The 56,955-nt window shown below is 44.9% G+C and carries 57 protein-coding genes, 1 pseudogene and 1 riboswitch (2 of these 59 only partly in view); of the genes and pseudogenes, 39 read left to right on the top strand and 19 right to left on the bottom strand.

All coding sequences use genetic code 11. The features are described from left to right. On the bottom strand, positions 1–35 hold the 5' end (the start) of the coding sequence (locus GJB59_RS03185; RefSeq protein ID WP_142827515.1) for a SurA N-terminal domain-containing protein. The gene continues 679 nt to the left of window position 1, outside the view; the window shows 35 of its 714 coding nt (coding positions 1–35); its start codon is at positions 33–35; the stop codon falls past the left edge of the window. A 324-nt stretch (positions 36–359) separates the two neighbouring features. Between GJB59_RS03185 and hisC the strand changes: the two genes are divergently transcribed. After that, positions 360–1,469, top strand: coding sequence for a histidinol-phosphate transaminase (gene hisC / locus GJB59_RS03180; protein ID WP_142827514.1), 1,110 nt, complete (start codon positions 360–362; stop codon positions 1,467–1,469). 124 nt (positions 1,470–1,593) lie between these two features. Beyond that, a complete protein-coding gene (locus GJB59_RS03175; protein ID WP_142827513.1) occupies positions 1,594–2,502 on the top strand; it encodes an NAD(P)/FAD-dependent oxidoreductase in 909 nt (302 codons plus the stop codon). A 5-nt stretch (positions 2,503–2,507) separates the two neighbouring features. Here the strand turns inward: GJB59_RS03175 and GJB59_RS03170 are convergent, their stop codons facing one another. Beyond that, positions 2,508–3,227: a YwaF family protein gene (locus GJB59_RS03170; RefSeq protein WP_142827512.1), complete on the bottom strand. Its 720-nt coding sequence runs from the start codon at positions 3,225–3,227 to the stop codon at positions 2,508–2,510. 350 nt (positions 3,228–3,577) lie between these two features. Between GJB59_RS03170 and GJB59_RS03165 the strand changes: the two genes are divergently transcribed. From GJB59_RS03165 to GJB59_RS03110, 12 genes are all read left to right on the top strand, one after another. Then, complete coding sequence (locus GJB59_RS03165; RefSeq protein ID WP_142827511.1) at positions 3,578–3,877, top strand: hypothetical protein; 300 nt, start codon at positions 3,578–3,580, stop codon at positions 3,875–3,877. 88 nt (positions 3,878–3,965) lie between these two features. Beyond that, a complete protein-coding gene (locus tag GJB59_RS03160; RefSeq protein WP_142827510.1) occupies positions 3,966–4,334 on the top strand; it encodes a nuclear transport factor 2 family protein in 369 nt (122 codons plus the stop codon). A gap of 205 nt (positions 4,335–4,539) precedes the next feature. Further along, on the top strand, positions 4,540–5,544 hold the full coding sequence (locus GJB59_RS03155; protein ID WP_142827509.1) for a LacI family DNA-binding transcriptional regulator: 1,005 nt from the start codon (positions 4,540–4,542) through the stop codon (positions 5,542–5,544). An 18-nt stretch (positions 5,545–5,562) separates the two neighbouring features. Continuing rightward, positions 5,563–6,519, top strand: a complete 957-nt coding sequence (locus GJB59_RS03150) for a sugar kinase (RefSeq protein ID WP_142827508.1) — start codon at positions 5,563–5,565, stop codon at positions 6,517–6,519. Positions 6,520–6,627: 108 nt separating this feature from the next. Then, positions 6,628–7,641, top strand: coding sequence for an ureidoglycolate dehydrogenase (gene allD, locus GJB59_RS03145; protein WP_142827507.1), 1,014 nt, complete (start codon positions 6,628–6,630; stop codon positions 7,639–7,641). A 22-nt stretch (positions 7,642–7,663) separates the two neighbouring features. After that, positions 7,664–8,668 carry a TRAP transporter substrate-binding protein gene (locus GJB59_RS03140; RefSeq protein ID WP_142827506.1) on the top strand — a complete coding sequence of 335 codons (1,005 nt, stop codon included), beginning with the start codon at positions 7,664–7,666 and terminating at the stop codon, positions 8,666–8,668. Between the two features lie 69 nt (positions 8,669–8,737). Next, positions 8,738–9,235 (top strand): TRAP transporter small permease, encoded by a 498-nt coding sequence (locus tag GJB59_RS03135; RefSeq protein ID WP_142827505.1) that lies wholly within the window; start codon positions 8,738–8,740, stop codon positions 9,233–9,235. Then, on the top strand, positions 9,232–10,506 hold the full coding sequence (locus GJB59_RS03130; protein WP_142827504.1) for a TRAP transporter large permease: 1,275 nt from the start codon (positions 9,232–9,234) through the stop codon (positions 10,504–10,506). Before GJB59_RS03135 ends, GJB59_RS03130 begins: the two co-directional genes overlap by 4 nt. 12 nt (positions 10,507–10,518) lie before the next feature. Further along, a complete protein-coding gene (locus tag GJB59_RS03125; protein ID WP_142827503.1) occupies positions 10,519–11,538 on the top strand; it encodes a zinc-binding alcohol dehydrogenase family protein in 1,020 nt (339 codons plus the stop codon). A gap of 12 nt (positions 11,539–11,550) precedes the next feature. Beyond that, complete coding sequence (locus GJB59_RS03120) at positions 11,551–12,171, top strand: bifunctional 2-keto-4-hydroxyglutarate aldolase/2-keto-3-deoxy-6-phosphogluconate aldolase (RefSeq protein WP_142827502.1); 621 nt, start codon at positions 11,551–11,553, stop codon at positions 12,169–12,171. 15 nt (positions 12,172–12,186) lie between these two features. Beyond that, a complete protein-coding gene (uxuA, locus tag GJB59_RS03115; RefSeq protein WP_142827501.1) occupies positions 12,187–13,245 on the top strand; it encodes a mannonate dehydratase in 1,059 nt (352 codons plus the stop codon). Positions 13,246–13,256: 11 nt separating this feature from the next. Further along, on the top strand, positions 13,257–14,093 hold the full coding sequence (locus GJB59_RS03110; RefSeq protein WP_142827500.1) for an SDR family oxidoreductase: 837 nt from the start codon (positions 13,257–13,259) through the stop codon (positions 14,091–14,093). A gap of 175 nt (positions 14,094–14,268) precedes the next feature. On the opposite strand, the gene GJB59_RS03105 is transcribed toward GJB59_RS03110, so the two are convergent. From GJB59_RS03105 to GJB59_RS03095, 3 genes are read right to left on the bottom strand one after another with little or no spacing between them, the layout of a single operon-like run. Then, a complete protein-coding gene (locus GJB59_RS03105) occupies positions 14,269–14,841 on the bottom strand; it encodes a 5' nucleotidase, NT5C type (RefSeq protein WP_142827499.1) in 573 nt (190 codons plus the stop codon). Continuing rightward, the gene (gene ribD, locus GJB59_RS03100) at positions 14,838–15,938 is read right to left on the bottom strand and encodes a bifunctional diaminohydroxyphosphoribosylaminopyrimidine deaminase/5-amino-6-(5-phosphoribosylamino)uracil reductase RibD (protein WP_142827498.1); all 1,101 of its coding nucleotides are present in this window, start codon (positions 15,936–15,938) and stop codon (positions 14,838–14,840) included. Before ribD ends, GJB59_RS03105 begins: the two co-directional genes overlap by 4 nt. Beyond that, complete coding sequence (locus tag GJB59_RS03095; RefSeq protein ID WP_142827497.1) at positions 15,925–16,686, bottom strand: GTP cyclohydrolase II; 762 nt, start codon at positions 16,684–16,686, stop codon at positions 15,925–15,927. Before GJB59_RS03095 ends, ribD begins: the two co-directional genes overlap by 14 nt. A 247-nt stretch (positions 16,687–16,933) precedes the next feature. On the opposite strand from GJB59_RS03095, the gene GJB59_RS03090 reads away from it, so the two are divergent. From GJB59_RS03090 to GJB59_RS03080, 3 genes are all read left to right on the top strand, one after another. Then, positions 16,934–17,431 carry a ferritin gene (locus GJB59_RS03090; protein WP_142827496.1) on the top strand — a complete coding sequence of 166 codons (498 nt, stop codon included), beginning with the start codon at positions 16,934–16,936 and terminating at the stop codon, positions 17,429–17,431. 64 nt (positions 17,432–17,495) lie between these two features. Then, positions 17,496–18,227, top strand: coding sequence for an ABC transporter ATP-binding protein (locus GJB59_RS03085; protein WP_142827495.1), 732 nt, complete (start codon positions 17,496–17,498; stop codon positions 18,225–18,227). Further along, the gene (locus GJB59_RS03080) at positions 18,224–18,982 is read left to right on the top strand and encodes an ABC transporter permease (RefSeq protein WP_142827494.1); all 759 of its coding nucleotides are present in this window, start codon (positions 18,224–18,226) and stop codon (positions 18,980–18,982) included. Before GJB59_RS03085 ends, GJB59_RS03080 begins: the two co-directional genes overlap by 4 nt. A gap of 231 nt (positions 18,983–19,213) precedes the next feature. On the opposite strand, the gene GJB59_RS03075 is transcribed toward GJB59_RS03080, so the two are convergent. Further along, entirely contained in the window at positions 19,214–20,278 is a 1,065-nt protein-coding gene (locus GJB59_RS03075) for a saccharopine dehydrogenase family protein (RefSeq protein WP_142827493.1), read from the bottom strand. 245 nt (positions 20,279–20,523) lie between these two features. On the opposite strand from GJB59_RS03075, the gene GJB59_RS03070 reads away from it, so the two are divergent. The 3 genes from GJB59_RS03070 (at position 20,524) to GJB59_RS03060 (ending at position 23,574) form a co-directional block, all read left to right on the top strand. Continuing rightward, a complete protein-coding gene (locus GJB59_RS03070) occupies positions 20,524–20,916 on the top strand; it encodes a DUF485 domain-containing protein (protein WP_142827492.1) in 393 nt (130 codons plus the stop codon). Next, positions 20,913–22,448, top strand: a complete 1,536-nt coding sequence (locus tag GJB59_RS03065) for a solute symporter family protein (protein WP_142827491.1) — start codon at positions 20,913–20,915, stop codon at positions 22,446–22,448. The genes GJB59_RS03070 and GJB59_RS03065 overlap by 4 nt, the downstream gene beginning before the upstream one ends. Before the next feature lie 124 nt (positions 22,449–22,572). Further along, positions 22,573–23,574: a S8 family peptidase gene (locus tag GJB59_RS03060; RefSeq protein ID WP_142827490.1), complete on the top strand. Its 1,002-nt coding sequence runs from the start codon at positions 22,573–22,575 to the stop codon at positions 23,572–23,574. Between the two features lie 60 nt (positions 23,575–23,634). On the opposite strand, the gene GJB59_RS03055 is transcribed toward GJB59_RS03060, so the two are convergent. After that, positions 23,635–24,441, bottom strand: coding sequence for an alpha/beta fold hydrolase (locus tag GJB59_RS03055; RefSeq protein ID WP_142827489.1), 807 nt, complete (start codon positions 24,439–24,441; stop codon positions 23,635–23,637). A 261-nt stretch (positions 24,442–24,702) separates the two neighbouring features. On the opposite strand from GJB59_RS03055, the gene GJB59_RS03050 reads away from it, so the two are divergent. The 3 genes from GJB59_RS03050 (at position 24,703) to GJB59_RS03040 (ending at position 29,072) form a co-directional block, all read left to right on the top strand. After that, positions 24,703–26,121, top strand: a complete 1,419-nt coding sequence (locus tag GJB59_RS03050) for a YfcC family protein (protein ID WP_142827488.1) — start codon at positions 24,703–24,705, stop codon at positions 26,119–26,121. Between the two features lie 213 nt (positions 26,122–26,334). Continuing rightward, positions 26,335–27,975, top strand: a complete 1,641-nt coding sequence (locus tag GJB59_RS03045) for an ABC transporter substrate-binding protein (protein ID WP_328822959.1) — start codon at positions 26,335–26,337, stop codon at positions 27,973–27,975. Between the two features lie 14 nt (positions 27,976–27,989). Then, positions 27,990–29,072 carry a M42 family metallopeptidase gene (locus GJB59_RS03040; protein ID WP_236015383.1) on the top strand — a complete coding sequence of 361 codons (1,083 nt, stop codon included), beginning with the start codon at positions 27,990–27,992 and terminating at the stop codon, positions 29,070–29,072. 72 nt (positions 29,073–29,144) lie between these two features. Here GJB59_RS03040 and GJB59_RS03035 read toward each other — a convergent pair whose 3' ends face one another. Next, on the bottom strand, positions 29,145–30,239 hold the full coding sequence (locus GJB59_RS03035; RefSeq protein WP_142827487.1) for an NAD(P)-dependent alcohol dehydrogenase: 1,095 nt from the start codon (positions 30,237–30,239) through the stop codon (positions 29,145–29,147). A gap of 129 nt (positions 30,240–30,368) precedes the next feature. Here GJB59_RS03035 and GJB59_RS03030 point away from each other — a divergent pair, with 129 nt between their 5' ends. Then, positions 30,369–31,214, top strand: coding sequence for a mechanosensitive ion channel family protein (locus tag GJB59_RS03030; RefSeq protein WP_142827486.1), 846 nt, complete (start codon positions 30,369–30,371; stop codon positions 31,212–31,214). A gap of 61 nt (positions 31,215–31,275) precedes the next feature. Here GJB59_RS03030 and GJB59_RS03025 read toward each other — a convergent pair whose 3' ends face one another. After that, positions 31,276–31,764 (bottom strand): DUF948 domain-containing protein, encoded by a 489-nt coding sequence (locus tag GJB59_RS03025; protein WP_142827485.1) that lies wholly within the window; start codon positions 31,762–31,764, stop codon positions 31,276–31,278. Positions 31,765–31,974: 210 nt separating this feature from the next. Here GJB59_RS03025 and coaW point away from each other — a divergent pair, with 210 nt between their 5' ends. After that, positions 31,975–32,790, top strand: a complete 816-nt coding sequence (gene coaW, locus GJB59_RS03020) for a type II pantothenate kinase (protein WP_142827484.1) — start codon at positions 31,975–31,977, stop codon at positions 32,788–32,790. A gap of 74 nt (positions 32,791–32,864) precedes the next feature. Here the strand turns inward: coaW and GJB59_RS03015 are convergent, their stop codons facing one another. The 3 genes from GJB59_RS03015 to GJB59_RS03005 form a co-directional block, all read right to left on the bottom strand. Continuing rightward, positions 32,865–33,407, bottom strand: a complete 543-nt coding sequence (locus GJB59_RS03015) for an MFS transporter (protein ID WP_142827483.1) — start codon at positions 33,405–33,407, stop codon at positions 32,865–32,867. Further along, complete coding sequence (locus tag GJB59_RS03010; RefSeq protein ID WP_236015381.1) at positions 33,404–34,834, bottom strand: FAD-binding oxidoreductase; 1,431 nt, start codon at positions 34,832–34,834, stop codon at positions 33,404–33,406. Before GJB59_RS03010 ends, GJB59_RS03015 begins: the two co-directional genes overlap by 4 nt. Before the next feature lie 190 nt (positions 34,835–35,024). Continuing rightward, positions 35,025–35,582, bottom strand: coding sequence for a nitroreductase family protein (locus tag GJB59_RS03005; RefSeq protein ID WP_142827635.1), 558 nt, complete (start codon positions 35,580–35,582; stop codon positions 35,025–35,027). Between the two features lie 156 nt (positions 35,583–35,738). Between GJB59_RS03005 and GJB59_RS03000 the strand changes: the two genes are divergently transcribed. Continuing rightward, on the top strand, positions 35,739–37,136 hold the full coding sequence (locus GJB59_RS03000; RefSeq protein WP_142827482.1) for a protoporphyrinogen oxidase: 1,398 nt from the start codon (positions 35,739–35,741) through the stop codon (positions 37,134–37,136). Positions 37,137–37,282: 146 nt separating this feature from the next. Here the strand turns inward: GJB59_RS03000 and katA are convergent, their stop codons facing one another. Together katA and GJB59_RS02990 are read right to left on the bottom strand one after the other, a co-directional pair. Beyond that, positions 37,283–38,749 (bottom strand): catalase KatA, encoded by a 1,467-nt coding sequence (gene katA / locus GJB59_RS02995; protein WP_142827481.1) that lies wholly within the window; start codon positions 38,747–38,749, stop codon positions 37,283–37,285. A gap of 459 nt (positions 38,750–39,208) precedes the next feature. Then, positions 39,209–40,252 (bottom strand): C40 family peptidase, encoded by a 1,044-nt coding sequence (locus GJB59_RS02990; RefSeq protein WP_142827480.1) that lies wholly within the window; start codon positions 40,250–40,252, stop codon positions 39,209–39,211. A gap of 485 nt (positions 40,253–40,737) precedes the next feature. On the opposite strand from GJB59_RS02990, the gene GJB59_RS02985 reads away from it, so the two are divergent. Beyond that, positions 40,738–42,294, top strand: a complete 1,557-nt coding sequence (locus GJB59_RS02985; RefSeq protein ID WP_142827479.1) for a fatty acid--CoA ligase — start codon at positions 40,738–40,740, stop codon at positions 42,292–42,294. Between the two features lie 65 nt (positions 42,295–42,359). Beyond that, positions 42,360–42,758, top strand: coding sequence for a hotdog fold thioesterase (locus GJB59_RS02980; protein WP_142827478.1), 399 nt, complete (start codon positions 42,360–42,362; stop codon positions 42,756–42,758). A gap of 51 nt (positions 42,759–42,809) precedes the next feature. Here the strand turns inward: GJB59_RS02980 and GJB59_RS19380 are convergent. Further along, positions 42,810–43,335: pseudogene (locus GJB59_RS19380) on the bottom strand (methylated-DNA--[protein]-cysteine S-methyltransferase). A 174-nt stretch (positions 43,336–43,509) separates the two neighbouring features. Here GJB59_RS19380 and GJB59_RS02970 point away from each other — a divergent pair. Together GJB59_RS02970 and GJB59_RS02965 are read left to right on the top strand one after the other, a co-directional pair. Next, positions 43,510–43,662 carry a hypothetical protein gene (locus tag GJB59_RS02970; RefSeq protein WP_185960021.1) on the top strand — a complete coding sequence of 51 codons (153 nt, stop codon included), beginning with the start codon at positions 43,510–43,512 and terminating at the stop codon, positions 43,660–43,662. Between the two features lie 110 nt (positions 43,663–43,772). After that, positions 43,773–44,735, top strand: coding sequence for a hypothetical protein (locus GJB59_RS02965; RefSeq protein WP_142827477.1), 963 nt, complete (start codon positions 43,773–43,775; stop codon positions 44,733–44,735). Between the two features lie 2 nt (positions 44,736–44,737). Here the strand turns inward: GJB59_RS02965 and GJB59_RS02960 are convergent, their stop codons facing one another. The 4 genes from GJB59_RS02960 to GJB59_RS02945 form a co-directional block, all read right to left on the bottom strand. Further along, positions 44,738–45,646, bottom strand: coding sequence for a LysR family transcriptional regulator (locus tag GJB59_RS02960; RefSeq protein ID WP_142827476.1), 909 nt, complete (start codon positions 45,644–45,646; stop codon positions 44,738–44,740). A 129-nt stretch (positions 45,647–45,775) separates the two neighbouring features. Next, a complete protein-coding gene (locus tag GJB59_RS02955) occupies positions 45,776–47,497 on the bottom strand; it encodes a GMC family oxidoreductase (RefSeq protein ID WP_142827475.1) in 1,722 nt (573 codons plus the stop codon). Between the two features lie 21 nt (positions 47,498–47,518). Beyond that, the gene (locus tag GJB59_RS02950; RefSeq protein WP_142827474.1) at positions 47,519–48,280 is read right to left on the bottom strand and encodes a gluconate 2-dehydrogenase subunit 3 family protein; all 762 of its coding nucleotides are present in this window, start codon (positions 48,278–48,280) and stop codon (positions 47,519–47,521) included. Between the two features lie 229 nt (positions 48,281–48,509). Next, positions 48,510–48,764: a hypothetical protein gene (locus tag GJB59_RS02945; RefSeq protein WP_142827473.1), complete on the bottom strand. Its 255-nt coding sequence runs from the start codon at positions 48,762–48,764 to the stop codon at positions 48,510–48,512. Positions 48,765–48,977: 213 nt separating this feature from the next. On the opposite strand from GJB59_RS02945, the gene tatC reads away from it, so the two are divergent. The 9 genes from tatC to GJB59_RS02900 all read left to right on the top strand — a co-directional run. Next, positions 48,978–49,715 (top strand): twin-arginine translocase subunit TatC, encoded by a 738-nt coding sequence (gene tatC / locus GJB59_RS02940; protein WP_142827472.1) that lies wholly within the window; start codon positions 48,978–48,980, stop codon positions 49,713–49,715. Between the two features lie 34 nt (positions 49,716–49,749). Next, positions 49,750–49,968: a twin-arginine translocase TatA/TatE family subunit gene (gene tatA / locus GJB59_RS02935; protein ID WP_142827634.1), complete on the top strand. Its 219-nt coding sequence runs from the start codon at positions 49,750–49,752 to the stop codon at positions 49,966–49,968. A 184-nt stretch (positions 49,969–50,152) separates the two neighbouring features. Continuing rightward, positions 50,153–51,817: a formate--tetrahydrofolate ligase gene (locus GJB59_RS02930; protein ID WP_142827471.1), complete on the top strand. Its 1,665-nt coding sequence runs from the start codon at positions 50,153–50,155 to the stop codon at positions 51,815–51,817. 162 nt (positions 51,818–51,979) lie between these two features. Continuing rightward, positions 51,980–53,479, top strand: a complete 1,500-nt coding sequence (locus GJB59_RS02925; RefSeq protein ID WP_142827470.1) for a carboxylesterase/lipase family protein — start codon at positions 51,980–51,982, stop codon at positions 53,477–53,479. Between the two features lie 31 nt (positions 53,480–53,510). Further along, positions 53,511–53,741, top strand: a complete 231-nt coding sequence (locus GJB59_RS02920) for a hypothetical protein (protein ID WP_142827469.1) — start codon at positions 53,511–53,513, stop codon at positions 53,739–53,741. Positions 53,742–53,797: 56 nt separating this feature from the next. Beyond that, on the top strand, positions 53,798–55,099 hold the full coding sequence (locus GJB59_RS02915) for a DUF4139 domain-containing protein (protein WP_142827468.1): 1,302 nt from the start codon (positions 53,798–53,800) through the stop codon (positions 55,097–55,099). Positions 55,100–55,227: 128 nt separating this feature from the next. Continuing rightward, positions 55,228–55,842 carry a PH domain-containing protein gene (locus GJB59_RS02910; RefSeq protein ID WP_142827467.1) on the top strand — a complete coding sequence of 205 codons (615 nt, stop codon included), beginning with the start codon at positions 55,228–55,230 and terminating at the stop codon, positions 55,840–55,842. Positions 55,843–55,949: 107 nt separating this feature from the next. After that, entirely contained in the window at positions 55,950–56,357 is a 408-nt protein-coding gene (locus tag GJB59_RS02905; RefSeq protein ID WP_142827466.1) for an acyl-CoA thioesterase, read from the top strand. An 81-nt stretch (positions 56,358–56,438) separates the two neighbouring features. Further along, a riboswitch (purine riboswitch) is annotated at positions 56,439–56,540 on the top strand. A gap of 146 nt (positions 56,541–56,686) precedes the next feature. Further along, positions 56,687–56,955, top strand: partial view of a xanthine phosphoribosyltransferase gene (locus GJB59_RS02900; RefSeq protein ID WP_142827465.1) — the beginning only. 319 nt of this gene lie beyond the right edge of the window; the window shows 269 of its 588 coding nt (coding positions 1–269); it begins with the start codon at positions 56,687–56,689; its stop codon lies beyond the right edge, outside the window.

The following is a 56,955-nucleotide window of genomic DNA, read 5'->3' as shown; positions in this document are numbered from 1 at the left end:
AAAGGGGCAAATGCGAATTTCATTTTCTTGATCATGGCCAAACTCCTCTATATCTTAGTCTGTTTAACAGTAAACCATATTTCATTATCCCGCACAAATAGTTGGATAGGTGTGTTCAAATAATGCCGCAATTCTGTATAATAAGGGAGGAGAGAGAAAAAGTCTTGAGAAACGTTTGGTTTAGGGATGATTCTTTTCCTGTCTTAGTTTAAAACTCATGTATCCACCCATCGCTTTGGCCGAATTAGAAGGAGCTTGCAATACTTCGCGGTTTTTTCAGTTGATTTGCCCGCCGAGGCTGATATGATTATAAGAATATAAATAATGATCCATCACTTACATCTTTTGGAGGAATTTCAATGACCAGTTCAAATAATATTAAAGCACGCAAAACTTTAGAAAAAATCCAGCCTTACTCGCCTGGAAAGCCGATTTGGGAAGTGCAGAAAGAATTGGGATTGGAACGCGTCATTAAATTGGCCTCCAATGAAAATCCACATGGCCCATCTCCAAAAGCGGTAGCAGCCATCCAAAATGGCCTGTCAGAATTGAACCGCTACCCTGATGCGGATGCCAGCGCATTGAAAAAAGCGATTGCCAACGAGTTTCATGTCAATCCAAAGCAAGTCATTCCGACCAATGGGGCAGACGAATTGATTACACTGATTTCTGAAGCGTTCCTTGAAGAAGGGGACGAAGTGATTGTGCCGTCTCCGTCGTTCAGCGAATATGATTTTGGCGCACACATTATGGGCGCGACAGTTGTTCCGGTAAAATTTGCGGAAGGCTTTGAATTTGATGTCGATGCAATGATTGCCGCGGTTACAGAAAAAACCAAAATTATTTACGTTTGTTCACCGAACAACCCAACAGGCACATACATGTCCAAAACAGATCTGGATAAACTGGTGGAAGCGATTGATAACGTATTGGTGGTGATCGATGCTGCCTATAATCACTTTGCAGACGCTGCAGATTACACAAACGGCATCGAGTACATCAATGCTGGATACCCGGTCCTTACGCTGCAAACGTTCTCGAAGATTTACGGCATTGCCGGAGTGCGGGTAGGATTCGGGATTGCCTCTGAACCGATCATTCAGTCGATTTTAAAAGTGAAAGAACCATTTAACGTCAATACCTTAGCGCAAATTGCAGCAACAGCAGCAATTGAAGACACTGAGCATGTAATGACTTCCCAAAATGCCAACAAAGCCGGCCGGGAACAATTGTACAAAGCTTTCGACGAGCTGGGATTGACATATATCGAAAGCATGGCGAACTTTGTATTGGTTCGAATAGGTGAAGATGGAGAAAAACTGTACAAAGAATTAATGGCAAAAGGCGTAATTGTCCGGTACGGAAAAATTTGGGATTTGCCCGAGTATGTACGGGTTTCTGTCGGAACACCGGAGGAAAACCAATTTTTCATTGATGCCTTAACGGGGTTATTGGTTAAACAGGCTTAGCAAAAAAGGCTCCTGAAAAGGGAGCCTTTTTTTTTTGCGTAAATCAAAAAACAACCGAAGCGTTTGTTTAGTATAGAAGAGAAACGGGAAATTCCGATGGAAACGACAATAAAGGATGAGTGATATGATATATGATTGCGCGATAATAGGAGGTGGGCCTGCGGGACTGAATGCTGCATTGGTATTGGGGAGATCCAGAAGAAAGACTTTACTTTTTGACGACGACAACGGACGCAATTTAGTGACAAGAAAATCGCATGGCTTTATAACGCGGGATGGCATCGAACCGGAAGAACTCAAACGCCTGGGCCGCGAGGAAATCGCCAAATACGATTGTGTGGACATGAAAAAGCAGCGCATCATCAGTGTGAAACGCATTTCTGAAGCGCATTATGAATTGGCCACTGAGAGTGGAGATGTTTTTCACAGCATAAAAATCATTATTGCGGCTGGACTAAAAGAACAACTGCCGAACATTCCGGATATTGAAAAATTTTATGGCACCAGTTTATTCAGCTGCCCGTATTGCGACGGTTGGGAGTTGCGCGATCAACCGCTGGCAGTCATTGCTGATAAGCAGGTATTTGAATTGGCGAAAAAAATCTATACGTGGAGCCGTGACTTAATCGTTTTTACAAATGGAGAAGGACGATTGGAAGAAAAAGATAAGCAAAAACTGCTTCGAAAAGGCATCAAGGTGGTGGAAGATGTAATAGGCGGCCTTGAAGGCGACAATGGACAATTACGCAGCGTTAGACTAGAAGATGGAACTTTGATTGATCGTGTTGGCGGTTTTGTCACACCTATATGGAGCCATGCTGCTCCCTTCGCCAAGGAACTCGGCTGTAAGATCAACACACATGGAGGCATTTTGACGGATGATTATGGGCGGACAAATGTCTGGAACGTGTATGCGGCAGGCGATGCCTCATTGATCGTTCCTTCCCAACTGGTTATTGCAGCTGGTGAAGGAAGTGCCGTAGCCATTGGCGTCAATGGGGATTTAGTTAATGAATACTTCGACATGGATTAACAGCATCAAGAATTTTTTATGAATTTTCGAAACACCAAATATTGAACAAAAAACAGTAGAAAAGCAGCCAGACATAAGTTGATGTAATACCATAAACCTTCTCCAAAGAAATCGAGCGGAGAAGTGGTCTTTGGACGCTGCATCAAATATAGGAAGTTGGATTCAGTCAATGGATTGATCCAGAAACCGATCAGCGCTGCATAAGCTAATACCAATGCATAGGTGGAAAAGACCGAACGTAAGGTAATGGCATCCGGGCGGCATAATGCCAAAAATAAGCAAGACCAGGGAATGGCGACATGATGAATAAAGAATTTCCAAAAACGGAAATGCTGATAATCATATGGAAGATCCGGCGTGATCAAAGCCAAAAAAGCAGGTACTATCCCGATAAAAAAAGAGAGTTGAATCCATATGGGCCGCATAGTCAACAGGCCGATCATTGCTGTAAGAGAAGCTATTCCGCACAGGTGCAGCGGCATGCGTCCGCTAAAATGCCAAACCTCATTTGTAATCGCCCAATAATGATAGGAGAATTCTGAAATGATCAGAATGGCGAGAAGTGGCCAGCGCAATGAGCGGAACAGCTTTTTTTCCTCCATTAATCGTTCTTTCACGGAAATAAGAAGAATAATTCCTATGGCAGCGATTGCTAATATAAGCAGGTGGTTCCACGAAAAAGGGTCAAAAGAATGGGTGGATGTCGCCGCAAACCAGGTTTCCATAACAGTCCTCCTACCATAATGAGTTATTGTAAGAATAGTCTAACATCTCACTGAACAGCAGGTCTATTCCCTAAAGGGTTAAATGGGCAAGTGCCAGATGGTCGTATATTTTGCTAAAAACCCTCTCTCTGCGATAGACTTCTATATATGTTGAAGTAATGATTTTGACTTGCTGATATTCCGCAAATAAGCTCCATATCCTTGATGAATACAGCGTAAAACTTAGGTGTGCTTTGATTTCATGCCATCTCTTAGCGGGAGTTCTGCCTAAAGCGGCCGAAGCGATGGATAAAAGTTTGGTTTCTTTAGTTCAACCTATATAGAAAAGGATTTGTAGGAGGAATGCCGATTTGGACCAATTAAATTTATTGTCGTCTATCACTTACATCGACACGGAGCGTTCCATTGAGGCTGGCGAAATGAAAATTGTCGAAACGGAATGCAATATTCAATTGTACAAGGATGAATTAGTAACTTCGGCGGCTAAATTTCATGTAGCGAATGTATGGGATATTTCCTATAAATCATTTTCTTCTGACGCCAGTTTGCTGTACCTCCATACTCATCGGGGCGTGTTGACCTACAAAATCTACACAGATCCAGATAAATTTGTGGCGACGTTTAAAAAGTTGAAAAACGAGAATTATTAAAGAAGACGGGTTTTTCCTGTCTTCTTTTTTCAACCTTATCGAACCGCGGGAAGAGCAGAACTATTTCTCGAAGAAGGGAGAAAAGGCAATGGAGAACAATATAAAAGTTGCAGAACAGTGGACCACTGGAGTAAACGAGCGGGACATCAAAGGCGTGCTGAAAGTTTCAGATCCGCATATTGAATTGATGGGTCCGAGAGGTATAGCTGAAGGTCATGATATTCTCCAGCAGTGGATCAAAGAATCAGGCATCAGGATGGAAACACAGGACTATTACGCCAAAGGCAACGAAGTGGTCTGTGTTCAAAAAGCTACATGGGAAAATCAGAGCGGCCATGTTACGATTTATACTTTTATGGATATCAGAAATGGAAAAGTTCATCGATTAGGCAGATACGATACTTTGGATGACGCTTTTGGACAATGCCAATTGAGCGAAGAAGATAAAGTTGAATAGTGGAAGGGCAGGGGAAATTTCCTGCCCTTTTTTTTATTTTAGTCTATAAAGCAGTTATTATTTGCTCTATTTAGTCCAAGCAAGACTTTTGTAATATTTTTTGGTTAAACGAAATTTTCTGATAAAAACCCTTGATTTTTAAAAAAAATTGAATTATACTTTCCTAAAATGACTTACTAAACCGGTTTAGTTAGAAGGGGAGAAAATGAAAAAAATAACAATGCAAGATGTAGCATTAAAAGCGGGAGTTTCCAAAAGCACCGTTTCCCAGTATATAAACAGTCGCTTTGAGTTTATGGGTGTGTCAACAAAGCATAGAGTTGAAGCAGCCATCAAGGAATTAGGCTATATTCCAAATCACGTAGCCAAAAGCCTGAAACAGAAAAAAACCGGAACAATTGGTGTTATTGTAGCAAATATTTTGCACACGTTTTCTACTGAAATTATTCGCGCCATCGAGGACGAATGTGAAAGAAATGGTTTCCACTTGTTTGTCTGCAATGCAGACGATCAACCTGAAAAAGAGCGTTCTTATATCGATATGCTGGTTGCGAAGCAAGTTGATGGATTGATTATTTTTCCGACAAATGGCAACAACGATTATTATAAACAACTGAAAACTGCAGAGTTTCCAATCGTTTTTGTAGACCGGATAATCAACGAACCGATTTTCCCCACTCTTCTGCTCGACAATGAAAGCGCTTCACAGATTGCTGTAGATCAATTGGCGAAAAAAGGGCGGACAAAGATCGGTTTAGTCTCCACTTCCATCGTTCAAAAGGTGACGCCACGCATTGAACGCATCATGGGCTATAAAAAAGCGCTGGAATCACATGGGCTGGCGATTGAGGAAGATTGGATTGTTGCTGAGCAGCGTGAGGAGATCGGCAGCAGGCTTCAACGTTTATGGGATTCCGGCAATCGGCCTGAAGCGTTTTTTGCCACAAATGATTTGGCTTTAATCGAGTTGCTGAAGTTTATTAAAAAAAACAAATTGGTGATTCCAAAGGATATCGGCGTGATTGCGATTGATGACTCACCGTTTCTTGAAATGGCTACAACACCAATTTCGGTCATCAAACAGCCCACTTTCGAAATTGGGCAAAATGCAGCAGATACATTGCTGCAATTGATTGTCAGCAAAGATTTTAAAGAAGAGTATGAAGAGCGCCGATACCGTCCGATTTTGGTTGAGCGGGAATCCATATAAATTAAGGGAGGTGAGAGTTTGCTTAAAGAGTTTGGCGTATTAACAATTGGAGATGCCATGATTACCATGAACCCATCCACGACTGGCCCGTTAAAGTATGTAACACAGTTTGAGCGAAAAATCGGCGGTGCTGAAATGAATTTTGCTATAGGCTGTGCACGGTTGGGACTAGGCAGCAAATGGATCAGCAGGCTGGGCAAAGATGAATTCGGCCAAGTAATTTATAACTTTGCCCGCGGCGAAGGCATTGATGTATCGTCAGTCGACTTTGTCGAAGGTGTCCCGACATCGTTGAATTTTAAAGAAATTCATGCAAATGGTTCTGGGAAAACATATTATTATCGAAATCCTTCTCCTATTTCATCCCTTTCAGAAGAAGACATTACGGAAGATTTGTTTGATGGCATCCAGGTTGTCCACTTAACAGGTGTTTACCTAGCTCTTGGAGAACCGAATATGGCAATTGTTCAAAAAATCCTGACCATAGCAAAACAAAAAGAAATCACTATTTCTTTCGACCCTAATATTCGGTTGAAACTATGGAGCATCGAGGACGCACGAGAAGCATATGAAAAGGTTTTTCCGGAAGTTGATATTCTGCTGACGGGATTAGACGAAATTCAGATGATATCAGGAAAAGAAACTCTGGAGGAACTGGTGGAATATGCGGCCCGTTTCGAAATAAAGGATTTTGTGATCAAAGATGGAGAACAAGGATCGAAGCTCTACAGAAAAGGCCGTTGGATTGAAAGCTCTGGATTTTCAGTAACGCCGGTCGACACTGTCGGTGCAGGTGATGGTTTTGATGCAGGTTATATTTATGGAATCCTAAATCATTTTGACGAAGAATCTTTATTGCGCTTTGCAAACGGAGTCGGTGCACTCGTCACTACAGTCACGGGAGATAACGAGGGGCTGCCTTATTTAGAGGAAGTTGAAAACTTCATCGGTGATAAAAAAGCAGTTGAACGATAGTAAGCCAATCAGTTGAAAGCGCTTCAAATGTTGGCGCTGAAACAGAATTTCCAAGTTTACATGGACGCTTAAAAGGTCCACATACTAACTTGAAATAGGGGGAGTGCAATGGCAACCGTAACTGTACCGTTTACAGAAATACAAGAATTAATCGAAAAAAAGCTGGCGAGTGTATCAGTCAGTGAAGAGCACGCCGCTAAAATTGCGGAAATTCTTGTTCATGCAGATTTGCGCGGCGTGAATTCACACGGGGCACTTCGTACAGAACATTACATGAACCGGCTCACAGCTGGAGGCATCAATCCAGCACCTGATATCTCATTTAACCAAACCGGTCCAGTAACGGGAGTAGTTGATGGAGATGATGGCTTCGGGCATGTCATAGCCGATACCGCAATGAAACACGCAATGGAGATGGCGAAGAGTAATGGCGTAGGCATGGTGACCGTAATGAACAGCAGTCATTGCGGGGCGCTCAGCTACTTTGTTCAAGAAGCAGCAGAACAGAAATTGATCGGCATTGCCATGACGCATACCGATAAAATTGTTGTTCCGTTTGGAGGGAAAAAATCCTTCCTGGGTACAAATCCAATCGCATATGGAGTTCCTGCCAAATCTGAAAAGCCATTTATTCTGGATATGGCCACTTCGAACGTTGCGCTGGGGAAGATATTGCAGCATAAAGAGGAAGGGAAGAATATTCCAGAAGGATGGGGTGTCGATGAAGCGGGTGCATCCGTAACAGATCCTGCAAAAGTCGTTTCCTTAATGCCATTTGGCGGTCCGAAGGGTTCCGGGTTATCGATGATTGTGGATATTTTCTCCGGTCTGCTTGCAGGTATGGCATTCGGTCCCCACATCAATTCCATGTACGAGGATTTGGACAAGAAAAGAAAGTTAGGCCATTATTTCTGTGCCATCAATCCTTCCTTCTTCACAGATACCGAAGGATTTCTGGAGCAGATGGATAACATGATCAAGGAAATTCGGGAAGTACCAGCAGCTGAAGGATTCGATCGTGTTCTGGTCCCTGGAGAAATCGAACAGAAAAATGAAGAGCGCAGTCGAAAAGATGGGGTTCAGATTGCAGCAACTACTTATGAGTATTTGAAAAAACAATAAAAAACAAAGGGGAGAATTGAACATGAAAAAGAAATGGTTAACAGGTATTTTTGCATCTGTATTGGTATTGGGAGCTTGTGGTTCTAATGAAGAAGGATCGGAAGAAGGCGGTTCAGAATCAGGCGAAACAATTGAGTGGCGCTTTGGACATTTAGCGGATGAAAATCACATCTGGCACCAAACAGCTTTGGAGTTCAAAGAACTGGTTGAAACAAATTCAGATGGCCAAATGGAAATCACCATCTATCCCAATAATTCACTTGGCGGCGAAACGGATACGATCAACTCGATTCAAGCAGGAACAGCTGACATGGTTATTTCAGGGGAAACTTTACAGAACTGGGCTCCTAATGCTGCCTTAATGGCAGTTCCATATGCTTTCCGTGATTTGGATCATGTAAAGTCGGTAGTTGAAGGAGAAATCGGTGAACAGATCAAACAAGAAGTCAGTGATGAAGCAGGCTTGACGGCTCTTTACTACCATACACGTGCTCCGCGTAACTTGACATCCAACGAGCCGATCACTTCTCCTGATGACTTGAGTGGATTCAGCATGCGTGTACCTAACGTTCCATTATTCCTGGATGTTTGGCAGGCTGCCGGTGCTTCTCCGCAAGTAATGGATTTCAATGAAGTATTCACAGGCTTGCAGCAAGGCGTAATTGATGGCCAGGAAAACCCGGTCGACTTGATCCAGAGTGGTGGATTGGCTGAAGTTCAGGACTACGTCAACCGTACAGAACACGTGTATTCATGGATTTACATCTTAGTAGGCAACGACCAGTACGATGCGCTTTCAGATGACTTGAAGCAAGTTGTGCAGGATGCAGCTGCAGAAGCGCAAGCTTTGGGCGACGAATTGTATGAATCTGAAATTTCTACAATTGAACAGGACTTGATGGACGAGGGCATGGAATTCGTAGATGTTGACCAAGATGCTTTCCGCGACGCGATGACACCGGCTGTTGAAGCTTCTTTATCACCTGAACAGTTGGAATTGTACGAACAGATCCTTGCAGTTGAATAATATGTGAGTAGGGCATATTTGGCTGTCATGGTCAAATGTGCCTTTCCATTAGGAAGGGAATGAATTAGGATGTCGAAGTTCCGGAAATTGATTGACAGCACACTCGCTTTTTTGACAGTCCTCAGCTTTGCTGGCGTTATCATTATTGTCACCGTCCAGATCATTTCACGTTTCGCTCCATTTTCTTTTATTTGGACCGAAGAATTAACGCGCTATCTTTTCTTGTACGGCATCAGCTTTGGTGCTCCATTAGCTTTGATGCGCAATGAATTTATCAATGTGGATATGATCCTTAATCGGATGTCCGATAACTTCCGAAGGTATTATGAAGTGGTCATTTATCTGGCCATTATCCTGTTGAGCCTGGTTATGGTCATTGAAGGATACAATTTCACTCTGTTAGGCGATAATCAAAGATCGGCAACGATGCCTTTCCAAATGTCAGTTATCCATGCCTCTTTGTTGATCATGGCTGTATTCCTGGTATTTTATGCGGTTTTAAAAATTGTCGACCTTATCAAACACAAACAGGACTATAGTCAGAATTTTGGAGGTGACGATTACTGATGGCTACTCTTCTCTTTGTATCCTTTATCGTATTGATTTTCCTGGGAGTACCGGTTGCTTTCAGTTTGGGGCTGGCTTCCTTTATCTACCTTATGTTAGCTGGCATTCCACTTAATATTATTCCTCAACGGATGTTCGGGGGATTAAATTCCTTTGTACTTTTGTGTATTCCAGGATTTATCCTTGCAGGTAATTTAATGAACGCAGGCGGAATCACTGAACGGATCATCAAGTTTGCCAATGATCTTTTTGGCCATATCCGCGGTGGATTGGGGCTTGCCAATGTTGGAGCTTCGATGGGCTTTGCCGGAATTTCAGGAACTGCGCTTGCTGATACAGCAAGCATAGGCTCTATTTTAATACCTGCCATGAAAAAAGAAGGCTACGGCGCAGGATTTTCAGCTGCTGTAACCGCGTCTTCTTCTACGGTTGGGCCAATTATCCCGCCTTCCCTGCCAATGATCATTGTCGGAACGCTGGCATCGTTATCGATTGGAGATCTGTTTTTAGCCGGTGCACTTCCAGGCATTCTTCTGGGACTTGGATTAATGATTCCAACGTATATTATTTCGGTCAAACGGAACTACCCGAAAGGTGACCGCCAGCCTCTAAAGGCAATATGGAAAAGCTTCACGGGCGCTTTCTGGGCATTGCTGATGACGTTCATCATTTTATACGGAATTTTAGGCGGTTTCTTCACACCGACAGAAGCTTCTATTATTGCTGTTCTTTATGCTTTTGTTATCGGTATTTTCGTCTACAAAGAATTGCCGGTGAAAAAAATACCGGAAATCATGTTGTCTTCAATGACCGCTACAGCTTCTATCATGTTGCTAGTCGGCTTTGCCAACCTGTTTGGCTGGATTATGGTGCGTGAACAAATTCCACAGCTTGTCGCAGAATCGATTCTTGGGATTTCGACTAATGCGATTATCGTCATCTTGTTGATCAATCTGCTCCTGCTCTTTGTAGGAACGTTTATGGAAACCATTGCGGCACTGGTCATCCTATTCCCTGTTCTGTTGCCAGTTGCATTGACAGTCGGAATGGATCCAATTCAATTCGGCGTCATGATGGTTTTGAATTTAGTAATTGGATTAGTAACTCCGCCTGTAGGAGTTTGTCTCTTTGTTGCCTCCCAGATAGGGAAAGTATCCATTGGAAAAACAGCAAGAGAATTAGTGCCATTTATAGGAGTCAGTTTAGCGGTACTTATGCTTGTCGCATTTGTTCCTCAAGTTACATTATTCTTGCCAAGTCTATTTGAATAGGGTGGTTATATGATGAAAGCAGTACAAGTTCCAAAAGCACACGAACTGCAAATTATCGAACAGGAAACTCCGAATATTAAACATGGTGATGACGTGTTGGTCAAAGTGAAGCGTGTAGGAATTTGTGGCTCCGATATGCATATTTACCATGGCACAAATCCGCTGGCTACGTATCCCCGGGTTGTCGGGCATGAAGTGGCCGGTGAAGTGGTCAAAGTAGGAAGTTCCGTAGACCACTTGAGAATTGGTGACCATGTTGTCGTAGAGCCGATCAATTACTGCGGCGAGTGTTATGCGTGCAGAAAAGGGCGCCCGAATGTTTGTGAAAAACTATCGGTATTCGGTGTCCATGAAGATGGAGGCATGCGTGAATTTATAGTATTGCCGGAGAAGCAGCTTCACGCTGTGGATAAAGAACTGGATTGGGATGAAGTCGTCCTGGCAGAGCCCTATACAATAGGAGCACAAGCTGTCTGGCGGGGGAATGTTGAAAAAGGCGATACAGTTTTGATTCAAGGCTGTGGCCCTATTGGCATCTGTATTTTGAAATTGGCCAAAGTCGCTGGAGCAACTGTTTACATGACGGATTTAAATGAAGAGCGGCTTGCTTTTGCAAAAGCAAGCGGCGCTGACGAAGTGATCAATGCAGGCAAGGAATCTGTAAAAGAGCGTATACTCGAGCTTACGTCGAACGAAGGTGCTAATGTCGTGATTGATGCGGTATGCCTTCCTGCTACAGTAGAGCTGAGCATCGATGTGGTGTCGCCGGCTGGCAGCGTGGTCATTCTTGGGTTCGATGAACGGCCATCTGCGATTCCGCAATTGCCGATTACAAAAAAAGAAATCACCATCGTAGGCTCAAGGCTGCAAACCAATCAGTTTGGAAAAGTGGTGGATCTTTTAAACAGCGGAGAATTAAAATCAAGTGGATTGATTACCCATAAGTTTTCGTTAGATCAGGTGAAAGAAGCATTTGCTTTTGTTGAAAACAATCCGGACAAAGTAAGAAAAGCGTTGATTGTCTTTGAATGAGGAGAGATGCAGATGATTCCTAAAATGGAAATATACCAACAGATTCTGGATGCCAGAATCGTAGCCGTCATACGCGGAAAAAATGCAGATGAAGCAATAGCTGTCGCAGAAGCTGCTGTGAACGGCGGTTTAAAGGCGATTGAATTGACCTATACAACACCGGATGTTTCAAAAGTATTTGAGAAACTGGCAGGTTCCAAGGCATTGATTGGCGCGGGAACAGTCCTGGATGCAGAGACTGCCCGCCACGCCTTGCTGCACGGTGCTGAATTTGTGGTCAGCCCAAACTTTAATCCGGACATTGCCAAAGTGTGCAATCGCTATAATGTGCCTTATCTGCCGGGCTGCATGACGATCAAGGAAATGGTCGAGGCGACAGAGTGGGGCTGTGATATCTTGAAGCTGTTTCCTGCCAATGGATTTGAACCTTCCTTTGTCGGTTCAGTTAACGGTCCGTTGCCGAAAGTGCGTATTATGCCTACTGGCGGCATCAATATCAAAAACATGAACGCGTGGCTGGAAGCTGGAGCTGTAGCAGTCGGCATCGGCAGTGATTTGACAAAAGCTTACCGTTCAGCCGGAGAACAGGGTGTTACCCAGTTGGTTAAAGAGTATCTTAAAGAGTTAGCTTAAAAAGGGAGGATTCTCATGAATATTACATTTCGCTGGTATGGCCGCGGCAATGATAGCGTGCAGCTAGAACAAATCAAACAGATTCCGGGAACCAAAGGGATCGTTTGGGCACTTCATCAGAAGCCGGCTGGAGAAGTTTGGACAAAGGAAGAAATTGGTTCTGAAGTCGATTATATTAAATCTTTCGGGTTTCATGCTGATGTGGTGGAAAGCGTTAATGTCCATGAATCCATCAAGCTTGGCAACGAAGAGCGCGATCAATATATTGAAAACTATAAAGAGACAATCCGCAACCTGGGCGAAGCAGGGGTCAAAGTGATTTGCTATAATTTCATGCCGATATTCGACTGGACGCGTACGTCTCTTTATCATCCGCTGCCAGATGGTTCAACTGCTCTATTCTTCGAAAAGGAAAAAATTGAATCTTTAGAGCCTGCAGAACTGATAGAAACAGTTTCTTCAGCTTCAGATTTAACACTCCCTGGATGGGAACCGGAAAAAATGGCGCGGATTCAAGAACTTTTTGAAGCATACGAAGGCATGGACGAAGAACAGTTATGGCAGAACCTCACCTATTTCCTGGAAGCAATTTTACCAACAGCAGAAGCGAGCGGCATTCAAATGGCCATCCATCCGGACGATCCACCGTGGTCTATCTTTGGCTTGCCACGCATCATGACAGGCGAAAAAAGCTGGGAACGGCTGATTTCCATATCGGATTCCCCATCCAACGGCATTACTTTCTGCACAGGATCTATGGGTGCCAATCCGCAGAATAACATGGTGGACCTGGCATCAAAATATGCCAAACACTCACCTTTTGCCCACTTGCGCAATGTGAAGATTTTCGACAATGGTGATTTTATCGAAACATCCCATTATACGCAGGACGGTTCTATCGATTTGAATGGCGTAGTCCGTGAATTGTCGAATCAGAACTATACAGGATATGCCCGTCCGGATCATGGCCGCCATATCTGGAATGAACAATGCAGACCAGGTTATGGCTTGTACGACCGAGCGCTTGGAATCATGTATCTTTTGGGATTATGGGATGCACATCAAACAAAATAAAGGGGGATACCATGTTTTCAACTCATGAAACTATCGCAGGACGGACAGCCGTCATTACCGGCGGAAGCGGCGTTCTTTGTTCGGAAATGGCGCGCCACCTGGCGGCTCAAAAAGTAAATGTTGCAATCCTGAACCGGACAGCCCAAAAAGGACAGGGCGTGGCGGATGAAATTAATGAAGCAGGCGGGACGGCCATTGCTGTAGCTGCTGATGTCTTAGACCGGGCGTCTCTGGAAAAAGCTAAAGAGCAGATTGTTGAAGCATTCGGCCGAATTGATATTCTTATTAATGGTGCAGGAGGCAATCATCCTGACGCTATTACCGATATTGAAATACATGAAGAGGGAGCAGCCGGAAAATCCTTTTTTGAATTGGAGGAAGATGGATTTTCACGTGTCTTCGCCAGCAACTTCACTGGTTCGTTCTTAGCCAGCCAAGTATTCGGCAAAGAATTATTGAAACAGGATGCGCCGGTTATTTTAAATATCTCTTCTATGAGTGCTTATTCCCCAATGACCAAAGTGCCGGCGTATAGCGCGGCCAAGGCGGCCATCAATAATTTTACGATGTGGATGGCAGTGCATTTTGCAGAGGAAAATTTACGTGTTAATGCGATTGCACCTGGCTTTTTCCTGACAGCGCAAAATAAGGATCTGTTGACTCATGCTGACGGTTCGTTGACTCCCCGTTCCGGAAAAATTATGGCCAGTACACCGATGAAACGTTTTGGCAAACCAGAAGATTTAGTCGGCACAATGCTATGGCTCATCGATGAGAATTATTCCGGTTTTGTTACAGGTATCACGGTCCCTGTAGACGGCGGGTTTTTGGCCTACTCAGGCGTATAGAAAAATCACATTCCATGAAGCGATTGTTGGAAATGCATTAAAACCCCTGGTTCCAAATTGGAACCAGGGGTTTTTGGAGTGCTTTGAAAATGCGCCAGCATTTAACTTCGGAGAGAAATTCAAATCTGAAGTTTTCCAAACATAAATTCAAGCTAAAAAGGCAAATAAAGCTGCTTCACTTCCTGCCGCTATTCATCATATCGCCTAATTGGTCCCAATTTTTCACGCGCGGCAAATCAAGGTGGCGGTTATAGGATTGGTCTTTGACGACTACTCTCACCGGCTCATTTGCTAAGGTGTCCAAAACAGCTGGTTTGTCATCGAAATAATAATCCAACTCGAGGTTTTTGATGATCCCGACTTTTTCCGAATCTTTCATGCCACAGAAAAAGTTCTCCCGCTCCACGGGGAATCCTTGTTCGATGAGCCAGTTGAATGTATTTTCCGTATGCTCAGCAGGGCGCGAGGTAATATAGAAAATCTCATGGCCGCCAGACTCGAGCTGCTTTAGCAGTTCCAGTGCCCCGGGGTAGATGGGGCAATCGGTGAAATACAAAAAGTCCAAAGAGCGGTTCCACATGTTTTTGCCTTCTTCATCGCTGAGTTCGAATGCCTCGTGTATTTCGACGCGGTTTAAGGCATGGAAAATATCAATGTCCACACGTTTGCCCAATTGCTCCTGGTAATAGTGAAACGCATATTCACGCAAATTGATCAATGTATCGTCTACGTCAAATCCAAATCTCATATGCTGCCTCGCTTTTCGGGATAACCCGTAAATTTAAAATCCTTGCCAATTGGAGTGAATTCGCCGTCGCGGATATCAACGGCGTCTTTCATCCATTCAACACCTGTTCCTTCAATAAAAGTCGGTGCAATTTTGCCGCCGACGATTTTAGGAGCAAAGTAAAATACCACTTTATCAACTAATCCATTTTCCAGAAAAGCTGCATTAATCGTGCCGCCGCCTTCAATAAAGAGGGAAGAAATGCCTTTTTCACCGAGCAGGCGAACAACGTCCAGAACATCTACCTGATTTTCACTGCTGGTTTCGTAAATGGAAATTCCGAGCCCTTCCAATGCCTTGCGTTTTTCGGCGTCGTGGTTGGTGCTTGTAAAGATCCAAGTATCGGCCGCCCTATCCTTAATAAGTTTCGAATCAAGCGGAATGCGCAGCGTGGAATCTAGTACGATGCGGAGTGGATTGCGGCCATTTGGAATACGGGCCGTCAATTCAGGGTCGTCTGCAATAACAGTGCCGACGCCAACCAGTATGGCCATGTGCTGGCTGCGCAGAAGATGAACATCCAATCGTGCTTCCTCAGAAGTGATCCATTTGCTGTCGAGGGAATGGGTGGCGATTTTTCCGTCAAGCGTAGAAGCGGCTTTGAGTGTTACGAAAGGAGTTTTTTCAACAATGAATTTGTTGAACACTTCATTCATCTTTTGTGACTCTTCTTCACGTACGCCGACAATCACTTCAATGCCCGCTTCTTCTAACATCCGGACACCGTTACCGGAAACAAGCGGATTTGGATCAAGCGCAGCCACGACGGTTTTCTTGATGCCGGCATCAATAATGGCCTGTGCACAAGGACCGGTCCGTCCAAAATGGGAGCAAGGCTCGAGTGTTACATAAATGGTCGCGCCGTGGCTCATGTCGCCTGCCATGCGGAGTGCATGAACTTCCGCATGAGGTTCTCCGGCTTTCAGGTGGGTGCCGATGCCGACAATTCGGTTGTCATTGACGATGACGGAACCGACGAGCGGGTTCGGGTCTGTCTGTCCCTTCAAGGTTTTCGCATTGCTGAGTGCGAGGTCCATATAAAATTCATGGCTTGACATGTACAATGTCCTCCCCATCCTTAAGATGTCCTGAGCGGTCGATCTTGGTCTGGAGATAGTTTGCGTTGTATTCGGATTCGTCTCCCCATAGAGACGTTCTCGAAGCAATCTGGAGACCGGCTTTTTCAATGGCATCCACTTTCTTTGGATTATTGGTCATCAATATCACCGGCTTGGTGCGCAATGCCTGCAGAACAGCGATAGCGTCTCCATAATTTCTGGAATCATCCACATAGCCCAAACGTTCATTTGCCTCGACTGTATCATAGCCATTTTCCTGCAGTACATAGGCCATTGCTTTACTGAAGAGACCAATACCGCGCCCCTCATGGTTGGCCAAATAAAACAGTGCACCAGTGCCATGGTCTGTGATCCGCTTCATGGATTGTTTTAATTGGTAACCGCAGTCGCAGCGCTTGCTGCCAAAAATATCGCCAGTGTGGCAGATGGAATGCATGCGAATCAATGCATCTGCATCATTTTCGAAATCTCCATAAACCAGGACACTCGATTGCTGATACTCTGCAAGATTCGCTGAGCTCAATTTCTCGATGATGCTTTCGTAATCCTCAGTAACCTCATCAAGGCTCAACCAGCAATACCAGTTGAATATGAAAGTTTCCTCATATAAATTCACAGGCAGCCGAATTGGGCCGACAAGGTAAATGGCACCTTCTTCAGACTCGATCATTTGAATTTTCTCTTTTAATATGGCAAAGACCTTTGGATCTAGTTTCATGTCTGTCATTTCAGTTTCCCCCTATATGTACCCTGTCTATATGATATCGTACTACATCTTGTTACTAAAAGTAAGTAATCAGCCTGGATAGTTTATAAACAATAATCATTATCATTTAAATAAAGTCAATTAACAATTTCATTGATATTTATTCTCATTTAAACTTAACAATTCTCATTTAACTTGCTTATGATTTAGAGCTATGGTATATTGACTACATTATAATAATTCTAAATAAGAAAGAGGAGGAATAAGGATGTTATCAGAAAAATTAACGAACGCATTAAACGACCAATTCAATAATGAATTACAGGCAGCTCATGCTTATACGGCTATGGCAGCTTACTTTTCGAAAAAAGGCTATCATGGATTTGCGAACTTCTATTTGATCCAATCAAGAGAAGAGCATTTTCACGCGATGAAATTCTACAATTATTTGGTGACAATGGATGAGAAGCCAGTTTTACAGGCTTTGACTGAGCCGAAAAATCATTTCGTCAGTGCGCTGGACGTTCTGGAAAGTTCATTATCGCAGGAGAAAAGCGTTACCAGCAATATTTATGCGTTAGTCACCTTAGCTGACGAGATGCAGGAGCATGCAACGCTATCATTTCTTGATTGGTTTATCGAGGAACAGATGGAAGAAGAAAAATCATTCCGCGACATCATTGCAAGAGTAAGAGCGATTGAAGAAGGCGGCGAATACTTCCTGAAAATGGATGATGAGTTTGCACATCGCAAATTGGAAGAGTAATAGCAATGCCGGCAGCACACTATAAAAAGTGTGCTGTTTTTCTGGCCGAAAGGAAGTGATCTTTATGTCTATAAATTATAGGCCGGCTGTCCACTTTAATCATGTGGCTTTTTCATTTGGGAAAACCCCCATTTTAACAGGCATCACAGGTTCTTTTCCAGAAGGGAAAATCACAACATTGGTAGGTCCATCGGGAGCCGGCAAGACAACTTTACTGAAATTATGCAACGGATTGCTATCACCTCAATCAGGGGAAGTTTACATTAAAGACAAGCCTATTGAAGACTATGAGCCGGTTGACCTTCGCCGGTTAGTCGGAATCGCGCTTCAAAGCGCCCCAATGGTTGGCGGCACTGTCTACAAAAACTTGAGCCTGCCGCTGGAGCTGCAGGGAAAGTCCCTGTCCGAAGCTCAGGCAAAAGAATTGCTGCACGATGTTGGACTTGAAGAAGAATTGCTGGACCGGAAAGTCAAAGACTTATCCGGCGGCCAGCGCCAAAAAGTTTCGATTGCCCGAACACTTGTCAACAAACCGGCTGTTTTGCTGCTGGATGAGATTACATCTTCCTTGGACCGAACTTCTTTGAAGGAAATTGAAGAACTGATTGTTAAAATCAATAAGAAATACGGCACTACCATCATTTGGATTACGCACAACCTCCAACAGGCGCGTGAGATTGGTGATTTTACATGGGTAATGATGAATGGCGAAGTGGTTGAAACAGGCGAAAGCAGTCTGCTCAATGATCCGGCAAATGATAAAGTCAGACAGTTTGTTATGGGGGAAGCGCAATGAGCTATTTAACGTTGTCCATCACCCTGATTTTTGTTGTGATCCCTCTTCTTTTATCTAAAACTCTGAACCTTGGTCTGGAAAGGGATACAATTGTTGCTACTTTGCGTTCAATTGTTCAATTATTGGCAGTCGGCTATGTACTGAAGTTTGTTTTTGATTCGGAAAGCCTGGTTTATATTTTCCTGATGGTCGCTTTGATGATTGTGGCGGCAACGCACAATGCGCAGAAAAAAGGGGCGGCGATCCAAGGCATCACGTCCAAGGTGGCTGTCACCCTGATATCTGTGGAAGTATTAACGCAAGGCATCCTGTTAGGATTCAATATTACACCAGCAACAGCTCAATACATCATCCCAATCAGTGGAATGGTCATCGGAAATTCAATGGTCTTGTCGATTCTTTTCCTGAACCGATTTACATCGGAAATTGAGTCGCATCAGGACGAAACCGAGTTGATCCTGTCGCTTGGAGGAACGCCGAAACAGGCAATTCATACGCAATTGATCAATTCGATCAAAGCCAGTATGATTCCAACCATTGAAAGCCAGAAAACCGTCGGGCTCGTCCAGCTGCCGGGAATGATGAGCGGGCAGATCATTGCAGGGGCAGATCCGATCCAGGCGGTTCAGTTCCAGCTGCTCATTATGTTCCTGTTGTTGACAACGGCCGCTGTGACCAGTGTCATGCTTGGCTTCCTGTCTTATCCGACTTTGTTCAACCGGCGGATGCAATTAATGAAAAAGGATCTTATATAAGTTGAACTAATGATTTCTACCTGCTGATTTGCCCCCTATCTTTTTGAATACAGCGGAAAACAGCAGCCTGCTTTCAATTCACACCATCTCGCAGCACCGGCGAGATGGGCAAGGGTTGGTTTCTTTCGTTCAACTTATATAGCTAAAGCAGAAGACAAATCCCAGAAACCGGGATTTGTCTTCTTTTTTGGTTGGAGAACAATGCTTTGCAGCGTTTCGCTCTGCCTAGCTCTATTGCCTCGGATAAAAAGTATCGATTTCAAAAGTGCCTGAACCCGGCAGGCTTTCTACCAAACTGGAACCGAAAAGGCCGGCGGGTGTATAGTATCCGCCTTCGATCCTTTCAATTAAAAGACGTCTGACAATTTCCAGGGAACCGTAGACCGTTAAATCATAGACATTAGCGGTGCGAATGCGTGCGACCTTGATAATGCCTTGCTGGTTTTTGGCTTGTCCCCAAATATAGGCAGGAGAATTTGCACGAACGCTGCTGTCCGGACCTTGTATCCGTCTTTCCACTTGCCCTTGCAGTTTTTCTTTAAGCCAGTCTGTCGCGAGCAAAGGACCCGCTGCCCCAAGGAGACGTGTACTGTAAACTTGTGGTTTTGGCATCGGTATCCAGGCAGAAATATTTGGAATGCCGGTCGTGTAATACGCGGTCGAAACGTCGCCCCAGGGGATTCCCATCGCGGAACGTGAACCGCGCCCAAAGTCGATGGTCCGGCGCTGGGTCCCGAGCGTTACAGTTTTCAGAACACCATCTTTCCGGTGCATGCTGCCTGAACCCAGACCTTGGATCATCGTTTTGAACGTGCCGGGGGATATGCCTGAATCCGAATCAAAGCCAAGCGCCAGTTCCGTGGCATCAGGCATTTCTTCTTTCAGTTTTAACGCGGTGCAATCTGTCGGTACAACATCAAAGCCAACCCCTGAGCACAGGATGACATTTTTTTCTGCAGCTCGAGAATGCAGCGAATGCGTGTATTCGAACACAGAAATTTCTCCTGTAATATCCAAATAATGTGTTTTTGCAGACAGACAGGCATGAATCATAGGTTCACTGGTTACTTGAAAAGGGCCTGCACAGTGAAGCACCAAATCGATATCTTCCAACTGTGCTGCGGCGTGTTCATCCAGCGGAAAAGCTTGAAACTCCACTGACAATTCTTCTGCTAATGGCCGGATTTTATGGGCATTGCGCCCTCCAAGTACAGGAGACATGCCTCTTCTGACAGCTTCTCTGGCAATCAATTCACCCGTGTAGCCATTTGCACCGTAGATCATCCATTTTCCCATTTTATCGGCTCCTCGTTGTTTAGCTCTTCTGTTATGTATTCGGTAAAAACCGATAATATCCTTTGTTCAGTTCCAGCTGATAGCTAAGGATTCCATTGCTCTGTTTGAAACAACTTATCCAGAGAAAAACAGCACAAAGAGAAAATGACATATTTACATTTTTTTCAAATAATTATTGACTCTGAAAATGGGTAGTGCTTTAATTGTTTATAGATTCAGAAAAGTAAAATAAAGGGGTGATAGGCATGACAAAAGTAATCGCAGGGGATAAAACCAATGATGAAAGGATTCGAGAAAAGGTAACGCATGAAAGGCTGGCAGATGGAACTCCGGATTTTCAAAAAATTGAAAACTCCGAAGGTTTCAGGGAGCTGATGCGCAAGAAAAAAAGTTTTCTTATTCCGACAACGATTTTATTCTTAGGACTTTATCTTTTATTCAATATCGTGATTTCCTATACAGATTGGTTAAATGCTGGTTTTATAGGAGACATCACATGGGTATGGGTGTTTGCTTTCTCCTTATTCGCTATGACGTGGATTCTTGTAACCGTATACATGAAACGTGCGGAAAAGTTCGATGAAATGGCTAAGGACACGCTAAAGGAATTTGATTACGATGAGGAGGAAAATCGATGAACGCTACGGTTATAGCCATATTTGTTTTTATTGTGGGAATTACTCTTGTCATTACCTATTTTGCGGCGAAACGTACAAATTCCGCCAGCGATTTCTACACGGCTGGAGGCGGATTGACAGGCTGGCAAAATGGCTTGGCTATTGCGGGAGATTATTTGTCTGCAGCTTCTTTCCTGGGTATTGCGGGAGCAATCGCTTTATTCGGCTTTGACGGCTTCCTATTCTCCATCGGCTACCTGGTAGCGTATTTGGTCGTTCTTTTCATCGTAGCTGAGCCACTCCGCAACTTGGGAAAATATACACTTGCCGATATGATTAATGCACGCTTTAATGCAAAGAAAGTTCGTGGCGCTGCGGCATTAAGCTCTATTACAATCGTTATCTTCTATATGATTGCACAATTGGTCGGGGCAGGAGCATTAATTCAACTGCTGTTCGGCATCGATTACATATGGGCAGTCCTGCTTGTCGGTATCATGATGACTGTCTATGTTTTGTTTGGCGGGATGACCGCGACAAGTTGGGTGCAGATTATCAAAGCTGTGTTGTTGATGGTTGGTACCGTTATTTTGTCTTTCCTTGTATTGAAAAACTTCAACTTCAATATACTGGAGATGTTTACACAGATGAAGACAGCTACACCTCATGGAGAAGCGTATTTAAGCCCCGGAGTTAGATATACGATTCCGTTGGATACGATCTCGCTGATGCTTGCTTTAGTGTTGGGTACTGCAGGTCTGCCGCATATACTCATGCGTTTCTTTACCGTCAAAGATGCAAAAACAGCCCGGAGCTCAGTTATGTGGGCGACATGGATTGTTGGAATTTTCTATGTCATGACTATTTTCCTTGGGTTTGGAGCAGCAGCTTTCGTAGGATCTGATTTGATCACCTCGACAAATCCCGCGGGCAACATGGCGGCACCGCTTTTGGCTCAGGCATTAGGCGGCGATGTGTTGATGTCGTTCATTTCTGCAGTCGCATTTGCAACGATTCTTGCCGTAGTAGCAGGACTGGTTCTGACAGGAGCTTCCGCATTTGCCCATGATATTTACGGCCAAATCATCAAAAAAGGCCAAGCAACTGAACGCCAGCAAATGCTGGCAGCTCGCTATGCTTCTCTTGGCGTATCGGCATTCTCGATCCTTCTGGCGATTTTTGCCCAAAGCCTGAACGTGGCATTCCTAGTGTCGCTGGCATTCTGTATTGCGGCCAGTGCCAATTTGCCGGTTATCGTCTACACGATTTTCTGGAAACGGTTTAATACAACAGGCGCGGTATCAGCTATTATGACAGGATTGATTTCGGCTTTGGTGCTGGTATCTCTCAGCCCGAGCGTTATGAGCCCGGAAGCTGGTGCGGCAATTTTCGTAGGAGATCCCCTCTTCCCGTTGACCAATCCAGCCTTACTTTCTGTACCGCTTGGATTTATCGGCGGGTGGGTTGGAACGATGCTATCGAAAGAACAAGACCTTAAAAAGTATTCTGAAGTCAATGTCCGTGCCAACACTGGCGGGTTTAGACAACTATAATTAGAGGGAAACCGGTGCCGGGATTGAGGCATCGGTTTTTTCAATGGAATAATAAAGGTTTCGGGGCATGGGCGCCGAATTAAGGAAGTAAGAAAATAATTGGAAATTATGAGGAGTGAAACAAATGGCAAAGATGCATTTAATTCCTTACCGCGTAGAAGAAATAACAGAACAGGCACCCCAAATTCCTGAGGGCGTCCGGATGATTCAGGCACCCGATGTATGGGAAGAAGCAGAACGAGGAAAAGGGAACATCGTGGCTATCCTGGATACGGGCTGCCAACCGGATCATCCGGACCTGCAGGACCGAGTTATTGGCGGGAAAAATTTTACGGCTGATTTTGATGGAGATTCGGAAAACTTTGATGATAACAATGGCCATGGCACGCATGTTGCTGGAACTGTTGCCGCCTCTCACAGCGAAAATGGAGGAATAGCGGGAGTCGCTCCTGAGGCCCATCTGCTCATTTTGAAAGTGTTGACAGGAGAGGGCAGCGGGGAATATCAAGGAATCATCGACGCTATCCATTTTGCGGTCGATTGGAAAGGCTCCGAAGAGGAGACAGTGAGTGTAATTTCCATGTCGCTGGGAGGGCCGGAAGATGTGGCTGAGCTTCATGCGGCGATTAAAAGGGCAGTGGACGCTGGTATTCCAGTTGTCTGTGCCGCAGGAAATGAAGGAGATGACCTTCACGATACCGATGAATTCGCTTATCCCGGAGCTTATGGTGAAGTGATTCAAGTGGGGGCGGTAGATTTTGACCGCAGAATTGCACCGTTCAGCAATACCAATGATGAAATTGATTTGGTTGCTCCCGGAGTTGATATTTATTCGACGTTTCCGGGAGGGAAGTACGCCAGTCTGTCCGGCACATCAATGGCCACGCCGCACGTCTCCGGCGCTTTGGCATTGATTAAAAACATTTCAGAAAAAGAGTTTGCCCGTGAACTGACAGAAGCCGAATTATATGCACAATTGGTCCGGCGCACGATGCCGCTTGGCTATCCGAAAACCGCAGAAGGGAACGGTTTGCTGGCATTGGATATTTTAAATAAAATAGAGCAGCTGTTCACACTGATCAACACTTCATATAGCATAGGTGCTGAAAATAGCGAAAGAAAATAACAGCAGCAAGAGCCATTCCGGGTAGCCGGAATGGCTCTTCTTGTTGTGAAAACATGCACTCTATTTATTCTGGATTTTAGCGGATGGAGTTAGCTTTTGTTTTTGTGATTGCAGAAATTGATGGACCACGCCGTTAAATTCCGGGAAATGCCTTGGCGGCACTTCATGGCTTGCCCCTTTAATGTAGACCACTTTCACATTGGAGGCATGTTGCTGGAAAGGAATCCGGTAATGGTGCATCGATTTTTCTTGTGAACCATATACCAATAGCACCGGCATTTTTAAACGGTAAAGAGAGTGAGTAGAGTTGTAGCTAATGCCGGCATTGCAAAATTCATAAACACTCTGCGGGTCAGCCAGTTTGCCATATTGATAAAAATCAGCTTCATCTTCTTTAAAGTATTTATGCGACTTTGCTTGCATCTTTGCTAATATTGAAACTTTATTGAGCTTACTCATGGCCATGCCGAATCTGAGCATGCTTTTCAGGTTGAGGCTATCAACCCTTGAGTAGCCGCCGCTTAAAATGAGGGCCTCTGTTCTCTCGGGATACAATAATGCAAATTCTTGTGCAATGGTGCCGCCATTTGAAAATCCGCAGATCACGGCTTTGGGGATGTTCAGTTCGTCCAATAGGCATTTTACATCTTTTGCTAAAAGTTCTATGGAGAGGGGCGTGTTTCCTTTTGAACTCAGACCGTGGCCGCGAAGATCGTAAAGAATAGTTTGAAAATCCCCTGCAAGCCTTTTTTGATGCTTAAAAACCATATGTCCCATAACAGGAGGGTGGATAAAAACAATAGGGGTTCCACGACCGGCAATCTCGTAATATAAAGCTGTGGCATCTTCCGTATAAGCGTAAGGCATCGACAACGTCCCTTCTGTAAAAACAAGAATGAAATAATCACTAAGATACCTATACCCAAGATGGGAAAGAATAGAGCATTGTCCAACTGATTTTTAAAAATTTTTAGATCGAGGCATCCTTAAGAGAACAGTTTTCTTCTTAAAATTCTGAAAAAACCGATTTGATAATTTTCTCTTAAACTTATATACTGATAAACAATCCTTTTCGGATGGCGAAAGAATGAAAAGGAAATCGATAGTTTGAGAGGAAATGGAATTTTTATGAGTGTTCCCAACAACCAGAAAGAAGCAGAGCTGAAAAGGAAAAAGAAGTTTGAAATGCCGGATACATATGTAATTTTGTTTATTGTGTTATTAATGGCTGTAGCGGCCACTTATATTGTGCCAGCGGGTTCCTTTGAACGGGAAATGGTAGATGAAGTCGAACGGGTAGTTCCGAATACGTATGCACAAACCGACAGCAATCCTACTGGCTTTATGGACATTTTCCTGGCATTGCAGGCGGGAATGGTCGAATCAGGCGGCTTGATTTTCTTGGTCCTGTTTGCCGGAGGAGCATTTGAAGTGGTGGAGCGCTCTGGAGCGATCAAAGGCGGCATCCTGCGGGCGGTCAATAAAACCAAAGGAAAAGAATTCCTGTTGATTGCCCTGGTATCCATCCTGTTTGCCCTTGGTGGAGCAGTGGGGGCAGTGGCAAACTCGATTATTCCCTTTGTGGCAATCGGGGTTATCATTGCAAGAGCTTTAAAGTTGGATGCGATTGTTGCAGTGGCCATTACGTTTGGTGCAACGTTTGCAGGCTTTAATGTCGGATTTTTAAATCCCTATACAGTGGGGATTGCCCAGTCAATTGCGGACGTGCCTTTGTTTTCAGGGATGGGGCTGCGTGTCATCGCTTTTGTCGTAATTGTCGGCGTGACGATTCTCTATACGTGGAGCTACGCAAAGAAAGTATTGGCAGACCCGTCCAGAAGTTTAATTGGCGTGCTCGATGAAGGGGCGAAAGACGAATCTCCGCTGGATGCGCCATTTACGGCACGGCACAAGCTGATTTTGTCGTTTGTTGGGCTGTGCCTGGCATTCTTTGTGTATGCGACAATCGAATTTCAATGGACCATCGATCATATGGCTGCATTCTTTATAATTATCGGTATTGGTGCAGGCATCATTGCAGGGATGGATTACAATAAATTAACTTTGACCTTTTTGGAAGGCTGCAAAAATTTGGTATACGGTGCATTGATTATCGGTGTGGCTCGCGCTATCTTGATCGTGATGGAAAATGCACTGATCTTGGATACTTTTGTGCAAGCCTTATCAGTGCCTTTAGAAGGACTGTCGCCTGTCTTTGCAGCTTTAGGGATGTTCGTCGCCAACGGTGCATTGAACTTCCTTGTTCCTTCAGGAAGCGGCCAGGCAATGATTGTCATGCCGATTCTCGCGCCTTTGTCGGATATGATCGGTGTTACCAGACAGGTGGCTGTTCAGGCCTTTCAATTTGGTGATGGATTCACCAACAGTATCTTCCCGACATCCGGACCGCTAATGGCGAGTCTTGCTGTAGCAGGAGTACCTTGGATCAAATGGGCAAAGTGGATGCTGCCGCTATTGTTGATGTGGGTGGTTATTGCAGTTGTCATGTTGACATTCGCTGTACTGATCAACTGGGGACCGGTATAAAAAAATTGGCAAATCCGTTTAGCGACGGATTTGTTTTTTATTTGGACAAGAATATTTTTGGAAATGTTTTTATGAAGAATCTTTGAATATTTATTTGATAATTTGCATTAAAATGCTTATACTGAGATTTATATTCTTTTTGTTTATTAATATGTATAATTCACTTCCGTTATGTAGACAAAAGGTGGAAAAATAATACGAGGGGGAAAAGACGTGAAGAAGAAACAGTATCGTCCATTTTATTTTATGTTGATTTTGGTTTTATTGTTGGCAGCCTGTTCCGGAGGCGATGAAACAGGGGGGACGGAAAATACCGGAGAGGATATGACCGAAAAAGACAAACAGGGCGGTACATTGATTTACGGCCGAGGAGCCGATTCGGTTGGATTGGATCCGATTAATGTCACAGATGGCGAATCCATCCGCGTCACCCACAATATCTTTGAGACCTTATTGGAATACGATCAGAACCTGGAACTGCAGCCTAAGCTGGCAACAGAGTACAGCTCCAGCGAAGATGGCTTGACTTGGACATTCCAGCTGCGGGAAGGCGTCAAATTCCATGATGGAACGGACTTTAACGCTGAAGCTGTCGTCTTCAATTTTGAACGATGGATGGATCCGGAAAACCCGTACCATCAAGGGGATTTCCCTTATTATCCGTTCCTCTATGGCGGATTTAAAGGAGACGAAAATCATTTGATTGAGCATGTTTTAGCGACTGGAGAACATGAACTTGAAATCAAGTTGAAACGCAAAACTGCGCCGTTCCTCAGCTATTTAGCCATTTCCATGTTCGGAATCGCGAGTCCGGCTGCCATCGAACAATACGGAGCTGAATTGAACGAGCACCCGGTGGGGACGGGACCATTCATGTTCGAAGAGTGGAGCCGCAACAGCACCATTACGTTGGCTAAAAATCCGGAGTACTGGATGGATGGCAAACCTTACCTGGACAAGGTCATTTATCAGGTGATTCCTGAAAATGCCGCGCGTTTGAACGCCCTGCAGACGGGAGAAATTGACGTCTTGGACGGAATGAATGCGGGAGACACCAATGTCGTTGAAGAAGCACAAGGGCTTGAGCTGCAGAAACGGCCAAGTTTCAATATCGGTTATATGGCGTTCAATATGGAGAAAGAACCGTTTGATGATCCGTTGGTCCGAAAAGCGATCAATATGGCAATCAATAAAGAGGAAATCGTCGATGCGTTTTACAATGGGATGGCGGATCCGGCAACAAGCCCGTTGCCGCCTTCGCTATGGAGCCATGATGATGAACTGGAAAAATACGATTACAATGTCGAAGAAGCGAAAAAACTGTTGGCAGAAGCGGGCTTTGAAAATGGCTTCGAGACGGAATTATATACGATGAGCAATCCGCGCCCTTACTTGCCTGAACCGATGAAAATCGCTGAAGCAATCCAGTCGGATTTAGCCGAAATTGGCATCACGGCAGAAATCATCTCGACAGAATGGGCGACATACCTGGACGATACGAAGAGCGGGAAGCACAGTATGGCAATGTATGGCTGGACTGGCGTCATGGCGGATCCTGATAACTTCCTGTATCCAAACTTAAGCAAAACCAATGCGGAAGTGCCCGCACAGAATATCGCCTTCTACAAGAGTGATGAATTTACCTCGTTGATTACAGAAGCGCGTGAAACCATTGACCAGGACAAGCGGACGGAACTTTATAAAGAAGCACAGGCATTGTTCCAGGAAGATGCACCTTGGGTAATGTTGGCTTATACAACACCGCCGCTTGCACAAAGCGATTATGTGGAAGATTACGTGCCGCACCCGATGAGCAACGATTTAATGACTGACGTGTACCTATCAAATCAATAGTTTGGAGTGGATGATTGTTGTATGAATTGTTGAAAAATCTATGTGAACTGGTAGGACCAAGCGGATTTGAACAGGACGTTCAACGCTTTATCAAAAGTGAAATAGAAAACAAAGTGGATAAGGTAGAAGTCGATGCACTGGGAAATCTGATTGCGACAGTAAAAGCGACAGATCCGGAGATGCCATCCATTCTGCTAGCGGCGCATGCCGATGAAATCGGCTTTATCGTCAAGAAGATCGAACCGAACGGCACACTGCGTTTCGAGCAGCTTGGCGGGTTCGATAACCGCGTTTTGCTGGCTCAGCCGGTTACGATTAAGGGAGCCGAGGGTTATATAGAAGGGGTGATTGGAACGTTAGCGGTCCACTATGTGAAGTGGGATGATCCAAAACGCATCACTTCCCATCGTGATTTGTATATCGATGTTGGAGCATCTTCGGCAGAGGAAGTTCTTGAAATGGGCATTAAGGTTGGCCAGCCCATCAGCTATGGCAGCGGACTGAAGTTAGTGGGAGATAAGAAGCGCAACCGCGTCGTCGGAAAAGCACTGGATGACCGCGCAGGCTGCGCCGTATTGATCGAGCTGATCAAGAATCTGCAGTCAAACAAAGACAGCAAACACGGCGACATCTACTGTGTCTTTACGGTCCAGGAAGAAGTGGGCTTGCGGGGTGCTTCTGTTTTGTCACCGGGAATCAAACCGGATTTCGCCTTGGCTGTCGATACTACACCAACCAGCGATACGTATGATGTCCTTATGACGGGCACGCGTACGCTTGGAGGCGGCCCTTGCATTAAAATTGCTGACAAATCTTTGATTGCCCATCCGCTTGTCACAGGTCTTTTGGAAAAAGTGGCAGTAGAGCAAAGCATTCCTTACCAGCAGGAGATTTTCATGGGCATCGGCACAGATGCCGGGGCCATTCATATGACATCTACCGGGGTTTCGTCAGGAGTGGTTTCCATTCCTTCGCGCTATACGCATACCCCGATTGAAATTGTCGATTTGGATGATCTGAAAAATACCGTGCGCTTGGTGGAAGCATTTATTTTTTCTTCAAAAGAATTAGTCGGGAAAAATTTTCTGGATACATGAACAGCAAAAAAGTCGAGTGCCTCCTTCAGGCGCTCGACTTTTTTAGTGGAATCAATTATTTAAAGATCACTTTTATTGCTGCCCAATCTTTACGATCGGCTTGATGGTAATGCCTTTTTTTGAGTCTTCGAATGCTTGGTTAAGCTGGTCAAAATCATAGACTTTAGTTAATTTATCGAATGGGAACAGGCCGCGTTTATAATAATCCACCAGCTGCGGAATGAACACTTGCGGAATCGAGTCGCCTTCAATAACTCCCATGACGGTTTTGCCTTCTGCCATGATGTCATTATGGACATCAAACGTGATTTCAGGTGTCACGCCGACAATGGCGCATGAACCGAGCGGGCGAAGGGCGTGGATTGCTTGTTTAACGACTGGCGGCACTCCGGTGGTCTCGACCGCATAATGTGTACCGCCTTTTGTGATTTTTTTGATCTCTTGTACGACGTCGACATTTTTGCCGTTGAGCGTATGCGTCGCTCCCAATTCCTTGGCAAGTTCCAGACGGCCATCATGAATATCAACTGCGATGATGTTAAGACAGCCAGCAATTTTCGCTGCCATAACCGCGCTCAATCCGACTGCACCGCTGCCGTAAATGGCGATTGAGGAACCAAACTCAGGCTTGAACCGGTTCAATACCGTGCCCGCGCCCGTCTGAATGCCGCAGCCTAGAGGACCAAGAAGCGTCAAATCCACTTCCGGATCAATTTTGACGACATTTCGTTCGTTGGTCACAGCGAAAGTGCTAAAAGACGATTGCCCGAAAAATGTTGACACAGCATGATCGTGGTGATGGATTCGGTTTGTGCCATCCTGCATTTTGCCGCCAAAGTTCAAGTCGTTGAAATTTAGGCAAACAGTCGGATGTCCCGTCAGGCAATTTTCGCAATGGCCGCAATAAGCGAACGACAGCACGACATGATCGCCAGCCTGGATGGTCGTAACGGCAGATCCCACTTTTTCAACGATTCCGGACCCTTCATGTCCCAAGACTGCAGGAAATGGAGACAAGCCTAGATCTCTTGCTACAGCATCCGTATGGCAAACACCGGATGCCACAATTTTCACCAGCACCTCATGTATTTTTGGTTCACCCAGTTCCACTTCTTCAAATTTAAACTCTTCTCCTAAGCCATGTGTAACGGCTGCTTGTATTTTCATTAGAATCCTCCTCGCTAAATTTGATCTTCTTCAATTACTACCCGAATCTCTTCGGTTTAGTCCCGACAAATGAAATGGAAGGTGCATATATGTTATAAAGAAACAGGATAATGGAAAGGATGATTTGTTTTGAATTTTGAAAGCTTTGATTGGGAAGCACTGCTCTTTAGCGCAGGAGTGATTGCAGCTCAAATTATCGGGATTCTCATTGCTTTTGCTTTGGTAAAAGCAATCGGGAAAAAACTGATAGATCGTTTTTTCGATAAACTGCTGGTAAAAGGCGATGTTACGAAAGGCCGTGCATTGACGCTCCAAAGTTTAACGGAAAACGTGTTCTCTTACGTATTGATTTTTATATTGGTTGCGACCCTATTCAATATATTCGGCTTGTCTGTTGCCAGTTTGATTGCGGGTGCCGGAATTATTGGGCTGGCGATAGGCTTTGGAGCTCAAGGCCTTGTCAGTGATGTAGTGACAGGTTTCTTTTTGCTGCTGGAAAAACAGCTCGACGTAAATGATTACGTGACGGTTGGAAGTCTGGACGGCATTGTAGAGGCGGTTGGTTTAAGAACAACTCAAATCCGCAGTTTCGATGGCACATTGAATTATATTCCGAATCGGGACATTACCACAGTCAGCAACCATTCGCGGGGCAATATGCGTGCACTCGTTGATATTGGCATATCTTACGATGAAAATATTGACGAAGCGGTTAGCATTATCCAAACAGCCTGCGACCAGGTGGCAGCAAAAGATTCGACAATTGTTGAAGGTCCTGATGTCATAGGGGTTCAGGCATTTGGTGCATCAGATGTGACCTTGCGGGTCATCGCAAAAGCACAAAGCGGTGAACAATGGGCGGTAGAGCGCCAATTGCGAAAAGCCATCAAAGAAGCTCTTGATGCAAAGGGCATCGAAATTCCGTTCCCGCATCAGGTCAATATCCATAAAAACATAGAAAATCCAAAAAAATGATTATGAAAACACAATGAAGCATTAAAAAAGGCAGCCTATGCGGCTGCCTTTTCCAATTCTTTTAATAGTTTTTCGGCAACTGATTTTCTTCAGCTGCAGATGTCGGAGTATAAGTGGTGTTGACGGTTTCGGAGGACGTCCGGTTTTTTATAAAATTGACAAAACCAATAGCTGTGTTGCTGTATTGATTGACTTCTGCAATGCTGCGCTTGTCATGGTCCACTCTTGATGCAATACCGCCTGTGATTGCCCGGACCGAAGCATTCAAGTCAACGACCGAATTCATTGTGCCTTTTGCAGCATCGACCAGCACGCCGACTTTTTCGGATTTTATTTGGACGTCTTCTTTTAATTCATTTGCGTTATGCGACAAGGTTGAAACTTCTAAATTGAGCTTATCGACCCGCTCTTTCAAATTGTTCGCGGAACCTTTCATCTTTTTCACCGGTTCCTTCATCCCTGATATCAGCATAACAACGCCGACGATTGCAATGATCAGCCCCACTACAAAGATTGCGAGTGCTATGTACAGCCAAATTGTTGAATCCATGCTGTTTCCTCCTCTGTTTTATTGATGTCTTGGGTATGCTATACCCGTAAAACCGCTCTGATTAACATGACGTATTGAACTAAACCCCTTTGTTTTGAGAACGGCCGGCAAACAGCTCCCATAATATAAACGAGTATGGTAGAATTTTATCATATGTGTGTTTATTATCTGGCATTTTTTAGAAAGATGCGAGAAAGAGCAGGTGCGGAAATGATTGTCGGAATAGATGCAGGCGGTACGTTGGTCAAAGTGGCGTATACCCGAAAAGGAGAAGTCCATTTTGAGAAGTATCCCATTGCTGAAATTGAGCGGGTTGCTGACTGGGTGAATGGTCTTAGCGATAGTAAAGTATGTGTAACGGGAGGCAAATCAGGGGTTTTGATTTCTTTGCTCGATCAGCCTGCCCAGGAAATGGTGGAATTTGAAGCTACTCACCTAGGTGTGCAGGTTCTTCTTAAGAAGATGGGCCGTTTGGAAGATGCTTATCTGGTGACGAATGTCGGGACTGGAACCTCTATTCACTGCATTCAGAACAATGTTCATGAGCGCTTGGGCGGAACCGGTGTCGGCGGCGGAACGTTGATCGGGTTGAGCCATTTATTGACAGGTGTTACCAGATACGATGACATTGTGGCTTTGGCAAGGCAGGGTTCCCGCGAACGAATCGATTTGAAGGTCAAGCATATTTACGAAGGCAAAGAGCCTCCCATTTCAGGAGAATTGACAGCCAGCAACTTTGGGCAGAATTTATTTGCCATTTCAGAAGATTTAACGAAAGAAGAGCTATTGGCAACGGTCATCGGCTTGGTTGGCGAAACGGTGAGCACAGTCAGTGTGCAGGCAGCCCATCAATGCAACAGTTCGACCATCGTCTACATTGGCTCTTCCTTTATTGACAATCCTTTGCTCAAGGAAGTTGTGACAAGCTATACTATTTTGCGCGGATCGGTTCCTTTATTTCTCGACAACGGGGAATTTTCAGGAGCTATGGGGGCCATGTCCGTATTAAATAAGAAGACTGTGTAATTTTCTATATAAAAAGATGCATTTTTTCGGGCCATAGTACTGGCTGGAGAAAATGCATCTTTTTAGTCTGGTTGTTATGCAGCGGTATTTTCCAGTTTCAACAATTGCAGCCCGCTCCAGGCGAAAACAAGGGAGGCAATGTAAAAGATGCTGGCGATCGTCAGAAAATCGACGAGATAACCGGTTGCGATAACGGCCAGGGCTGCGGCGACAGAGGTCCAGACATGGTAGCGGCCAATTTGCGTGCCGGCAATCTCTTTTGTGACATAGCGTGCCAGAACCGTTTTTTCGGAATTTTTTTGAACAGCCCCAAGCATACCCATCAGGACCTGCAGGATGTAGACGTGCCAAACTTCCGAAGCCAATGGAAAAAACAGCAGGAGGATGGCCATTCCCCAGGAATAGACGCCGAGCAGAGTCTTATCCCCGATGCGGTCGGCATATTTTCCAATCAGTGGATAGCACAACGCGGCTGTCAATGCGAATAGGCCATATGCCCAGCCGAACTGGGCATAGCTGTCTCCAACATTTCTGATCAGCAGAATGTAGAACGGAAAAATCATGCTGGATGCCATGCCAACGGTGCCTTGATAGTAGATAAAACGTTTATAGTTCATGGCCGGTACTCCTCGTAAAAAAGATTCATAAAGCGGTGGTCCGGATCAAACCGGTCTTTCAATTCGAAGAATTCTCCGGTTCTTGGATAAGCTTCCTGCAATTGGCCTTTTGTCGGATAGCCAAAGTATGGCAGGTAATAGCTGCCGCCATGCTTAAGAGTCACATCGATCATTTCCTGTACAACATCCTGTGTTTGCTGAACACTTTCAGTATCGGTTCCCTGGTTGATCAGAAGCACCAGTGAAAACATATCTTCTTTGGCATAGGACAAAACAGCATCCTCATTTTTTCCGACGTAGCGGATTGTAACATTCAATAAGTTGAAATCGGGATTAGCTTCCACTACGGCCTTAAGCGCCGGGATATAGTGTTCAAATTGATCTACAGGGACAAAGTACTCCTGAAGAATTTCCGTTTTTCGGCTATTGTCATATTCCATGAATTCGGAATCTGAACGCATGACATTATTGCGTGAAACGAGGTTTCCATCGATTTGTTGTGTATAGGCTGTTTGGGCATTCCAAAAGCTGTCTTTTCCGGCATCATTGATGCGAGAAAGGCCTAGGAAAAACTTCGGAACGGCCACCAGGTTTTCAGTTTTTAATTTTTGATAGTCAGGAAACGGCGTTTGGTCCTCGGCTGTTTTGTACGTAATCGTATACATTTCTTCCATAAAAGACTCTGGTGCAATGGAGATGCGGGCCAGATGCATCTTGGCATCCGGATTGTCCTGCACCTGCCGCTTGAAGTACGCAGGATAGTCGCGGTAAGGCATGCTAGCCGTTTGAGTTTCATATAGCTCATCATCAGTCAGCTCCAGCGTGACATCCAAAATAATGCCGAATAATCCGTAGCCTCCGAGAACCGCATAAAATAACTCCTTGTTTTCCGAAGGGCTCAACTGGAGAATGTCACCTTCAGCATTCAGTAAACGCATGGAGAGAACAGTATCCGTCAAACCGCCATTGCGGATGTCCAAACCGTGGGCATTGACGCTCAGCGAACCGCCCACGGTGAAAATATTCTGGGACTGGCTGACTTTCAGCGATAAACCATACGGATTGATGGCTTCCTGAATATCCGACCACGTTGCGCCGCTTTGTACAGTCACTGTTTTTTCATCTTCATTGACTTCGATGACCTGATTGTAAGGTTTCATATCGACCATGACGCCGTTCGGATACACTGTCTGTCCGCCTTGGCTGTGCTGCATACCGGCAATCGATAGGACATCTCCGGTTTTCTCGGCATTCAGTACGATTTGCTTCAGTTCCCCTTCACTCATTCCCGCCTTCACCATTTTAATCTCGACGGGCAAAAGCCGCTGATGCAGTTCAGCAGCCGGACCATTCAGCTGGGTGGAATAGACGTAAACGGACAAGCCGAAAACACATAGGTATAAAAGTATTATCCACACGGTTTTCATCGCGCCGTTCCCCTTCTTCTACAAGATTCTGAGTTCTTTTCTTTATTAGACCGATGTGCCTCGAAATAGTTCCCATGGCATAAAACAATTTATGTAACGGCGAACATGCTGAAGACTGCCATGTATTCAAAGAGGTTTTAGCAGAAAAAAAAGAGGTGCCACAGATTGCGCAACCTCTTTCAAAACCATATTATTCGCTGATAATCGTCAGCTTTTCGCGAATATCCGTACGTTCCTGTTTAGCGGGAACATGGGCAGGATAGCCAATCATCATCGTAGCGACGATTTTTTCGCCGGGTTTCACCCCGATAGCCTCGCGGAACACAGGGTTGTAGATCCAGTCATTGGAGCGCCAAATCATGCCGATGCCGCGTTCCCAGGCTGCCAGCTGAAAGTTTTGAAGCATGGAAGAAACCGCTCCATAATCCTCATCCCATCTTCTTTGTCTAGGGTCTTCCGGCATGACGACAACCAGGTGAAGGGGGATGCTGCGGAAGTAATCGGCTTTATTGAACACTTTCGGTGGGACTTCCCCGTCCGGCGTGCACATAGATTCAATAAATGCCTGGACGAATTTTTCTTTGCCAGCGTCCGTATATAGCAGAAAACGCCAAGGTTCGTTTACTTTATGGTTAGGTGCCCACTTGGCGACATTCAATAGTTCGATAATTTCTTCGACACTGACAGCGTCCACCTTGAATTTTTTGATTGAGCGTCTCTCTATGATATTCTGGTCAATAGCGTTCATCATTAAACGTCTCTCCCTTCCGCATGGAAAATGCGGGTCTCTATTCATTATCCTACCATGGTGAGAAGGGAAAAGCGTATCAAAAAAGACAAAAAGATCCCTGCTGCCAGTCTGAAATATTGGTAGAATGTAAGCATACGCAAGGAGTGGATAAAGTTGAAGAAAGCTGTAGTCATTGGTGGAGGCATTACCGGCCTTTCCGCTATGTATTATTTACAAAAACTGAATCTGCAAGAAAATCTGGATCTGGAATTGGTGCTGATTGAACGGGAAGCGCAGTTGGGCGGCAAAATCAGGACCGTTACAGATGACGAATTTGTCATGGAAGTCGGGGCAGACTCGATTGTTGCACGCCATGCCAGTGTGATGCCTCTGATTGAAGATCTTGGCATTGCGGACCGTGTTGTCTATAACGGCACGGGCATTTCCTATTTATATGCCAACAATGTGCTGCACGCCATTCCCAAAGATACAGTGTTCGGCATTCCGATGGACAAAGAAGCGCTGTTCCGTTCAACGCTCGTATCAGAAGAGGGCAAACAAGCAGCGATGAAAGATTTTGACAGCACCAATGAAAACTTTACCCGGGACAGTTCAATCGGGGAGTTTCTTGAAGCGTTCCTTGGCAGGGAGCTGGTAGAGAATCAGATTGCGCCTGTTTTGTCCGGTGTTTATTCCGGCAGCCTTCACGAACTGACGCTGGCGTCGACCCTGCCGTACTTGGTCGACTATAAAAATAAATATGGCAGCATCATTAAAGGATTTGAAGCAAACAAGGAATATTTTCAAGGTGCTGCGAATAAGAAGTTCATCTCTTTTGATGGAGGCATGCGGGTATTGATTGATGAAATGGAAAAACAGCTGGAACATGCCCGCATATTGAAAGGCGTCGGAACCAAGTCGGTCCAAAGGGATGGAGAACAGTATCTTGTGGAGTTGGAAAATGGAGCGGTGATAGAGGCGGACTACGTCATTTTGGCAACGCCTCACCAAGTTGCTCAGCGGCTTTTGGGAATAGCAGAGCTGGATACTGAGTTCGATCAGTTCCTCAATTCTTCATTGATCAGTGTCTACCTGGGGTATGACGTTCCGGATGAGCAGCTGCCGAAAGATGGCACCGGATTTATCGTCTCGCAGGAAAGTGACCTGCATTGCAACGCCTGTACTTGGACCAGCCGGAAATGGCGGCATACTTCAAAAAACCATAATTTGCTGGTTCGTCTATTTTATAAGAGTTCGCATCCTTCCTACCGAATGCTGAACAATTTGTCTGAAAAAGAACTTGTAAAAGTGGCAAGAGAGGATGTCCGCAAAAGTTTGGGAATTGAAGAAGCGCCTATAGCAGTCGAAGTGACCGGCTGGAAAAACTTGATGCCTAATTATCACATGGCCCATAAAACCGCGATCAGTGCACTGGAGCTGAAAATGGAAGAACTGGTTCCCAATGTTAAACTTGCCGGCTCGTCCTACTTTGGGGTGGGAATTGGGGCTTGCATTCAAAACGGCTCTGATCTGGCGAAAATTATTGCCAATCAATTGGTTGATGTAGAATAAGAGTTGAAAGAGGCCATAGCGGGTCTCTTTTTTGTAGGCAAATATCTGTTGAGGAATTATTTTTTACTTTGGAAAAAAGAAAAGCCATTCATCCAAATTTTGGATGAATGGCTAATTGAGAATATAGAGGTTATTTTATCAAGTAATTATTTTGTTTCAGTAAGATCCGGAACTGAAAGACCAAGGCCTTCAGCCACACGTGTACCGAATTCAGCATCCGCTTTGTACAAATGGCTGATTTGGCGAAGTTTGATGTCTTCTTTATCCACAGCGCTCAAGCCGCCGACGAAAGTTTCGACAAGACGCTCTTGCTCTTCAGCGCTTTGCAGACGGTAAAGGTCGCCTGGCTGCGTGTAATGATCTTCTTTGAAGTAAGGCACTGAATCCGTGATGCCGGATACTTCCATCTTAGCCGGTTTAGCAGCTTCAGTTTCAACAGGGCCGCCGTAGCTGTTCGGCTCGTAGTAGACAGAACCGCCGCCGTTATTGCCAAAGTTCATCTGGCCGTCGCGCTGGTAGTTGTTGACTTGGTTTTTCGCCGCGTTGATCGGCAGCATCTGGTGGTTAGCGCCTACGCGGTAACGATGAGCATCGTGGTACGCGAACAAACGGCCTTGAAGCATTTTGTCCGGTGACACGTCGATGCCAGGAACCAATGTGCCTGGGGAGAAAGTAGCCTGCTCCACTTCAGCAAAATAGTTTTCCGGATTGCGGTTAAGCACCATGCGCCCAACTTCCATTAACGGGTAGTCTTTGTGAGACCATGTTTTTGTTACATCAAATGGGTCGAAGCGATACGTGTTCGCATCTTCCAAAGGCATAACCTGCACATACATTTTCCACTCGGGAAAATCGCCTTGTTCAATTGCATTGAAAAGGTCTTCCGTGTGGAAATCAGGGTTTTCACCAGCAATTTTGTCCGCAACTTCCTGAGTGATGTTTTGAATGCCTTGCTCAGTAAGCATGTGGTATTTGATCCAAACTGATTGGCCTTCCGCATTTGTCCATTTGAATGTGTGGCTGCCGAAACCATGCATGTGACGAAGAGTAGCAGGAATTCCGCGGTCGCCCATCAAATAAGTAACCTGGTGCAATGATTCTGGTGATAATGACCAGAAGTCCCACACTGCGTTAGGGTTTTTCAGGTGAGTACGTGGATCGCGTTTTTGTGTATGGATAAAATCAGGGAATTTAATCGCATCTTGGATGAAGAAAATTGGCGTATTGTTGCCGACTAGATCATAATTTCCTTCTTCTGTATAGAATTTCAATGAAAATCCGCGCGGGTCACGGACAGTATCAGCAGATCCCAGTTCACCGGCTACGGTTGAGAAGCGGGCGAACATGTCGGTTTTTTTGCCGACTTCAGATAAGAAAGCGGCTTTTGTATATTGGGAGACATCTTGAGTTACTTCAAAATATCCGTGAGCTCCGGCGCCTTTGGCATGTACTACACGCTCAGGAATACGTTCTCTATTGAAATGTGCAAGCTTTTCAAGCAGATGAACATCTTGTAATAGGACAGGGCCGCGTTGTCCGGCCGTCTGGGAATTCTGGTTGTCTCCGACTGGGGCACCCCAGCTGGTTGTTAAACCTGTTTTATTTGTACTCATGAATCGTACACCTCATTCTCTTTTTTATGTAAACACTACAAACTTAATAATAACAGTTTTTAAATTAAAATCAATTCTAAGTGATAATGATTATAATTAGCGAGATTTTCCAGTCAAACTATTGATTTCAAGAGGAAGAAAAGCAAAAAAGAGCAGCAGCGGCCAAGCCGCTGCTGCTCTTCTTATATAGAAGCTTCTGCTTCTGCTTTTCTTGTTGTCCAGACTCCAGCACCCAGCTCTTTGGGTCATAAGCCAGCCCGACTGCGCGGCAAAAAGCGCCGCTTTGCCGGTCTTTCTTATGCCCGTCAGAGCTACACGGGCGCTTCCGCTTTTCTGTGTCCAGACTTCAGCAGCCAGCCCCTCGAGTCGCTTCAGCCTTACTAGCAATGGCGAAGACCGCCATCACCGGTAAGGCTTCCAGCGCTTGTCAGGGCTCCATGGCTGCTTCCGCTTTTCTTGTTACCTCATTGCGTTCAAGCGCTGGTAGCTATCAAAGTGCTTGCCCCAATAACTGTCGTTCAAGCTGGTAATTTGAACTCGATCGCCGCCAGCATGAATAAAGCTGTTGTTGCCGATGTAGATACCCATATGTGAAATCCCAGGGCGGTATGTATTCTTAAAGAACACCAAATCGCCCACCTGAGGGGAGCTCACTGCAGAAGACATCGCATCATAGCCTGTTGTATTCGTTCTTGGAATGCTGATTCCCGCTTTATTGTAAACATGATAGATGAAGCCGCTGCAATCGAAGCCGCCTGGTGCAGCACCGCCCCATTTATAAGGTGTACCCAGCAGCGAATTCGCTGTAGCAACCAGTGTTGAAATATTCCCGGATGGCGCAGGTGCAGCTGAAACTGGATTAGAAACAGTCACGGGCTGTTTAACTGCCGAACTGCCATCAACTTTCAATACCTGGCCAACTCGGATCGAGCTTGTTTTCAAACCGTTTAAGCTCGTTAGCTGTGAGACCGTTGTCCCGTGTTTTTTAGCGATATTGAATAATGTATCGCCACTGACTACGCGGTAGCTACTGGTTTTGGAAACAGTAGGAGCCTTGGCAGGAGCTTTAATAGTCGTTGCTGGTGCAGTCGCCTGTGCTTGTCCACGGACAGTTATTTTTTGTCCGGGACGGATCATGCTTCCCGAAAGCTTATTTAACTGTTGGATAGAACTAACGCTGGTACTGTGAACTCTGGCTATGTGTGACAATGTATCTCCAGCTTTTACCGTATATGTACTTACTGAGCTTGCAGATGTTTTAGGAGCAGTGACCTTTGGTGGGGATGTTACAGCTGCAACCTTAATTTTTTGATTAGGATAAATAGAATTGGAGGATAATTTGTTCCACGTGATCAGTTGATCAACCGATACATTATTGCTGGAAGCGATTTTCCATAATGTATCTCCTGGCTTAATAGTGTAATTACTGGCTTCGGTGTCCGAAGTACCAATTGCCAACGATAAGGTAGTAGCTGCAAATAATGTAAAAATAATTTTTCTCATCCTCAAACCCCTTTTTCTCTTCTTTTTATAGATAATTCAATCTATTCTCTGTAATTTACTTAATTCTATATAATTAATCCGATATAGGCAATAAGTTTCAATATTACATTTGTGTTACAAAAATAAAAGTAACAAAATGCGTGTTTTGTATTTATCATTGAAAAGTAGTTCTTATGCGATTAAATGTTTTTAATGAGTGATAGTTTGCACATTAACTTTATCGGTCTCATTTAATAAATGTTAATAGCCCAGTAAAAAAATATGGGATGTTAGGGGTAAAACGCTTTATGTTTAGCAAAATAGAAAAATAAAGCGATACTGACATCTGGTATGTTATTTCAGTTCAAATAGCAGTCTCTTAAAATAGGGACTAATTTCTTATACAAAGATGAGCCTTTGAATTGTTGCAATATTTCTTTTTTTCTGACATCATGTAATGAAATGACTAAAGAAAACGATTTCATTAGAAGGAGGAGAAGCGAAGGATGTATGCGACACTTGGCAAAATCTTTGATCAGACAGTAGGTCTGTATCCGGACAAAGAAGCGCTGGTTGACGTGAGAAGAGGGGAAAGATGGACCTACTCACAATGGAGTGCTGAAGTTCATCGTTTAGCGAATGCTTTAACTTCAGCAGGCGTCAGTAAAGGAGATCGTGTTTCTACTTTTTTGTTTAACAACCGTGAATTGCCTACTGCATTATTTGCCTGTGCAAAGATCGGGGCTGTTTTTAATCCCATCAATTTCCGGTTAAAGCCGGAAGAGCTGGTGTATATTTTAAATGATGCGACACCTGAAGTCGTCCTCTTCGAAGAAGCGTTAAAAGACACTGTCAAGGGAGTCGCCGCACATTTTCCAAGTATCCAATTTTGGTTTATAGACGAAAATGTTCCTGACTATGCAGTGAGTTATCGGAAACGGGTCGGTGCAGCGCCAGCAACAGATCCTTTCGTGCAGGTTGATGAACTCGATACCTACGCCATTATGTATACAAGCGGTACGACCGGGCGGCCAAAAGGAGTGATTCATCGCCATCGCGACATGACTGAACAAAGCATGACGTGCATTGCGATGCTGAAATATACGAAAAATGATGTGGGTCTGGTGATCGCACCGATGTTTCATTGTGCTGAATTGCATTGCTGTGTTATTCCACGCGTTCAAGCAGGAGCTTCAAGCATCATCTTGCATCAATTCACCCCTCAAGCAGCTGTGGACACTATTGAAAAAGAAAAGGTTACGGTCATGTTTGCTGTGCCGACCATGTGGAGCATGATAGCGGATCTGGGTGGAGCGGATTCAAAAGTCAAAACGCTGCAGCGTGGATTGTATGGAGCGGCTCCAATGGCGCCCGTACTGGTCAAGCAGGTCAAAGAAGTCCTTGGTATTGATTTGATTCAGGCCTATGGCCAAACGGAAATGGGTCCGGCTATCACATTCCTGGCAGAAGACGAACAGCTGACCAAAGCGGGATCTGCCGGCAAACCTGCCTTTAACCATGAAATCCGAATTGTTCGGCCAAATGAAAAAGGGCCATCGGAGCCGGATGACAGAGTAGGGATATTTGAAGTGGGAGAAATCATTGTACGAGGTCCGAGCATGATGGCTGGTTACTTCCATCGTCCGCAGGCTACCTCCCGCGTATTATATAAAGGCTGGTATCATACGAGTGATCTGGGGTATATGGATGAAGATGGCTATTTGTTTGTGGCCGATCGGGTGGATGACATGATCATCAGCGGCGGAGAAAATATCTATCCGCGTGAAGTGGAGGATGTTCTGCATGAACATGACCAGGTTCGGGATGTTGCCGTTCTGGGAATTCCTGACCAAAAATGGGGCGAAGCGGTGATGGCATTTATCGTCGCTAAAGATGCTTTGCTGACGGAGCAGCAACTGGAAGAGTTTTGCCTCAATAATGATAAGCTTGCCCGTTTTAAACGGCCAAGAACTTATCGCTTTGTCGATGAACTGCCGCGCAATGCCAGCGGAAAAATACAAAAGTTCCTTTTGCGTGAACTTTATGCTAAAAGCGAAGCTTGATGAATAAGTTCCTTAGGCAGGCATCAGGATTGAGGAATTTTTAACTGGAGAAGGAGAATGCCATTATGCAAATGAAACCGTTAGAGGAAACAATTGCGGGTGTGTTGGGGATTGAATTCGTTGAGGTCGGCCCTGATAAAGTGAGAGCGACAATGCCTGTGCACGCAGCTACACATCAGCCTTTTGGGCAGTTGCATGGCGGAGCTTCCGTCGTATTGGCAGAATCAGTCGCCAGTGTCGGAACCTGGCAGTTGATCGATCAGGAAAACGAAATTGCCGTCGGTTTAGAAATCAATGCCAATCACCTGCGCGGCAAACAGGAGGGACTAGTGACCGCTATCGGAACACCACTGCATAAAGGCAGAACGACGATGGTCTGGGATATTAAAATCGTTGATGAAGAAGAAAAACTTATTTGTGTTTCAAGATGCACTGTAGCGATCGTCAAAAAGAAAAAGCAATAGTTTTGAATGGAAAACGGACTCCCCGCCACGGCAAAAGAAGCGGAAGTTCGTTTATTTTGTTGGCAGATTTTGAGTTTCCAAATCCAGCAGCAATCGTTTGAAAGCAAGTCCGCCTCTATAGCCTGACATGGTTCCATTCTTGCCAATGACGCGGTGGCAGGGCACGGTGATAAGCAATGGATTTGCGGCAATCGCGGTTGCCACTGCGCGCACAGCTGAAGGCCGGCCGATCTGTTCGGCAATTTCAGAATAAGAAAAGGTCTGCCCATACGGTATTTTTTAAAGCCTGCCATGTTTGTTGCTGAAAAGGAGTTCCCTGTACATCGGTAGGCAAAGAAAATACTAGATGCGAACCCTTCAGATAAGCTGTTAATTCCTGACTGTAGTCCGAAAGCATTCCGTCGTTTTTTACAAGAGCTGCCGCAGGAAAACGTTTATTGAAATAAGCTGTAAATTTCTCAAGGCTTTCACCGGGAGAACCGACGTAACACAATCCTTTTTCAGTTCTGGCGATGTGAAATTTCCACGAATTGTATTCGATCGTTGACCAATAAATGGCGGGGTGGGCGACTGGCATATCTTTTTCATCCTTTCCTTTAAAATGCGCGGCAGGGATTAGTCTTTTGTTTCTATACTAAGTACAAAATAAGGTTTTGATTCAAAAAAAGCAAGAAACGGAATTTATGAGGAAAAACGTTTTTCAGTTTTAATGGCTGGCATTCGGCAAAAAGTAAATTAAGGAGGGATTAAGATGGCAAGAGACAAAAATTTAGAGGAACTAAAGCAAAAACAGCTGGAAAAGGAGCTAAGAGAACAAGAGAATGATATGGAAATGACAGACAGCGGACGAATCCCGAATCTGCAGGACGATCTGGAAGACAAAGAGGATCAAGAGAAGCAATAAAAGAAGAGAAAACCATTTCCCGCATTTCGGTTTCGACCGAGGTGCGGGTTTTTCATGGGGAGGCATGTTAATATAGACACTATCAAAAATGCAAAGAGAGAGTGGTTTATATGTTTAATTCCTTAACCGAATTAATGGACGAAAAAAAGTTGGCAGACAAGCGCTCAATCCCATGGAACCAGATTTGCCAAGAAGAGCGGCTGTCGGAACGGTTCATCAAAGAAAACCTGGATCAAGTGAATTGGAAGCTGATTTCACGTCACCAGGATTTATCAGAAGGCTTTATCCGCAAGTACAGAAACCGTTTGTTTTGGGATGAGATTATTCAAGCGCAAAAGCTTTCTGAAGCCTTTATCGAAAAATATGCAGACAAGAAAAAATGGCGTCCGATTGCGGCAGATGAACTTAGTAAAAAGCAGCAAAAGACGGTAGAAAAAGAAGGCAAGTCGTTTGATGAGGCGGAATACTGGAAGCTGGTTTCGGTGAAGCAGCAGCTGGCAAACTCCAAAGGGCTGTCTCCGGCATTTATTGAAAAGCATCAGCATGAATTATCATGGCCAGAGCTTTGCCGGCATCAGCATTTACCCATGCCGTTGATCGACCGCCATGCCCGTCAAGTGGATTGGACATTAGTGACGCGCCATCAGACTTTGTCTGAACGTTTTATCGAGAAGTACAGCAAAGATGTTGAATGGGAAACCATTTCGTTCCATCAGTCCTTGTCTGAACGCTTCATCAATCGGCACCATGCGAAAATGAGCTTTATTTCAGCGGAAGACGGGCGTTCGGAAAGCTTTCTCTATACCCATTTCAACAAGCTGGATGCGGCATCGATTCTCGAGCACCAGCAGTTGAAAGAAGTGAAAAAGTATGAGCCTTTGGATGTCTATGTGCTGACCAAGAACGGCCAGAAAAAATACATTCTTAAATTCCATGACCTTACCGAAAACTTGGAGCCAATCCGAAAAGCCGATGAGGAAGAGCTGTATGAACAATTGGAGGAAAATGATTTATTGGCAACCGTGGAGGAAGATTTCCCGGAACTGATGATCATTGGGGATATACGGTTCTGATGCTATTCTCCGTTAGCTAGTGCTTTCTTTTTTTGTTCTTCCAAAAACTCAATCGTATAAGCGATAAATTCCTTGACGGTATCTGTTTGGCTGCGATCTTTGTGCCAGACGAGTCCTACCGAGCGGGTACATTCCGGTTCGGAAATTTTCAATTCGGTCAATTGTAGAGAAGAGATGCGTTTGCTGCGGATTAATGAAGGGCTGAAAGCGATGCCGAGACCTTTTTCAACCAGTTCGTAAGTGACGCCAGTCTCATCTCCTTCAAATGCGAAGTCAGGATAGAAGCCGGCCCGGGCGCAGAGGTTTTCGGTCAAGTCGCGAAAACCGTAGCCTGGAGGCATAACGATAAACGGGTCATTGCGCACTTCTGTCAGCTCAATGCTACTGCGTGAGGCGAGAGGGTGGGTTAGAGGTACCGCCAATAGGATTTCTTCCTCTATAATAGGGTACCACTCGATATTTTCGCCTTGGATAGGAAAAGTGGAGATGCCAACATCAATCTCACCGCTTTCGAGCTGGCTTTGCATGCGTTGGGCAAACGCCTGGTATTGGCGGAATTGAGTTTGAGGATGGGTTTTCAGGAATCCCCCCAACAGTTCGGGGAGGATAGTCGGAATGGTGACCGCTACCGAAATCAGGCGATTTTGTTTTTCCGTCAAAAAAGCCAGTTCTTTCTCGCTTTTTTGCAGTTCCAGAAAAATTGCATCGACAGTTTTCAGGTAAGCCTGTCCCAAAGAGTTCAAACGGATTTGTCGGCCGGTGCGATCGAACAACTGGTAGCCGAGACGTGTTTCCAGCTTGGCAATGGTTTTACTGAGTGCGGGTTGGGAAACGTTGAGCGCTTGAGCGGCTTTCGTCAGGTGCTGGTGTTTTGCCACTTCTTGAAAATACTTTAATTGCAGAAAATCCATGTCCTTTCTCCTCTCTAGAAACTTTCTTGTGCTGAACACATTGTAGTACATTCGAGCCCTGCCCCGCAATAAACAAAAAGCTGCAGGTTCCAAATGGAACCTGCAGCTTTTTGAATTAAATTGAATTGATCAGACGAGAGAACCGCCATCTTTTAAGAATCGCTGGATGCCTTCGGCTGCACGGTAAGAAAGCGCGCCTAAAGTTCCTGTTGGGTTGAATGCACTGTTGTGCGGGAAAGCGGATGCTCCGACAACAAATACGTTTTCAGCATCCCACATTTGCATATAGCTGTTGACTGCGGACGTTTCAGGATCTGCTCCCATGATAACGCCGCCTGTATTATGGGTGTTGGTGTCTTTGTTGACGTTGAAGTCGCCTTGTTCTTCGTTTGTCTGGATGATATCAGCACCGATTTCTTCCGCGATTTTGTGCGTAACCTTGGATATATATTTCACCAGTTCACGGTCTTGGTCTGTATAGTTGAATGTCATGCGCAATAAAGGCTTGCCGTATGCATCTTTATACTCCGGGTCCAAATCCAGGTAGTTGTAGCGGTGTGGCATGCTGGCTCCCTGTGATTTAACCGGGAAATAGCTGTTGGCGTATTTGATCGATGCCGCTTTAAACTCAGCGCCCCATGCAGGTGTGCCAGCAGGAACCACATTGTTCGCAATCGGACGGTTGCCGTATTGGGTAACTCGGATGCCTGCACCGTGAAGGAAGTTCAAATCTGAATGATCAAATGCATCGCCGACTAAATCAGGGATCTCGATGCCAAGTGCGCCTGCTCCACCATAAAGATTGAATTCCTTATCTTCAAAGAACAGCATAGAAGAAGCTGAACTGACCTGATAGCAATAGTTTTTGCCGATCGACCCGGTTTGATTTGCTGAGTTGTATGGTTTCCCGAGTCCTGCATTTAACAATAATCGGACGTTGTTGTACACATAGCTTGCCAGAACAACGACTTCAGCAGGCTGTTCAAATTCCTCACCGGTGATCGTGTCCACATAAATGACGCCGGTCGCTTTTGATCCGTCATTCAAGATTTCGATAACGTTGGAATGTGTGCGCAGATCCAGGTTCCCTGTTTGTTTAGCGACAGGGATGACCGTTACTGCAGGGTCAGCTTTAGCGCCATATTCGCAACCGAAGTTTTCGCAATATGCACAGTATTGGCAAGCAGCGCGGGAGATGCCATCCGGATTTTCATAAGCTTCGGAAAGATTGCCTGAAGGCAGTATATAAGGAGAGTAGCCCAGATTTTTTGTAGCTGTTTCAAATAATTCCATGATTGGCGTCTTCAGCATGGGGCCCGTTGGATAAGGGTTTGAACGAACGCCATAACCGAATCCTTCCACCGTTTCACCGGAAATCCCCGCCATTTTTTCGAATGTATCGTAATACGGTTCGATTTCGTCGTAAGTGATTCCCCAATCCTGAAGAGGCATATCCGCGCTGATTTTATCAGGGCCGTAACGTTCTTCAGTCATGGTTTTGATTTCGAAATCATATGGAAGGAAACGATAAGTTTGTCCGTTCCAGTGGCTTCCGGCTCCGCCAACGCCATCTCCGACGATGAAAGTGCCATAATCGCGCATTGGAAGGGCGCGAGTCTTTTCGTCATTACGGCTTGTGATGGTTTCTTTGGATAGATCCTGCATCAATTCCTCACGGTGCTGGTAACGCAATTCATCGTGAGCCATCATATAATCGCTGGTGTTTCTATCTTTGCCGCGTTCGAGTCCGACAACGGATATGCCTGCTTTGGTCAGTTCAGCTGAAACAATGCCGCCTGCCCAGCCCATGCCGACAACAACGACGGGTACTTTAGGTAATTTTGTAGCCATATTTATCAATCCTTCCTGTCATTAATGGCCCATGTGGCTCGTAAGGCTCTCTGGGTCCAATTGAACGAAATCGCTGTTTTGGATTTCTTGTGCAAAGCTTAAGCGAGTGCCTGGGTATTTACGCATTGCCCATCCCTGCATATCTTTGTTGCCGCCATATAGTGGATCGGCGTAGACGCCTTCAATCGTCAAAGTGCGCAGCAGGCTGAAGAAGATGCTTGAACGCACCTTTGAAATTTCAGGTGCCTTGTCTTCGCTGAAAGCTGTCAATATCTCGTCTTGCTGCTCGGCTTCGAGGTCGACGAAGTTTGCTTGGAACGTTTTATTGCTGTGAGTATTTAAGGCTGCCAATCCCATGGTGAAAAGGTCTTTGCGCAAAATACGGATTTGGCTGCCTTGGGTTTCTTCCGCTTTGTAAAACGGTCCGGCCATATATTCTTTGGAGTTGATGCCCCAAGCTCCAGCCAGTTGATGGTCGATATAAATGGCGGCGTTCAATTCCATGGCGCCTGGTCCGTTGTCGTCTTTTGGATAAATGCGTTCAGCAGCTGCCTGGGTCAATTGATATTGGTCGGGCGTAAAGAACATTAATGCTGCTGCGGGATTTACGGTCAATGCCGGTGCAGCGGGTGCAGTTTCTTGCGTTGTCGTCGTGTTGTTAACGCCGAACAAGCTTCCGATCGCCCCTCCTAAAACAACTCCTCCGACTGTCAGCCCGGAATTTTTTAAGAAATCGCGTCTCGTTGTTCCTTTTTTGCCAGCTTGTGTATTGTTGTCTGCCATGATAAAACCTCCAATTTCTTCAAAGTAAAGCGAGAAAACTCTATTTAGAACCTTGTCCTGGTATTTTTTCTTAGATAAGAATAATGATCCCATACACACAAATTAAAATTATACGCCGATGGATGCGTTAAGAATAATACTTATTTATCCATGAATATATATACTTTAGGTTATGATAAAATTGAAAAAGAAGATTCCTATAAGCAAGGAATCTTCTTTTGGATTCGAATTAAAAAATTGCTCCCCAGTTGAAAGCCAATGAAAAGACCACTGTTGCCAAGACCAAACTGATATTGAACAGGAGGTATTTCGTCCCTGTCCAGCATAGGACAATAATGGCTAAACCGACTGAAGCTCCTGCTAAAGCAAACCAGGGGAATACGGCATTATTCAGGAAAAGAAAATAAGCAAAGTCTCCTACCAAGAAGATGGCTAAGAGCAATTGATTGATCATCCTCAATTCTTCATCGTTATATTTCGTCATGTAATTCACCTGCCTCGATAAAAATTCGATAACCATAAATATATGATTTACAAATCGTTTATGAAGAGTATAATAACAAGTGGAAAGAAACGTCAATCACTATTTTAATAAAGTTTCACAGATAGAAAGAGAAACTTTGTTGGAATGAGGGCAGTTTTGCCAAGGTTTCCTGCAGAGGATTCCTGAAGTTCACAAAATGGGTGGTTAAGGAATATGGAACAAGAATTTACTCTTGTCGAGCATTTGACAGAGTTAAGAAAGCGGCTTATTGTAATCGCTGTTGCATTTACCGTTTCTTTGGGCATCGGATTTGCCATAGCAGCAAAAATTCTAAACTTCATCAAGATGCAGCCAACGGCAGTCAATGTCGATTGGAATGTCTTCGGCTTTACCGATGGCATCATGATTTACTTTAAATGTGCTTTGTTGTTGGCCATTTTGATCACTTTGCCGGTGCTTTTGCATCAAATTTGGCTATTTGTGAAACCAGGCTTATCAGAGAATGAAGCGAAAGGAACGTTTTTATTCATCCCAGTGTCATTCTTCTTGTTTTTTGCAGGAGTTAGTTTCAGTTACTTTATCCTATTTCCGATGATGCTGAATTTCATGTCTGATATCAATCAATCAATTGGCGCAACCGAGACATATGGGATGAGCCAGTATTTCACATTTATGTTCAACCTCATCATTCCAGTGGGAATCGTTTTTGAAATGCCGGTTGTCATCATGTTCCTGACCAAGTTGGGAATTGTTACGCCCGCATCTTTGCGGAAAATGAGGAAAATCGCTTATTTTGTGCTGGTAGTGATCGGTGTATTGATTTCGCCTCCGGATTTCCTGTCGGACGTCTTGATCATCATCCCATTATTCGTCTTGTTTGAGATCAGCATTGTGGTTTCCAGCATCACTTTAAGAAGGTCGAATCAACGGCTTGAAAAAGAGCTTAAATGAAAATGGCATCCAGAATACAGTAAAGGAGGGATTTATTATGCCGAATATCGGTGTGCCGGGACTAATCTTAATCCTGATTATCGCGTTGATCATCTTCGGGCCAGCTAAATTGCCGCAATTAGGGCGAGCGGTAGGCCAAACTTTGAAAGAGTTCAAAAACTCGACAAAAGAAGTGATGGACGACGTGACGTCAGAATTTGAGTTGGAAGAAAAGCAGAACAAAGAAAAACAAACCGATCTTACAAAAAAATAAAATAGACTCTGGTTGCGTAAGAATAATCTTCTAGCATTGCTTCGGGGCAATGCAGTCAACTGGAAGGATGTCCTTACGTCAGTGAAAATAACCGCCTCTCGGAAATTTAGGGAGGCGGTTATTTTTTATTTTAGCAAAAACAGGTTATACTGAATAAAAAAAATTGAAAGTTGGGATTCTATTCATGGCGTTTACGGATTTATCAATTGCGAGTAAAGCGACGATCCTGCCGATTTTGGAAATTGCAGAACAGGCAGGCATCTCTAAAGAAGCCTTGGAATTGTACGGAAACTATAAAGCAAAAATTAATGTTGATCGATTGCCGCCTGTTCAAAAAATGGGACAAGTGGTGCTGGTTACAGCTATCAGCCCCACTCCTGCCGGAGAAGGAAAGTCTACCGTTACAGTAGGATTAGCAGATGCATTTAAACAATTAGATGAATCGGTCGCAGTTGCGCTCCGCGAACCATCTTTGGGTCCAGTCATGGGCGTAAAAGGCGGAGCCACTGGCGGCGGATTTGCACAAGTCTTGCCAATGGAAGATATCAATCTTCATTTTACAGGGGATATACACGCTATTACTTCAGCGAACAACGCTTTGGCTGCGTTGATTGATAATCATCTCCACCAAGGAAATCTCTTGAATATCGATCCGCGCCGCATCACATGGAAGCGCGCGCTCGATATCAATGACCGCGCGCTGCGGCAAGTAACAATTGGTCTTGGCGGCCCTGGACAGGGAATTCCTCGCCAGGACGGTTTCGACATTACCGTAGCTTCAGAAATTATGGCGGTTCTTTGTTTAGCGACTTCTTTATCGGATTTAAAAGAGCGATTGGCACAGATGGTCATTGGCTACACGTACAACAGGGAGCCGATCACGGTAAGGGACCTTGGAGTGGAAGGTGCTTTGACGTTATTGCTGAAAGAAGCGTTTAAGCCCAATCTGGTTCAGACGATCGAAGGAACTCCTGCCATCATTCATGGCGGCCCGTTCGCAAACATAGCCCATGGCTGCAACTCGTTGATTGCGACGAACACAGCAAGAAGGCTGGCAGATATTGTCGTAACAGAAGCCGGGTTCGGAGCAGATCTAGGTGCAGAGAAGTTTATGCACATCAAGTCGCGAAAAGGTGGGTTCCATCCCGATGCGGTTGTCATTGTAGCGACGGTCCGTGCGCTGAAAATGCATGGCGGTATTGCAAAAAATCTATTGGCTGAAGAAAATGCCCATGCGGTGAAACAGGGAATGGTTAACTTAGAAAAGCATGTGGACACCATCCGTCAATTTGGCATTGAGCCGGTTGTCGCGTTGAATCGTTTTGCGGGGGACAGTGAATCGGAATTAGCAGTCGTTCTGGACTGGGCGGAGGCAGAAGGAGTTGCCATTGCCATGACGGAAGTCTGGGAGAAAGGCGGGCAAGGCGGAATTGCCTTGGCCAAATTGGTCAAGCAGGAATTGCAGCGCCCGACAGATTTCCAGCACTTGTACAAGGAAGACGATGAAATTGAAGACAAGCTTCGTGCGATTGTCCAAAAAGTATATGGGGGAGCCGATATTCAATTATCGGACCTCGCGCAAAAACAATTGGTCGAATTGAAGAAGTACGGATGGGATTCTTTGCCGATCTGCATGGCGAAAACCCAGTATTCGTTATCGGATCAGCCAAAACTGCTTGGCCGTCCCGAAGGGTTTATCATTACGATCCGGGAAATCATGCCGAAGCTGGGAGCAGGATTTTTGGTCTGCCTGACAGGTGACATCATGACCATGCCGGGTCTTCCGAAACAGCCTGCCGCTCTGAATATGGACGTTGCAGATGATGGCAAAGCCATCGGTTTATTTTAAAAATGAAAGACCCGGGCAAAGCTCCGGGTCTTTTTTGTGTTCACATATGGCGGGTGAGAAAACGTTTTTAATTATACTCAATAATCAGATAAAACAAGGCTATTTATAAGGATGAATGGTAGAATGTAGGGGACAAAGCATCATCAGTAAGGAGAGAAAACTATGACAGGAACCATCGTTAAAAGTATATACGGAAAGCTGAGCGGAGAGAAGAAGGGCAACGTAACCGTTTGGAAAGGCATTCCTTATGCTAAGCCGCCCATTGGCGATCTGCGTTTTCGAGCCCCGCAGCCTCCTGAGCCATGGGGAGAAGTGCGTGAGGCAACTTTATTCGGTCCGTCTGCTATGCAAGCCTCCAGTGAAATTATGGGATTTTTAGGGAATCAGACAGACAATACAAGTGAAGACTGCCTCTACTTGAATGTCTGGTCACCTGCAGCAGACAAAAGACGCCGTCCAGTCATGGTATGGATTCATGGCGGTGCTTTTACCGCTGGAACAGGTTCCAGCCAAACCTTTGATGGCCGTTCTTTTTCGTCAGAAGGGGATGTTGTCGTTGTGACATTCAATTACCGCTTGGGCGCATTAGGTTTTCTGCATCTGGGTGGTGTGGGAGGCGATGATTTTTCAGGGTCCTGCAATTGCGGCATTCTTGATCAGATTTCAGCTCTTCAATGGGTACAGGACAACATCGAAAGATTTGGCGGAGATCCGGAGCGTGTAACGGTTTTCGGTGAATCTGCCGGAGCGATGAGCATTGGTGTATTAATGGCGGTTCCAAAAGCGAAAGGGCTGTTCCATCAGGCAATTCTGCAAAGCGGCGCAGCAGCTAATGTGCTCAGTTCCGCTATTGCGGAAAAAGTAAGCAGCCGCCTTTTGGCTGCGCTGAAAATTGGACATGGTGAAGTGGACAAAATCAGACGGATTCCGGCTCAGCAATTAGTGGATACTGCCGCATTATTGCCAGCCATGAGCCTGGTTCCAGTGATAGAAGGCGGCCTGCTTCCTGTTCATCCAGAACAAGCGATAGCCGAAGGGGCAATGAAAGAGATTCCGGTGCTGATTGGCACGAATAAAGATGAGTACCGGCTTTTCAGCTTTTTTGACCCTCGTTGGAAACAAAACGACCCGGAAGAAATCTCTTCCATTTTTGAACGCGTATTCGGCCTTAACTGGCTGGAGATTTCCCGGAATCTGATTGATGGAGAAGAACTGAATCAGGGGATCTTCGACAAACTGATGACGATGAGCCTGTTTACATCTCCGGCTTTAAAACTGGCAGAGCTGCAGGTCAAGCAAGAGGCTCCAGTATGGATGTACCGGTTCGACTGGGAAACTCCTGTTTTTAATGGAGAGCTGAAAGCCTGCCACAGCCTTGAACTTCCGTTTGTTTGGAATACTCTTTCAAGAGCAGGTACAGAAAGGTTAACCGGAAACCTAAAGGAACGAAAGAAGCTGGCGGAAGAAATGCACCATGCCTGGATTCGTTTTGCCCGAAGCGGCAATCCAAACACGCCTAAGCTTCCTGAGTGGGGATCATATAATCTCGAACATCGGCCAGTCATGATATTCAACCGCGAAAATGTGCTTGTTCATGATCCCAACAGTGAAGAGCGGAAAGATTGGGAAAACCTTATGGTGCATCTGGAAAGCATCCGGTAGCAGCAGAAACTGGGAAACGGCGGGGATAAACATGAAATGCCGAATTACTGTCACCGATTTTATTGAACAAGGAACGGCAATTTACATAAAAGTTGAGGTTTATGATCAGCAGAAAAATCGGCGGCATGATGGAGAATTACGATTTTTAGAAGAGCTGCTTTATGGGGATCTGGTACATCCGAAAAAGTCCCCGTTATCAGAAAGGTGCCGTCTGGATACGATTGCTTATCTCCAGCAGTACTTTGACCGGCCAACAAGCTGAACTTAAGGTTGGATTTCAAACAGGCAGATAAGATCTGGAGAAAAGGAGAGATCCGTATGAAATTTCAATCAACACGCCAACAGCAGACATCTTCAAGTTTAACAATCTACAATGATGGGTTCGGGTTGGTCAAAGAGACGCGAATGATTCCACAGAACAAAGAAACAACTGAAGTGCAGTTTATGGATGTCGCTGCAGGGATTGAAGCGGAATCCGTCTTGGTCGATGGTCTTCATGTACTGGAACAAAGCCATAATTATGACTTGATCAGCAAAGAAAAGCTCTTGGAAAAATACATTGATGAGGTTATTACTGTAAGAAATGCGGAGCTTGATGAAGAAATGCAGATCCGTTTGCTCAGTGTTTCTGGGAGTATCATCGGTGAACGCGTCGATACGAAAGAAGTGGTCATAGATCCGATTGGCGAGCTGATTCTTCCTTCGTTGCCGGAAGGGATATTGACGAAACCGGCCTTGGTATGGAAAACAGCTCCCATCGAAACGGACCTGGAAGCAAAAATTTCTTATTTGACTAATGGGTTGGAATGGCGGGCAAGTTATGTCGCAGAAATCCGCGGATCCCAGTTAAGCCTCTTGGGCTGGGTCCAGCTGTCGAATAACAGCGGCATAAGTTTTTTTGACAGCCGCCTCAAACTGGCTTCCGGCAAGGTGAACCGGTATGTGGAGGCTCATCCATTATATGCACAAGCGAGGCTTTTTGCCGAAGATGAGAGGCCGGAATCTTCTTTTCAGGAACATAGCTTCGCTGATTATCATTCATACAGCATCGAACGTCCAGTAACCCTGTTGCACGGACAGACGAAGCAGATCCGTTTCCAAAAAGCACAGGAAGTGGTTTTCAGGAAGCTGTATAAAGTGGAACCGGGCAGCCAGCAGGCGAAAGTTATCGTGGAATTTGACAATACTGAAGACAACCAACTTGGGATTGCTTTGCCTAAAGGGGTTTTCAAAGTTTATGAGCAGGACCGTGATGGGGAAATGGAATTTATTGGCGAGAATGCCATCAGCCATACTGCGCCACAACAAAAAGTGTCTATTGCCATAGGAGAGGCGTTTGATATTGTCAGCAAAAGCTGGGAGAAAAAACGTGAGCGGCACGGCCATTTTGACTATGTGACTCATGTCTACAAATTGCAAAATCAAAAATCAGAATATGTGCGAATCCAGGTTAATCATCAAATTCACGAACGGATCTGGCAGATGGAGTCGTCCAGCCACGACTACGAATTAAAGCAGTCGAACGAGTTGGAGTTTCGCGTCCATATTGCGGCAGGAAAGGAAATAGAAGTGGAATTCACTTACAAAATCGACAGAACTGGTGACAAAAAGATGAAATAAGGAAAAAGCGGAAGGGCACAATCTGCAGAAAAAACTTTTGATGGAAATTATTGGTGTCCTTCTTGCGTTTCTTTGTTAAAATAAATCTGAACAAATCACTATATTATGGAAAAAGGGGAATGGGCGAGATGTTTAAAAAGATGGCTTCAGAAGCTCTTGGATTGTCAGACATAGGGAAAATAATCGATCCGCAGGATTTTGACAAAACAGATTCGGATGATTATGTTATGTACGAAGATGGAGAAAAAATCTATTTTCTTATCAAAACGAAAGCAGATGAATATTGCTTCACAAACCTTGCAATTATCCACGTTGACGGAGATAGCGCAATGTCCTCCAAGCGTACATTGAAACGATATCCATATTCCCAGTACACGATTTCAGGTGTGGTTCTTGAAACTGCCGGAAAAATCGATTTGGATGTAGAAATTGCCTTTGTTGTAGGGACAATTCCATTTAAAATCGATGTTCAAAAACAGCAGGCAGACCGTTTGACGGATCTTTACAAATCACTGTTGAGAATTGCCGAAAACACTCACGAGAATTCAATTATCATTAATATGGCCAATGACAGTCTGGAGAAGGCGGTTACCGTCCTGCAAAATTCCAGAACCGGAGAAGTGGCATTGGATGACCAATACTCGAAACTGACTGATTTTGGCTTTACTTGGATGACATCTGTCCGCAACCAATACCATGTTAAAGATTTTGGCGACGTGTTTGAAAAGTATATTAACAACTAAAAGAGAAAAGGTGGATGCCGAATCGGCGCCATCTTTTTTTGCTGATTTTCTGAGGGTCAGGCAATTATGAGCGAAAGAAAGCGTTACGCTAAATTAGGAGGAAGCCTATGTATAAGACGATATTGACGCCAAGAGTTTCTGAAACGGATGCTGTCGGGCACATTAACAATACGACTTTGCCAGTATGGTTTGAGGCAGGCAGAAAACCGGTTTTTGACTTGTTTACACCAGATCATGATTTTGCAAACTGGAAAATGGTCATAGTCAAGACCACTTTGGAATTTACGGGACAACTCTATTACGGCCAGGATGTTGAAGTAAATGTATGGGTCAAAAAAGTTGGCGGCAGCAGCCTGGAGTTGTATGAAGAGCTGCATCAAAGCGGCAAACTTTGTGCGCGGAATATTGCTGTCTATGTGAATTACAACCTGGAAAGCCAGAAATCCGAAAAAATTCCGGATACTATCCGTGAAGAGTTGGGCAAGCATTTATGGGAGGCTGAAGGCGACAAGTAAAATGGCGTTTCTGTCAGAATAAAGGGAATACTTTTTAAATTCCAGCTTTGTTGAAAAGCGAAAACAGCGTGCTATAATAAAACCATTCAAATACGATTCACTCATATAATCGCGGGGATATGGCCCGCAAGTTTCTACCGGTTTGCCGTAAACGAACTGACTATGAGAAGCAACGAAGCATGGGGATTGCACTTTTTTTGGTGTCTTTTCTTTTTGTTTCCTTTCGAATTCAAGCTCGAAGGACATTGCTCCACTCATGGTATGGATGGATGCACGTTCTGAGGGCTTTTTTTTATGTCTTCAGCCGTGACAGAAGAGGAGCTGACAGCATGAAGAAATTAAAAGATAAAATTTTATCGGACGGCAAAGTCTTGTCGGAATCGGTGTTGAAAGTAGACTCATTTTTAAATCATCAAATTGACCCGCCGCTGATGAAAGCGATTGGTGAAGAATTCGCTTTGCGCTTTAGAGAAGACGGCATCACAAAAGTTTTAACTTTGGAATCTTCAGGAATCGCACCGGCCATGATGACAGGGTTGGTTTTAGGCGTGCCGGCGATTTTTGCAAGAAAGCGCAAATCACTGACGTTGGTGGATCA

Source organism: Planococcus soli, assembly GCF_016881065.1.
GTDB lineage: Bacteria > Bacillota > Bacilli > Bacillales_A > Planococcaceae > Planococcus > Planococcus soli.
This window is presented reverse-complemented; position numbering and strand designations above follow the sequence as displayed.

What these genes read in the sequence shown, in the direction of transcription:
- hisC (WP_142827514.1), top strand. Translation starts at nt 360, where the DNA reads ATGACCAGTTCAAATAATATTAAAGCACGCAAAACTTTAGAAAAAATC.
- GJB59_RS03175 (WP_142827513.1), top strand. Translation starts at nt 1,594, where the DNA reads ATGATATATGATTGCGCGATAATAGGAGGTGGGCCTGCGGGACTGAAT.
- GJB59_RS03170 (WP_142827512.1), bottom strand. Translation starts at nt 3,227, where the DNA reads ATGGAAACCTGGTTTGCGGCGACATCCACCCATTCTTTTGACCCTTTT.
- GJB59_RS03160 (WP_142827510.1), top strand. Translation starts at nt 3,966, where the DNA reads ATGGAGAACAATATAAAAGTTGCAGAACAGTGGACCACTGGAGTAAAC.
- GJB59_RS03155 (WP_142827509.1), top strand. Translation starts at nt 4,540, where the DNA reads ATGAAAAAAATAACAATGCAAGATGTAGCATTAAAAGCGGGAGTTTCC.
- allD (WP_142827507.1), top strand. Translation starts at nt 6,628, where the DNA reads ATGGCAACCGTAACTGTACCGTTTACAGAAATACAAGAATTAATCGAA.
- GJB59_RS03140 (WP_142827506.1), top strand. Translation starts at nt 7,664, where the DNA reads ATGAAAAAGAAATGGTTAACAGGTATTTTTGCATCTGTATTGGTATTG.
- GJB59_RS03135 (WP_142827505.1), top strand. Translation starts at nt 8,738, where the DNA reads ATGTCGAAGTTCCGGAAATTGATTGACAGCACACTCGCTTTTTTGACA.
- GJB59_RS03125 (WP_142827503.1), top strand. Translation starts at nt 10,519, where the DNA reads ATGAAAGCAGTACAAGTTCCAAAAGCACACGAACTGCAAATTATCGAA.
- GJB59_RS03120 (WP_142827502.1), top strand. Translation starts at nt 11,551, where the DNA reads ATGATTCCTAAAATGGAAATATACCAACAGATTCTGGATGCCAGAATC.
- uxuA (WP_142827501.1), top strand. Translation starts at nt 12,187, where the DNA reads ATGAATATTACATTTCGCTGGTATGGCCGCGGCAATGATAGCGTGCAG.
- GJB59_RS03110 (WP_142827500.1), top strand. Translation starts at nt 13,257, where the DNA reads ATGTTTTCAACTCATGAAACTATCGCAGGACGGACAGCCGTCATTACC.
- GJB59_RS03105 (WP_142827499.1), bottom strand. Translation starts at nt 14,841, where the DNA reads ATGAGATTTGGATTTGACGTAGACGATACATTGATCAATTTGCGTGAA.
- ribD (WP_142827498.1), bottom strand. Translation starts at nt 15,938, where the DNA reads ATGTCAAGCCATGAATTTTATATGGACCTCGCACTCAGCAATGCGAAA.
- GJB59_RS03095 (WP_142827497.1), bottom strand. Translation starts at nt 16,686, where the DNA reads ATGACAGACATGAAACTAGATCCAAAGGTCTTTGCCATATTAAAAGAG.
- GJB59_RS03090 (WP_142827496.1), top strand. Translation starts at nt 16,934, where the DNA reads ATGTTATCAGAAAAATTAACGAACGCATTAAACGACCAATTCAATAAT.
- GJB59_RS03085 (WP_142827495.1), top strand. Translation starts at nt 17,496, where the DNA reads ATGTCTATAAATTATAGGCCGGCTGTCCACTTTAATCATGTGGCTTTT.
- GJB59_RS03080 (WP_142827494.1), top strand. Translation starts at nt 18,224, where the DNA reads ATGAGCTATTTAACGTTGTCCATCACCCTGATTTTTGTTGTGATCCCT.
- GJB59_RS03075 (WP_142827493.1), bottom strand. Translation starts at nt 20,278, where the DNA reads ATGGGAAAATGGATGATCTACGGTGCAAATGGCTACACGGGTGAATTG.
- GJB59_RS03070 (WP_142827492.1), top strand. Translation starts at nt 20,524, where the DNA reads ATGACAAAAGTAATCGCAGGGGATAAAACCAATGATGAAAGGATTCGA.
- GJB59_RS03065 (WP_142827491.1), top strand. Translation starts at nt 20,913, where the DNA reads ATGAACGCTACGGTTATAGCCATATTTGTTTTTATTGTGGGAATTACT.
- GJB59_RS03060 (WP_142827490.1), top strand. Translation starts at nt 22,573, where the DNA reads ATGGCAAAGATGCATTTAATTCCTTACCGCGTAGAAGAAATAACAGAA.
- GJB59_RS03055 (WP_142827489.1), bottom strand. Translation starts at nt 24,441, where the DNA reads ATGCCTTACGCTTATACGGAAGATGCCACAGCTTTATATTACGAGATT.
- GJB59_RS03050 (WP_142827488.1), top strand. Translation starts at nt 24,703, where the DNA reads ATGAGTGTTCCCAACAACCAGAAAGAAGCAGAGCTGAAAAGGAAAAAG.
- GJB59_RS03035 (WP_142827487.1), bottom strand. Translation starts at nt 30,239, where the DNA reads ATGAAAATACAAGCAGCCGTTACACATGGCTTAGGAGAAGAGTTTAAA.
- GJB59_RS03025 (WP_142827485.1), bottom strand. Translation starts at nt 31,764, where the DNA reads ATGGATTCAACAATTTGGCTGTACATAGCACTCGCAATCTTTGTAGTG.
- coaW (WP_142827484.1), top strand. Translation starts at nt 31,975, where the DNA reads ATGATTGTCGGAATAGATGCAGGCGGTACGTTGGTCAAAGTGGCGTAT.
- GJB59_RS03015 (WP_142827483.1), bottom strand. Translation starts at nt 33,407, where the DNA reads ATGAACTATAAACGTTTTATCTACTATCAAGGCACCGTTGGCATGGCA.
- GJB59_RS03010 (WP_236015381.1), bottom strand. Translation starts at nt 34,834, where the DNA reads ATGAAAACCGTGTGGATAATACTTTTATACCTATGTGTTTTCGGCTTG.
- GJB59_RS03005 (WP_142827635.1), bottom strand. Translation starts at nt 35,582, where the DNA reads ATGAACGCTATTGACCAGAATATCATAGAGAGACGCTCAATCAAAAAA.
- katA (WP_142827481.1), bottom strand. Translation starts at nt 38,749, where the DNA reads ATGAGTACAAATAAAACAGGTTTAACAACCAGCTGGGGTGCCCCAGTC.
- GJB59_RS02990 (WP_142827480.1), bottom strand. Translation starts at nt 40,252, where the DNA reads ATGAGAAAAATTATTTTTACATTATTTGCAGCTACTACCTTATCGTTG.
- GJB59_RS02985 (WP_142827479.1), top strand. Translation starts at nt 40,738, where the DNA reads ATGTATGCGACACTTGGCAAAATCTTTGATCAGACAGTAGGTCTGTAT.
- GJB59_RS02980 (WP_142827478.1), top strand. Translation starts at nt 42,360, where the DNA reads ATGCAAATGAAACCGTTAGAGGAAACAATTGCGGGTGTGTTGGGGATT.
- GJB59_RS02970 (WP_185960021.1), top strand. Translation starts at nt 43,510, where the DNA reads ATGGCAAGAGACAAAAATTTAGAGGAACTAAAGCAAAAACAGCTGGAA.
- GJB59_RS02965 (WP_142827477.1), top strand. Translation starts at nt 43,773, where the DNA reads ATGTTTAATTCCTTAACCGAATTAATGGACGAAAAAAAGTTGGCAGAC.
- GJB59_RS02960 (WP_142827476.1), bottom strand. Translation starts at nt 45,646, where the DNA reads ATGGATTTTCTGCAATTAAAGTATTTTCAAGAAGTGGCAAAACACCAG.
- GJB59_RS02955 (WP_142827475.1), bottom strand. Translation starts at nt 47,497, where the DNA reads ATGGCTACAAAATTACCTAAAGTACCCGTCGTTGTTGTCGGCATGGGC.
- GJB59_RS02950 (WP_142827474.1), bottom strand. Translation starts at nt 48,280, where the DNA reads ATGGCAGACAACAATACACAAGCTGGCAAAAAAGGAACAACGAGACGC.
- GJB59_RS02945 (WP_142827473.1), bottom strand. Translation starts at nt 48,764, where the DNA reads ATGACGAAATATAACGATGAAGAATTGAGGATGATCAATCAATTGCTC.
- tatC (WP_142827472.1), top strand. Translation starts at nt 48,978, where the DNA reads ATGGAACAAGAATTTACTCTTGTCGAGCATTTGACAGAGTTAAGAAAG.
- GJB59_RS02930 (WP_142827471.1), top strand. Translation starts at nt 50,153, where the DNA reads ATGGCGTTTACGGATTTATCAATTGCGAGTAAAGCGACGATCCTGCCG.
- GJB59_RS02925 (WP_142827470.1), top strand. Translation starts at nt 51,980, where the DNA reads ATGACAGGAACCATCGTTAAAAGTATATACGGAAAGCTGAGCGGAGAG.
- GJB59_RS02920 (WP_142827469.1), top strand. Translation starts at nt 53,511, where the DNA reads ATGAAATGCCGAATTACTGTCACCGATTTTATTGAACAAGGAACGGCA.
- GJB59_RS02915 (WP_142827468.1), top strand. Translation starts at nt 53,798, where the DNA reads ATGAAATTTCAATCAACACGCCAACAGCAGACATCTTCAAGTTTAACA.
- GJB59_RS02910 (WP_142827467.1), top strand. Translation starts at nt 55,228, where the DNA reads ATGTTTAAAAAGATGGCTTCAGAAGCTCTTGGATTGTCAGACATAGGG.
- GJB59_RS02905 (WP_142827466.1), top strand. Translation starts at nt 55,950, where the DNA reads ATGTATAAGACGATATTGACGCCAAGAGTTTCTGAAACGGATGCTGTC.